The sequence below is a fragment of the Achromobacter sp. JCM 18799 genome, from assembly GCF_055395645.1.
On the sequence record NZ_AP043866.1, the window covers coordinates 3307171 to 3362083 of the forward strand.

Consider the following 54913-nt stretch of genomic DNA (forward strand, 5'->3'; position numbering starts at 1 on the left):
CCGCGGACAAGGCGCCCGCGATCGGCGCGGCGAACATCACGCCCAGCCAGCCCATCGCCAGATAAAGCGGCAGGGCCGGCGCCGCGCCCCGCGCCCACCACAGCTCGCGGCTGATGCCGACCGCCGCCAGCAGCCAGATCGCCACGCCCATGGCCGCGCCCCAGCCATGCTCCACCGGCCCGTAGGCCAGCGGCGTGTACGTGCCGGCGATCAGCAGGTAGATCGCGCAATGGTCGGCCTTGGCCCACCAGGCCTTGCGGCGGCCGCGCGAGCAATGGAACAGTACAGAAGAGGCATAGACGGCGATCATCGACGCGGCGAACACGGCGCAGGCAACCACCTGCCGCGTATCCACCTTGAGTTCGGCGGCGCGGGCGATCAGGGCGCCCGAAGCGGCCACCGCCAGCGCCAGGCCGGCCAGGTGCGTCGCGCCGTTGAATCGTTCGCCCTTGTACATGCACGCCCTCCGCCCGCCGGCCACGCGCCGGCGCCATCCATGATGGCGCCCTTGTGTGACAGGCCGAGGTCAGGACGCGCGGCCGTCAGGAAACGAAGTCCACCGCCGCCGGATAGCCTTCCAGCGCGCGCGCCGACAGGATCGCGCGCTGCACCGCGATCGCCATCGCCTCGGCCGCCATCACGCCCAGCAGCATCACGTTGCCCGGCTTGCCGGACGTGCCCGTGCCCAGCGCGAAGATGGTGTCGCCATCCAGCATGGTGTGGATGGGATTGATGGTGCGGGCCAGGCCGTCATGCGCCATGCCGGCGATCTTCTGCGCCTGCGCCTTGGTGAGCTTGGCGTCGGTGGCGACCAGCCCTATGGTGGTGGCGGTGCCTGGGCGCATGGACTTGGGCAAATCGCCCGCCAGGATCGCGGCGCGGGTATCCAGCAGCATCTTGCCGTCGGCGGTGCGCGCGCCTGCCAGGACGCGCCCGGTGGCCGGATCCACCACGTCGCCCACCGCATTGACCGCGACGATGGCGCCCACCGTCACGCCTGCCACGGTCAGCGAGGCGCTGCCGATGCCGCCCTTCATGGCGCGCTTGGGACCGTACAGCTTGCCCACCGTCGCGCCCGCCCCCGCGCCCACGTTGCCTTCCTGCGGCGCGGCGTCCGTGGCCGACTTGCAGGCCTGGTAGCCCGCGGCCGCGTCGGGCCGGATCGAGGCGTCGCCCACGCCCAGGTCGAACAGGATGGCCGAAGGCACGATGGGCACGTGCGCCACGCCCACGTCGAAGCCGATCTTCTTTTCTTCCAGATAGCGCATGACGCCCGAAGCCGCGTCCAGGCCGAAGGCGCTGCCGCCGGACAGCACCACGGCGTGCACTTTCTCGACCATGTTGACGGGATTGAGCAGGTCGGTCTCGCGCGTGCCCGGCGCCGCGCCGCGCACGTCGACCCCGGCGGTCGCGCCGGCCTCGGCGATGATGACGGTGCAGCCCGTGGGCCGGCGCGTGTCGGTGTAGTGCCCCACCCGCAAACCCGCCACCTGCGTGATGCTGCCGCTGCCCGGCATCAGCCGCGTGCCGTCCGCGGCCTGGGCGGGCATTGCGCTTGCTGCTGCCGCGCCTGCGGCCGCGATCATGAAAGCCCGCCTGTTCCATTGCTGTTCCACACCGATCTCCACTGAAGTCCTGCCTGGATGAACCCCGGCGGCAACGCGCCGGAGCATGGGTATCGCCATATGACTTGCCGCTATATTTTTACTATTCCTTATGCTTTGTGGAAAAATAGACGCGTTGTTAGAGTGCGGCTACGCCGGAGGGCATTGCAGGCACGGATGCTCTCCACCGAGATATCTGCCATCCGTGGAGCACCGCCATGAAACTCTTCCGTACGCTGTTCGTCGCCGGCCTCGTCCAGGTCGCCGCCTTGTCCGCGGCCCATGCCCAATCCGGACTGGACCAGATCAAATCCGCCGGCGTGTTCAAGATCGGCACCGAAGGCACCTACGCCCCCTTCACTTTCCATGACGCATCCGGCCAGCTTACCGGGTTTGACGTGGACATCGGCCGCGCCATCGCGGAACGCCTGGGCGTCAAGGCGCAATTCGTCGAAGGCAAGTGGGACGGCCTGATCGCCGGCCTGGACGCCAAGCGCTACGACGCGGTGATCAACCAGGTCGGCATCACCGACGCGCGCCGCGCCAAGTACGACTTCTCGGATCCCTACATCTCGTCGGCCGCCGTGCTGATCGTGCGCGACGACAACACCAGCATCAAATCCTTCGACGACCTGAAGGGCAAGAAATCCGCCAACACGCTGACCAGCAACTTCGGCAAGCTGGCGCAACAGCACGGCGCGGAAGTGATTGCTGTGCAGGGCTTCAATGAAGCCATCGACCTGCTGACCTCGGGTCGGGTCGAGGCCACGGTGAACGACAACCTGTCGTTCCTGGACTTCAAGAAGCAGAAGCCCAATGCCAAGGTAAAGATCGCCGCCACCGACAAGACCGCCGAGTTCAGCAATTCGGGCGTGCTGATCCGCAAGGGCAACCCCGAACTGCAGGCCGCCATCAACAAGGCGCTGGCCGACATCAAGGCGGACGGCACCTATAAGACCATCTCGGTCAAGTATTTCGGCACGGACCTGTCGGCGCAATAAGCGAGCGGAGCGCATATGACGCTACCCCCCTGGCTGCAATCCGTCCTGCCCGACTGGCTGCTGGCGCAACTCGGCAACTGGGCGGTGCCGGCCTGGGTGCAGCTGATGCTGGACTCGTTCTGGCCCCTGCTGCACGCGGGGCTGATGTTCACGGTTCCGCTGACGCTGATGTCGTTCGCGCTGGGCCTGGCGCTGGCCTTCGTGGTGGCGCTGATCCGGCTGTTCGGCCCGGCGCCGCTGGTGGCCGTGGTGCGCTTCTACGTCTGGCTGATCCGCGGCACGCCGCTGCTGGTGCAGCTGTTCGTGATCTTCTACGGCCTGCCCAGCGTCGGCATCGTGCTGGATCCGCTGCCGGCCGCGCTGATCGGCTTCACCCTCAACGTGGGCGCGTACAACTCGGAAGTGATCCGCGGCGCCATCGAGTCCATCACCAAGGGCCAATGGGAAGCGGCGTACTCGCTGAGCATGACGCGGGCGCAGGCGCTGCGCCGGACCATCCTGCCGCAGGCGGCGCGGGTGGCCGTGCCGCCCCTGTCCAATTCCTTCATCGCGCTGGTCAAGGACACCTCGCTGGCGGCGGTGCTGACTGTGCCCGAGATCTTCCAGGCGGCGCAGCGCATTGCCGCCGTCACCTATGAACCGCTGATCCTGTACACCGAGGCGGCGCTGATCTACCTGGTGTTCAGTTCCGTCCTGTCCGCCGCGCAGGTGCGCCTGGAACGGCGCTTCGGCCAGCACGCGGTCTTTACCGAGAAAAACCGATGATCCGCCTGGAAAAGATAGAAAAGGCGTTCGGCGGCAATCCCGTGCTCAAGCAGGTGGACGTGAGCATCGCCGAAGGCAGCGTCACCGCCCTGATCGGCCCGTCCGGCAGCGGCAAGAGCACCTTGCTGCGCTGCGTGAACCTGCTGGAAGTGCCGGACCGAGGCACGCTGGAGATCGGCCCGGAAACGGTGCATTTCGAACCCGGCCGCAAGCTCTCGCGCGACCAGGTCCAGCGCGTGCGCAAGCAGACCGGCATGGTGTTCCAGAACTTCCAGCTGTTCCCGCACCAGACCGTGATCGGCAATGTCATGGAAGGCCTGCTGACCGTGCAGAAGTGGCCGCTGGACCGCGCGCGCGCCCGCGCCGAGGAATTGTTGCGCAAGGTCGGCATGCTGGAAAAGCGCGACGCCTGGCCCGCCAACCTGTCGGGCGGACAGCAGCAGCGTGTGGCCATCGCCCGCGCGCTGGCGCCCGCGCCGCGCGTGCTGCTGTGCGACGAGCCGACCTCGGCGCTGGATCCGGGCCTGGCCGCCGAAGTGGTGGACGTGCTGCGCCAGCTCGCCGCCGAAGGCATGACCATGCTGATGGCCACCCACGACCTGCGCCTGGCGGCCAGCGTATCGCGCGAAGTGGTGTTCCTGCTGGATGGCACGGTGGTCGAATCCGGCGACTCGCGCACGCTGTTCAGCCAGCCGGCGGACCCGCGCACGGCGGCGTTCATATCGACGCTGACGCAGGATGCCGCGCTGTAGATCAGCCTACTTCGGCGGCAGGGACCCCGCCGGGTCGACCGCCTGGCCGTCGTAGCGCAGTTCGAAATACAGCCCGACCTGCTTGCTGTCGCTATTGCCCATTTCAGCGATCTTCTGCCCCTGGCTGACGCGCTGCCCTTCCTTGACCAGCAGCTTGCTGTTGTGGGCGTAGATGCTCAGGAAGCTGGCGTTGTGCTTGACGATGACCAGGTGGCCATAGCCGCGCAGGCCGCTGCCGGAATAGGCCACGGTGCCTTGCGCCGCGGCCACCACCGGCGTGCCAGAGGAATTGCTGATGACGATGCCGTTGGAACCCGAACCGTCATAGCCGCGCGTGACCTTGCCCTGGGCGGGCCAGACCAGCGAGATCGCCCCCGGCGGGGCGGTGCGGCGCTTGGCGGTCGAGGTAGACGACTTGGGCGAAGGGGCAGGCTTGCCGCGCGCCTTGCTGGGCGCGGTGGACGTGCTGGCCTGCCCAGCCGGCGGCGCCACCCGCAACAATTGCCCGACTTCGATGGCATTGGAATTCGACAGATTGTTCCAGCGCACCAGATTGCTCACGCTGGTGCCCTGCTTGCGCGCGATCTGGGTCAGCGTGTCGCCCGACTGCACACGGTAGTAGCCGGGCTGGACCTTGGTGGTGCCGCAGGCGGACAGCAGGGCCAGCAGCGCCACGGCCAGCACGCACATCCACAAGCGGAAGGACGGCCTGCCCCGGCGTACGGCAGCGGGCAACGTGGAAAGAGGCAGGGTCTGGGCGGACGAGGAAAGCACTGAAACCTGAGGCACTGAGTGGGATGTCGGGAGATATTTGAGTGCGTTCAAGGGTACCAAGATTTTGGCGGGCCATGGGCGCCGGCGTCAGATGCTTGCGCCGGTCGCGCGGGATAGAATGCCGCCATGACCCGCCTGATCCGCCTCCAGCACCTCGGCAGCGCCGCACGCGCGCGGGGCGTGCTGTGGCTAGCGCTTCTGGCCCTGGCCCTGCGCGCGCTGGTGCCGGCGGGCTACATGCCCGACGCCCGGGCGCTGCACGACGGCCGGCTTGAAGTCACGTTCTGCTCGGCCGCGGGCGACGTCTCCGCGCTGACGCTGGCGTTGTCGCCCGGCGACAAGAACAAGGCCGGCCACGATGCCGCCGATGCCGGCGCGCTCTACCCCTTCGGCCTGCTGGCGCACGTCGCGCCCGCTCCGGCCCCCGCGCTCACCCCCCTGCTGCTGGCCGCCGGCCGGCACGCACTGCCCGCGCCTGCCAGCGCCGCCCCGCCCGCGTCCACCGCCGCGGGACCGCCGCTGGGTTCCCGCGCTCCTCCACGCCTCGCCTGACTCCGCCTGCACGCGCGGCCCCGCCGCGCCCCTGGACGAACCGTCAACCGACGAGGTTTTCATGCATTCCCCCTTTCTGCGCGCGCCATCCGGCGCGGCGCGCTCCCATGCGCCCGATCCGCGGCGCCGCCTGCTGCTGTCCTCTGTCGCCCTGCTGGCCTTGGCAGGCTGCGGCCCCGATGCGCCCAAGCTGCACGGCATGGATCTGTCCGGCATGCCGTCCGGCGACTTCCAGCTGCAGGACACCGAGGGCCGCGAGCGCAAGCTGGCCGACTACGCCGGCCAGCCGATCATGCTGTTCTTCGGCTTCACGCAATGCCCGGACATCTGCCCCACGGCGCTGACCCGCGCCGTCGAGATCAAGAGCCTGCTGGGCGCGGACGCCAAGAAGCTGCGCGTCCTCTTCATCACCGTCGATCCCGAACGCGACACGCCGGAAATCCTGCGCGCCTATACCCAGGCCTTCGATCCCGACTTCGTCGGCCTGCGCGGCAATGCCGAGCAGACGCGCGCCGCCGCGCAATCGTTCAAGGTCTTCTACCAGAAGGTCGCGACCGGCTCGTCCTACACCATGGACCACACCGCGCTGACCTACGTCATCGACGCCAGCGGCAAGCTGCGCATCGCCCTGCGCCATCAGCAAAGCGCTCAGGAATGCGTGGACGACCTGCGCACCGTGCTCTGACCAGAATCTATATATAGAGGCAACCCTCATGAAAAACACCACGATCAAATCCCTGGCGGCCGCCTTCGCCTTCTGCGCCCTGGCCGGCGCCAGCCCTTCCGCGTTGGCCCAGGATGCCGCCCTGAAGGTGGACGACGCCTGGGTGCGCTCCACCGTGCCCAGCCAGCACGCCACCGGCGTCTTCATGCGCCTGACCTCCGCCTCCGGCGGCCGCCTGGTCGGCGTGGAATCGCAGGCCGCCAAGCACGTCGAAATCCATGAAATGGCGATGCAGGACAACGTCATGAAGATGCGCCAGGTGCCGGGCATCGCGCTGCCCGCGAACCAGACCGTGGAGCTCAAGCCCGGCGGTTATCACGTGATGCTGATCGATCTGGCCGGCCAGATCTCGCCCGGCGAGCACGTTGCCCTGACGCTCATCGTCGAGGATGCCGACAAACGCCAGCGGCGCGTGCCGGTGGACGCGGTGGCGCGTCCGCTGAACGCGGCAGCCACCCCGGCCGCCGGCCACGGCCACTGAGCCCGCAGCGTCCCCTGAAAGTGGCTTGACAGCTATGCTGCACGCCTGAAACAGCTTCATTGCAACAAGGCCGTCCTGCGTGCAACGCCGCGCCGCGCGCCGGGTCGAATTGGAAAAGGTCCGGCGCGCGCCATCGCGGCGCGCCCGGCCAGGCTTTCCCGCATCCAGGAATCGCCCGCAGGCAGCATCGCGGACGTCGGCGCGGCCGGCACGATGGCCGCAAGCTTTGATTGCCAGGAGCGTTTCATGAAGACCCTCAGCAAGACCTTATTGCTATGCGCCGGCTTGGCAGCCGCCGGGGCCGTGCAGGCCCAGACCACGCAGTACACCCACGACCTCTACGGCGACTGGCGCGTCACCTACGCCGCCCCCGCCGCCAAGACGGCGGACCAGGTCAGCGCCGAACTGGCCCAGGCCAAGGCCAACGGCCAGTACACCTTCGGCGACGAAGACTATCCTCCCCCGGTCATGTCGCACCAGTCTGAAACCCGCGCCCAGGTTGAGCAGGAATTGCAGCAGGCGCAGATCCAGGGCCAGATGGCGTCCGACGAGGAAGACTACCCGCCGCCCGCGATGGCCCATAGCGGCACCTCTGATATCCATTGAGACAGAGGCCGGAACGGTGGCAGGTCCGGGCGTCACGCAGGCATATCAGGGACACATTGATTGCCCGCTGACCGGCGGCGGCGCCTGATTCGCCATACAATGCCAGCACATCCACCGCCGGCCTGCCTGAAGGCGCGGCGGCAGCCGGCCCAGCCGCCGCGCGCCGGATGCCAGCGTTCCGCGCAGCCGGGCGCGTGCCCGCCGGCAGCCTGCCGGCACCTCTGTGTCTGGATATGCCCGGTAGTTCCGCCTTTTCATTCCTGCGTACCCTCTGCAGCCTGCGCTGGCTCGCCATCGCGGGCCAAGCCGCCACCATTCTGCTGGCCAGCAGCGTCCTGGGCCTGGCCCTGCCGCTGGAGCCGCTGTGGATCGGCGTCGGCGCGCTGATCGGCTTCAACGCCTACGCCAGCCTGCGCCTGCGCCACCGCCGCGACCTGTCCCACGCCACCGCCTTCGGCCATCTGTTCGTGGACATGGCGGTGCTGGCCTGGATGGTGGGCTGGAGCGGCGGCATCAGCAATCCCTTCGGCATGATGTTCCTGATCCTGACCGCGCTGGCGGCCCTGGCGCTGCCGCGCAACTGGGCGCTGGCCGCGGCCGTGGCGGGCATCTCGGGCTACGCGGCGGCCGCGATCTTCGGCCAGCCCCTGCGCGGCGACGTCGACACCCACACCCTGCTGCTCTGGGGCATGGGCGCCAACTTCCTGATTTCGGTGGTGGTGGTGCTGGTGTTTTCGACCCGCCTGGCCTCGGACCTGCGCGACCGCGAGCGTGAACTGGCGCGGCTGCGCGAACGCTTCACCCGCAACGAAGGCATCGTCGCCCTGGCCACCCACGCCGCGGCGATGGCGCATGAATTGAACACCCCGCTGGCAACCATGACCCTGCTGGCCGACGAGATCGCCGCCGAGGTCAAGGACGAAGACCTGCGCGCCGACGTCTCCACGCTCAGCCAGCTGCTGGCCCTGCGCCGGGAACGTATCCGCAATCTGGCGGTCCCAACCGCGGTGGACCTGGTCCGCGTGGTGGGGCAATGGCGCCTGATCCGGCCGACCATCGATCTGCAGCGCTCGGGCACCCTGCCCGGCAGCCTGCGGGTCGATCCGGCCATCGCCCACCTGCTGCAGGCCCTGCTGAACAACGCGGCGGACGCCGGCGAAGCCGCCGACGCGCCCCGCGTGGACCTGCATCTGGAGTACGGTTATGGCGCCTTGCGCGGCGAAGTCAGGGACTACGGACGGGGCTTCGATCCCGACCAGACGCTGCTGCCGGCGACCAGCCTGTTCAACAGCGGCAAGCCGGGAGGGCTGGGCGTGGGCCTGGCGCTGTCGCACGCCACGGTGGAACAGATGGGCGGCGAAATGACCATGACCGCCGCCGAAGACGGCGGCACGCGTATCCGCTTTTACCTCCCGCTGGGGAGTACCGGGACTTGAGTGCAATGAACCCAACCGATCTTGGCCTGCTGATCGACGACGACGAACTGTATGTGCGCACCCTGCAGCGCAGCCTGTCGCGCCGCGGCCTGGAAACCCGAACCGCCACCGGCATCGCCGAGGCGCTGCGCGTGGCCGAGGAAATCCGCCCCGCCTTCGCCCTGGTCGACCTGCGCCTGGGCGAAGACTCCGGCCTGACCCTGATCCGCCCGCTGCGCGCCCTGCGCGCCGACATGCGCATCCTGCTGGTCACCGGCTATGCCAGCGTGGCCACCGCCGTCGAGGCCATCAAGCGCGGCGCCGACGACTACCTGCCCAAGCCCGCCACCGCGCCGATGATCCTGCGCACCCTGGGCCTGGTGAAGCCGGAAAACGTTACGATCGAAACCACCATGACACCGTTGCACCGCCTAGAATGGGAGCACATCCACCAGGCCCTGCACGAAACCGGCGGCAACGTTTCGGCGGCGGCCCGCCTGTTGGGCATGCACCGGCGCTCCCTGCAGCGCAAACTGGCCAAGAAACCGGGGCCGGAACGCGAAGTGCTCATCGACTGATTTGTGCGGATGCGACAAATTGTCGCAGACCCCACATGTGCGGGTGCGACATATCGTCGCACCCGGGAACCTGGCAGCAAGCCCCTGCTCCCCTAGGAAAACCCTGAATCTGTTCCCCTTGGGGTGGAATCCTCCCAGGCAATGCGACCATTCGTCGCATGCTTGACCCATATCAAGCCGATAGGATGGACGTTGCTGCCTAGCAGCATTCCAGTCTGCTGCTATGCAGCATTTTCCACCTTCCATCCAAGGCTGTACGTGAAACACCCCCTCCTTGCGACCCTTACGCGCATTCTCAGCGTCGGCGCGGTCATGCTGCTTGGCGGCTGCAACATGGAAATCCTCTCCCCCAAGGGAGATATCGGCATTCAGGAAAGGACTTTGCTGTTCACGACGACCGGGCTCATGCTCATCGTCGTGATTCCGGTCATCGTCATGATCCTGGTTTTTGCCTGGAAATACCGCGCATCCAACACCAAAGCTGACTACCAGCCCAAGTGGGCCCACTCCACGGCGATCGAAATCGTGGTCTGGACCGTCCCTTGTATCATCGTGGCCATCCTGGCCGTGATCACCTGGCGCTCGACGCATGCGCTGGATCCCTACAAGCCGCTCGTGTCCGAACACAAGCCGGTGACCATCGAGGTGGTTTCGCTGGATTGGAAGTGGCTGTTCATCTACCCCGAGTACGACATCGCCACGGTCAACGAGATCGCCTTCCCGGTCGATGTTCCGGTCAATTTCCGGATCACCTCGGCCACGGTCATGAACTCGTTCTTCATCCCCCAGCTGGGCAGCCAGATCTACTCGATGGCTGGCATGGAGACCAAGCTGCACCTGAACGCGCGCGAAGCCGGCACCTACGCTGGCATCTCGGCCAACTACAGCGGCGCCGGCTTCTCCGGCATGCGCTTCAAGGCCATCGCGATGTCCCAGGACGGGTTCGACAACTGGGTCAAGGAAGCCAAGGCCGCCCCGACCGCACTGACCCCCGAGGTCTATGCAGAGCTGACCAAGCGCAGCGAGCACAACCCGGTCGTCAAGTACTCCTCGGCGCCCCCCGCCATGTTTGATTTCATTCTTGGCAGCACCATGACCAAGATGGCCGGCGTGGACTCCGCCACGTGCACCCCCACGTCGAACAATCTGATCGCAGGAATTAACTAACAATGCTCGGGAAACTCACCCTCGAGGCCATTCCGTACCATGAACCCATCGTCATGGTTACGCTGGCCGCCGTGTGCCTGGGAGGCCTAGCGGTCTTCGGCGCCATCACCTACTTCCAGAAGTGGAAGTACCTCTGGACGGAATGGCTGACCACCGTCGACCACAAGCGCATTGGCGTGATGTACATCATCGTCGCCCTGATCATGCTGCTGCGCGGCTTCGCCGACGCCATCATGATGCGTACCCAGCTGGCGGTCGCGTCCGCCGACTCGGCCGGCTTCCTGCCGCCGCACCACTACGACCAGATCTTCACCGCCCACGGCGTCATCATGATTTTCTTCATGGCGATGCCCTTCATCACCGGGCTGATGAACCTCGTGGTGCCGCTGCAGATCGGCGCCCGCGACGTGGCCTACCCGTTCCTGAACTCGCTGAGCTTCTGGCTGTTCGGCGCCGGCGTCGCGCTGATGATGATCTCGCTGTTCGTGGGCGAATTCGCCGCGACCGGCTGGCTCGCCTATCCGCCGCTCTCCGGACTGGACTACAGCCCGAGCGTGGGGGTGGACTACTACATCTGGGCGCTGCAGATATCCGGGCTGGGCACCACGCTTAGCGGCATCAACTTCATCGTGACCATCCTGCGCATGCGCGCGCCGGGCATGAGCCTGATGAAGATGCCGATCTTCACCTGGACCTCGCTGGTCACCAACGTCCTGATCGTCGCCGCCTTCCCCGTGCTGGCTGCAACGCTCGCGCTGCTGACGATGGACCGCTACCTGGGCACGCACTTCTTCACGAACGACATGGGCGGCAACGTCATGATGTACGTGAACCTGATCTGGATCTGGGGCCACCCCGAGGTCTACATCCTGGTGCTGCCGGCGTTCGGCGTGTATTCGGAAATCGTCGCCACCTTCGCCCGCAAGACCCTGTTCGGCTACAAGTCCATGGTCTACGCCACGGCCGCCATCGGCGTGCTGTCGTTCCTGGTCTGGCTGCACCACTTCTTCACCATGGGCGCGGGAGCCAACGTCAATGCCTTCTTCGGCATAGCGACAATGATCATCTCGATCCCGACGGGCGCGAAGATCTTCAACTGGCTGTTCACCATCTACCGCGGCCGTCTGCGCATCACGACGCCGGTGCTGTGGACGCTGGGCTTCATGATCGTGTTCGTCATCGGCGGCATGACCGGCGTGATGCTGGCCATCCCCGGCGTGTCGTTCGTGCTGCACAACAGCCTGTTCCTGATCGCCCACTTCCACAACACCATCATCGGTGGCGTGGTGTTCGGCTGCATCGCCGGCATGACCTACTGGTTCCCCAAGGCCTTCGGCTTCAAGCTGAATGAGCGCCTGGGCCGCTACTCGTTCTACTGCTGGTTCGTCGGCTTCTTCCTGGCCTTCATGCCCCTGTACATCCTGGGCTTCAAGGGCATGACCCGCCGCCTGAACCACTACGACAACCCCGAATGGCAGCCGTACCTGCTGGTCGCCCTGGCTGGCGCCGCGCTGATCATGCTGGGCATCTGGTTCCTGCTGCAGCAAGTGTTCGTCTCGATCCGCCAGCGCAAGCAGAACCAGGACATCACGGGCGACCCCTGGGATGGCCGTACGCTGGAATGGGCCATTTCTTCGCCCGCTCCTTTCTACAACTTCGCCCACGTGCCGCACGTTGACTCGCTGGACCAGTTCTGGGAAGACAAGCAGAACGGCAAGGCCTACAAGCGCCCGGCCAAGTACGAAGACATCCACATGCCGAAGAACACCGCCGCCGGCGTATTCATCGGCGCCTTTGGCCTGGTCATGTGCTTTGCGCTGATCTGGCACATCTGGTGGCTGTCCATCGTCGGTTTCGTCGGCATGATCGGTTCGTTCATCGTCCGCGCCTATGACCGCGACGTCGACTACTGGGTCCCGGCCGCGGAAGTCGAACGCATCGAAAACGCTCACTTTGACAAAATGCAGAAGGCCGCCTGAGCCATGATTCAAGCCGTAGCCACTCACCCCCACGCGGGTCACGACGATCACGCGCATCATGACGATGGATCCAAGACCGTATTCGGTTTCTGGGTCTATCTGATGAGCGACTTGCTGATCTTCTCGGTGCTGTTCGCCACGTTCGCGGTGTTGTTCAACGCCACCGCGGGCGGCCCGACGGGCAAGGAACTGTTCGATCTGAAGTTCGTGCTGGTCGAAACGCTGTTGCTGCTGTTCTCCAGCTTCACCTTCGGCATGGCCAACCTGAACGTGCACGCCAACAACAAGAGCCGCGCCATGGGCTGGTTGATGGTGACGTTCCTGTTCGGCGCGGGCTTCATCGCGATGGAAGTCTATGAATTCCATCACCTGATCTCGATCGGCGCCGGCCCGGGCCGCAGCGCGTACCTGTCGGCGTTCTTCACGCTGATCGGCACGCACGGCCTGCACGTCACCTTCGGCCTGATCTGGATCATCGTCCTGCTGGACATGATCCGCCGCCATGGCCTGGACTCGATCAACAAGCGTCGTCTGGCGTGCCTGAGCCTGTTCTGGCACTTCCTGGACATCGTCTGGATCTGCGTCTTCACCTTCGTCTATCTCATGGGAGCCATCTGATGTCGCACTCCGCTGCGGCCGCACACGGCCACGACGATCACGCCGCCGACCACGGCAGCCTGAAGTCCTACATCATCGGTTTCGTGCTTTCGCTGCTTCTCACCTTCGGCTCCTTCGGCCTGGTGATGAACGGCGGACTGTCCCACGCCATCACCATCGCCGGCGTGGTTGCGCTGTGCGTGCTCCAGTTGCTGGTGCAACTGGTGTACTTCCTGCACATGGGCGCATCGAAGTCGGCCCGCGACAACCTGGCCACGTTTGTCTTCACCGTCATGATCATCGCCATCATCGTCGGCGGTTCGGCATGGGTGCTGTACAACATGAACGTCAACATGGGCCACGCCATGTAATGACGGCTCGCCGTTGAAGCAAAAAAACAGGCGCCTGCGGGCGCCTGTTTTTTTGCGCGGTGATCCTGCGATCGCGTCGGCCTCAGCCGGCCGGCCGCAAACTCAGCGTGATATTGGCGCGGCGCGCCAGTTCGCTTGCGCTGACCCCCACGAAAGGCTGCACCCGAGCGCGCTGGTTCAGGTCGCAGGCGGGCGCGGCCTCGGCGCTATCCAGCACCTGCTTCACCGCGCGCGCGCCTGCCGGTCCCTGCGGGCTGCCGTCCTGGCTCGCTTGCCAGGCCAGCATGTCGGCCACCGCCGCGCCGCAGCGCCAGGGCGTGCGGTACAGGCCGGCGTCGTGTTCCAGCAGCATTTTTGCCTTGGCCTCCTGGCCCAGCCTCAGCATGATGACCAGCGGCAGCGCGTCGGGGTCGGCCACGCCCTGGATGCGGATGCCTTGATCGGTGCGATCCGACACATCGGCGCCCGCCTGCAGCCATTGCAGGTACAAGTCGTCCGGCAGCCACGGCAGGCTCAGCGGCGCGATCCGGTTGGCCAGCACGCCGGTCGCGTCGGAGGCCTGCGTCAGCGGCACGCCGGCCGCCAGCAAACGCGCCGCCGTGGCGCGCAGCCGGGCGCGCAGTTCGTCCCAATCCGGGCCGTTCTGTTTGATCGCCGCACGGACCTCGACCTGGTTCCACACGCTCAACAGGCTGGACAGCGATTCCGGCGTCAACGGCGCTTGCGGCTTGCCTGCGGCCTGGACCAACTGGTCCACCAGCGCCGGCTGCATATAGCGCGCCGCCAGGCTCAGCGCTTCGTTCAGGCCGTTGCGCTCCAGCGCCTTGCCCTCGCCGTAGCCGCCCACGGCCGGATCCGCGCCATGGACCAGCGCGAAGCTCACCCGCTCGGGAATCGGATAGGCCACCCCAGGCGCCAGCTCGCCGCCGGGGGATTCACGCAGGGCTTCCAGCAGCGGCGTTTCCCACATCGCTCGGTTGCCGTAGTACATGCGCACGTAGGCGGCGTTGATGTCCGCGCCCTTGTCCAACAGCTTTTCGGCGTACCAGAAGTTCTTCGTGCTCTGCATGGCGGCATGCAGCAGCGAGCGCCCGTTCTTCTCGCGGGCGTTCGGATTGGCCCCCTTGTCTAGAAGATAGAGCAGATTGTCCTTGTCGCCGCTGTAGTAGGAAATGCGCCGCATCAGCAGCGGCGTGCCGCCGCTGTCCACGGCATCCACGGGCGCGCCTGCGGCGATCAGCGTGTCGGCCAACGCATAGCGCTCGGCGTCCGGCCGCGAGTCCTGACCGTCCGGCAGCGCGCTGGCCAATAGCGGGTAGCCGTTGTTGGAGCCGTCGGCCCGGGCGCCTGCCGCAAGCAATATACGCACGATCTCCAGCTGCTTGCGCGCTACCGCGGCGGCCAGCGCCGGCGTGCCGTTTTCGTTGACGCCGTTGGGGTCTTGCCCGCGCGCCAATTCAGCCTGCACCGCGGCGACATCGCCGGCCTGGATCGCCTGGAAGATGGCCAGGCGCGGCCGGCAGGCCGCCGCGTCCAGGGCCGGCACGCCGAGCGCCGCGCCGATGCGGCCGGCGATGTTGCCGGGAATGGGTTCCTGCGCGGCCAGCCGGCGCGAGCAATACTGCCGGTAATCCTCGCGCGCCAAGGCCTCGAAATGGCCGCGCTTGTCGCCCGCCTTTCCTGCCTGCTGCCAGCGTGCATCGGCGCGGTTCAGGTACGCCGCCGTGCGCGCCGGATCGCGCCGCAGCACCTCGCCGAGAAAGAGGTCGGCTTCCTGCGCCTCGCCCGATTCGGCCAGCCAGAAGCCGTAGTCGTTGAAGGCCGTCAACACCTCGGGATCCTTGCCGGTGGGATCGACATCCCGATAATCGTTGCGCCAGAAGAAGCTGCGCAGCTCTCCCAGCGCGCGCCGGAACTCGGCGGTCTGCGCACGCGGAATGCCGCGGACATGCCGGTGTACGTCCAGCAGCCCGGCCTTCAGGTCCGGCCGCGGCCGATGCTCGAAGCTGATGGATTCGGGAAACGTCTTCAACAAGTCCGGGTAGTCGGCCAGCGGCGGCCGCAACGCCGCCAGGATCCGGGCTTTGCGCGCATCATCCCAGGGCTGGTCGCTGCTCACGATCGCGGCGGAATTATCCGCGGTCACCTCGTAGGCACTGCCCTCCTCGTCCACCAGAAAGCCGGTCACCCACAGATCGCCATCGTAGGAATAGCCCACCCAATAATGGCTTTCCCCGTCGCGAGGCATCCTGACCCTTACGCTCTCCTTGTCGGTCTTGATTCCGGTGGGCGAGTACATCACCAACGGTCCGGAACGAAAATCCGGCCTGAATTTCCCACCCGGCTCCCGCACATAGCGGTACAGGTACAGCCGGCTCTGCAACTCTCCGACCAGCACCGCGTCCTTGACGTTCTCGGTACCCCACACGCGCTTCTCGGGTTCCCGCAACGGATAGCGCGACAGGCGGGCGGACTCGATGACGGCGCCGATATCGGAAGCCATGGCCCACTGCGGCGCGGCGGCCAGGCCGGCCAGCGCCAACGCGACGGCGCCGAACAGGCGGGAGACTGCGGGACGGAACGGACGCGGCATGCGGAAGCTTCTGGGGACGGATGGAAAGAGGCCGATGATACGCGCCTTCCCGGCCGCGCCGCGCCGAGCGTGCGATACCGCAAAGACTGCGGACAGCTTTCGTTATATATTGAACAACATAACGACTTCATTAACAGTTTAATAATCCCGCGGACGACGCAACCCCGACCATGCACGCCGTTTCCATCGCCCCCGCACCAGCCCCGGCCGACAGCGCCGGTCCCACATTGCGGTTCGCCGGCGCGCTGCTGCGCCATGCGCCGCCCGGCCATCCCGACGCGGGATTCTTCGCCACGGTCATCGGCAAGAGCCTGGCCTGCGGCGACCTGGGACGCTGCGGCCTGTCGTCCCGGGAACTGGAAGGCCTGATCGCGCGCCTCTTCCCCGGCGCGCTGACGGGCCATGATCCCGCGCTGGCGGACTTGCGCGAGCAAGCCGCCATCTACCCGGCCCGCGGCATGGATGCCGCTCAAACCGAATTCACGCGTCTGTTGCGCGCGCTGCTGGACACCTGGGCCGCCCCCGGCGCGGGGACCACGCCCTGGGTCAGCAGCGTGCTGACCCAGGCCTGTCTGCGGCCCGACCATCTGTGGCGGGACCTGGGCCTGTCGGGCCGCGAGGACGTGACTTTCCTGCTGGCGCGCCACTATCCGGGACTGGTGGTGCGCAATGTGCGCAACCTGCGCTGGAAGCAGTTCCTGGCCTATTCCGCCTGTGAACAGGCGGGCCTGCCGCCGGCCGCGGCGCCAGGCTGTCCGGCCTGCGAGGACTATGGCTTCTGCTATCCGGACATGCCGGACTGAGGCCCGGCTTCAGAACCGGTACGTTGCCCCCAGGCCCGCTCCCAGACTGCGCCCGGTTGCCGGTTCGTAGTAGCGCCCATTGGTCTCGTTGACGATCACGGACCCGGCGTAGCGGCGGTCGAACAGATTGTCCACGCGACCATAGGCGTTCAGTTCCCAGGCCCCCGCCTTGAACACATAGCCCGCGCTCAAGGCCGCCACGAAATAGGCGGGCGCATCGCCGTCGTTGGCGTCGTTCACGTAGATCTTGCTGAGGAAACGCCCTTCCACCGTGGCCTGCCAACCTTCGGGCGGCGCCCAGGCCAGCGAGGCGAAGGCGGCCTGGCGCGCGATGCCGGGGATCTTGTTGCCGGCGCGGATGTCGCCGGGTCCGTCATCGGCATAACGCGCATTCAGCCAGGTATAGGCGAGCTGCGCGCGGCCGTGGCGGGCGAATTCGCCGGACCAGCCCAGTTCCACGCCGTCGCGCCGCGTGCGGCCGGCGTTCTGGTACGTGGTCCGTCCGCCCGAGCTGCCCGCGGAGACGATCTCATCTTCGGTGCCCGTATGGAACACGGCGGCCGTCAGCAGGCCGCCTGCCAGGTTCGCCTTCACGCCGGCTTCCAGGTTGGTGCTGAGCGCGGGGGCCAGCCCGAAATTCAAGCCGGGCTGGCCCCCGGGCCGATACGAGATCTCGTTGAGCGTCGGCGTCTCGAAGCCCCGGCCATATGACGCGTAGAAGCTCAGATCGGTGTCCGGCGCATAGCGGATGGCCGCCACCGGCAAGGCCTTGCGATAGCGCGCGTCGCCGCTGTCGTCGACGTTGCCCGGCGCGAGGTAGTGGTCGTTGGAATCGAAGCTGACGGTGCTGAAGCGCAAACCCGCGTCCAGCGTCCAGCGCGGCGACACCTGCCAGGAAGCCTGCAGATAAGGATCGGCGTTGTAGACGGTATTGGTCTCGTCGCGCCGCAGCGCCCCCTGCACGCCCAGTTGGCGGCTGGCGCCTGCGCCGGTGTAGTTCTGGTAGCCCTTGCGGTCTTCGCGCATGGAATCGTAGGAAAAGCCGCCGATCACGGTCAGCGGCCGGCCCGCCATCGTCAGCTCGGAGGTCCAGCGCAGGTCCGCCCCGCCGTATTGCCGCTTCAGGTCGATGACGCCGCCGGCCTGGGTGGGCGCCGTCTGCGCGGCAGGAGGAATGGCTTGGTACTGCGTGGTGTCGCGCTGGCCGTAATAGACCATCACCCGCAAGGTATTGCGGCTGTCGACCTGGCGCTCGTAGATCGCCCCGCCCTGGGTCTGCCTGACCGTCTTGCGGGTGTCGTACTGCTCGGCCAGCGGCGCCGCGCGCGGATCGTCCTGGAACTGTTGATAGGTCAGGCCCAGCGGATCCTGGGCCTTGAGATCCACGCTGTTGGCCACGAGAGTCAGGCGGCTGGCGTCGTCCAGCTGCAGGCCCAGCTTGGCGTTGCCCAGGTTCTTGCGGGCGGCGCTGTGGTCGCGGTAGCCGTCGGTGGTGAAACGGGTCAGGTCCAGCACGTAGTCCAGTCCGCCGCTGGCGCCGTTGGCGCGGGCGCCGTAGCGCCAGGTGCCGTAGCTGGCGCCCCAGCCGCTGGCCGTGAGCGACGGCGGCGCCACGCCATCCTCGGTCGACACCTGGATCACGCCGCCCGAGGAATTGCCGTACAGCGCCGAAAATGGCCCCCGCAGCACTTCGACGCTGCCGATGGAGCCTATGTCGATGTTCGAGGTCTGCCCTTGCCCGTCCGGCATGGTGGCCGGGATGCCGTCCACGTACAGGCGCACGCCGCGCACGCCGAAGGTGGAGCGCGCGCCAAAGCCGCGGCTGGAGATCTGCAGGTCCTGCGCGTAGTTCTGGCGGTTCTGGATCTGCAGGCCGGGTACGCCGGCCAGACCCTCGGACAGGTTGATGCCCGGCTGCTGCAGGCGCATGGCCGCACCCTCCACCACGTTGACCGAAGCGGGGGTATCCAGCACCGCGGTACCCAGGCGCGTGCCCGTCACCACCACCGCGGGCAGGAGCGGTTCGGCTTCCTGCGCCCAGGCGATTCCGGCCGGCAACGACGCCAGCAGGCCATGCACGGCCCAATGCCCCACGCCCGTACGCCACCACTGCCGCTGCGCCAAACACGCCTCCTGTAGGGGCCGCGGCGGGAATCGGTTCTAATACCCGCCATGGATAACTTGCAAGACATCGAACGCCGCCTGCTGGAGCTGGAGGTCAAGGCCAGCTTCTCGGACGATATGCTGGAACAGCTCAACCAGATCATCGTGCGCCAGCAACAGCAGATAGACCGGCTGATGCGCGAAGTGGCCGACCTGCGCCAGCAGGCGCCCGAGGGCGGCGCCCCCTTCCGCAGCCTGCGCGACGAAATACCGCCGCACTACTGACGCTGCGCCTACGGTACGGGCGGCGCGTCCGCGCTGCCTTCCCCCTATCAACGCCCCAAACCGCATGGAATCGCCGTATTCCAGACTTGCTCACGCCTGAAAATCCGTCCCCAATTCCATCAATGGAAAATATATCCTAATAAATTAGCTATCTTTCCACTGATGGGAATATCTTTTACCGATATACGGGTTTATCCCTAGTCCGATTCAGCGCACTATTGAGCCATCGGGAAACAGCAACGAACCAGACGGATAGGCCGCCGATTCGCTCCCAAAGCTCTTGAAATCGGAGATTTACCATGAAGACCCTCGCTACCGCTTTGATGATGTCCCTGGCCGCGCTAAGCGCCGGCGCCTACGCCGCCTCGCCCAACATCGAACCCAACAACGTCCCGTTCCAGGGCGTCTACGGCACGCCTTATGAAGGCCCGACCCGCGCCCAGGTGCAGGCCGAACTGGCCGCTGCCAAGGCTGCCGGCCAGATGGCTGAAGTGGAACCGAACAACGTGCCCTTCCAAGGCGTCTACGGCACGCCCCACACCGGCAAGACCCGCGCTGAAGTGCGCGCCGAACTGGCCGCCGCCCGCGCTGCCGGCCAGATGGCCGATGTGGAACCGAACAACGTGCCCTTCCAAGGCGTCTACCACGCCAACTGAGCGCACGCGGATTTACCCCTCCCCTTGTTGTACCTTGGCCGCCAGCTTCTGGCGGCCTTTTTTCGCCTGCGCAAGGCATTGTTCCATCCGTTCGCGTACTATCGCCCCAAGATCAGGCATAACACTACGACTCAACAGGGAGCCCATCTTGAAACACACTCGCGTTCTCGCCTCTTTGCTGGTGGCTTGCGGCATTGCCGCGCCGGCCTTTGCCGCACCTCCGGTGATGCTGAACAATGCCATCATCACGCAGATCCCCAAGGCCGATCAGCCCTCCTACCGTGACGCCGTGGTGCAGGCGCTGAACAACTCGGCCGACGGCCAGCGCACCCAGTGGAGCAGCACGCACCAGCCGCGCAAGGCGCCGCCCATCACGGTGCAGCTGACCCCCACGCAGACCAGCAAACTCAAGGACGACCGCGTCTGCCGCTTCCTGGTTGGCGATTTCGCCCGCGGCGCCACCACCGAAAAGTGGCAGTTCTGGTTCTGCAAGCAGCCGGACGGCACCTGGAAGGCCAGCAGCAACTAAGCGCGCCGGACTCCAGCGCCCGAGCGCATAAAAAACGCGCCGCTCCATCCAGGGATGGGGCGGCGCGTTTTTTTCGCCTGGTCCGCGTGCCGCAAGGGCGCGCAAGCAGGATCAGGCCGAGGCTTCGACGCGGTTGGCGTCCAGCACCGTCATCGCGGTCATGTTGATGATGCGGCGCACGGTGGAGCTGGAGGTCAGGATGTGCACCGGGGCGTTGGCGCCCAGCAGGAACGGACCCACTGCCACGTTGCCGCCTGCGGCCGTCTTCAACAGGTTGTAGGCGATGTTGCCCGAGTCCACGTTCGGGCACACCAGCAGATTGGCCTCGCCCTTGAGCGAAGACGAGGGCAGGATGCGCATGCGCAGCGCTTCGTCCAGCGCGCAATCGCCGTGCATTTCACCGTCGATCTCAAGTTCCGGCGCGGCCTGGCGCACCAGTTCCAGCGCGCGGCGCATCTTCGCGCCCGAGGCCGAACTGCCCGAACCGAAGTTCGAACGCGACAGCAGCGCGACTTTGGGCGCCAGGTTCATGCGCGCCATTTCCTGCGCCGCCATCACCGTGAACTCGGCGATCTGCTCGGCCGAGGGTTCATCGTTGACGTGCGTGTCCACCAGCACCACCGTGCGCTCGTTGAGCAGCAGGATGTTCATGGCGGCGTACACGTTGTGGCCAGGACGGCGGCCGATGACCTCGTCCACGAAGCGCAGGTGATCGTGGTACGCGCCCACCGTGCCGCAAACCATGCCGTCGGCGTCGCCCAGGTGCACCATCATCGCGCCGATCAGGGTCAGGCGGCGACGCATTTCCACGCGCGCCATTTCCTTGGTGATGCCGCGGCGGCACATCAGTTCCCAGTACGTGGTCCAGTACTGGTGGAAGCGTTCGTCGTATTCCGGGTTGGTGACTTCGACGTCCTCGCCCAGACGCAGGCGCAGGCCGAACTTCTCGATGCGCGACAGCAGGACGGCGGGACGGCCCACCAGGATGGGGCGGGCCAGGCCTTCATCGACGATCACCTGCACCGCGCGCAGCACGCGCTCGTCTTCGCCTTCCGTGAACACGATGCGAGACTTGCCGCCTTCGCGCACGATGCGCTTGGCCGCCGAGAACAGCGGCTTCATGAAGGCGCCCGAGTGGTACACGAACTGCTGCAGCTGCTCTTCGTAGGCTTCCAGATCGGCCAGCGGACGCGTCGCCACGCCGCCTTCCATTGCGGCCTTGGCCACCGCCGGGGCGATGCGCACGATCAGGCGCGGATCGAAGGGCTTGGGAATCAGGTATTCAGGACCGAACGAAATATCGTAGGTGCCATAGGCCGCGGCCACCACTTCGTTCTGCTCTTCCTCGGCCAGCTCGGCAATGGCGTACACCGCCGCCTTTTCCATTTCGCGGGTGATGGTGGTGGCGCCCACGTCCAGCGCGCCGCGGAAGATGTAGGGGAAGCACAGCACGTTGTTGACCTGGTTCGGGTAGTCCGAACGGCCGGTCGCCATGACCACGTCGTCGCGCACCGACTGCGCCACTTCCGGCAGGATCTCGGGCGTGGGGTTGGCCAGCGCCAGGATCAGCGGGCGCGGACCCATGGCCGCGACCATTTCCGGCTTGAGCACGCCGCCGGCCGACAGGCCCAGGAACACGTCGGCGTCCTGGATCACTTCGGCCAGCTTGCGGGCGTCGGTCTTCTGCGCGAAGCGCGCCTTGTCCGGGTCCATCAGCACGGTGCGGCCTTCGTAGACCACGCCTTCGATGTCGGTGACCCAGACGTTTTCCAGCGGCAGGCCCAGGTCCACCATCAGATCCAGGCAGGCCAGCGCGGCGGCGCCTGCGCCCGAAGTCACCACCTTGACCTGCTTGATGTCCTTGCCCACGACCTTCAGGCCGTTGATGAAGGCTGCCGAAACGGTGATGGCCGTGCCGTGCTGGTCGTCATGGAAAACGGGAATCTTCATGCGCTCGCGCAGCTTGCGCTCGACGGTGAAGCACTCCGGAGCCTTGATGTCTTCGAGGTTGATGCCGCCGAAGGTGGCTTCCAGGCCCGCGATGATCTCGACCAGCTTGTCCGGGTCGGTCTCGTTGATTTCGATGTCGTACACGTCCAGGCCGGCGAACTTCTTGAACAGCACCGCCTTGCCTTCCATCACCGGCTTGGAGGCCAGCGCGCCGATGTTGCCCAGGCCCAGCACCGCGGTGCCGTTGGTGATCACGCCCACCAGGTTGCCGCGGCCGGTGTACCGGTACACATTGGCCGGATCGGCCACGATTTCTTCACAGGCCGCCGCCACGCCGGGCGAGTACGCCAGGGCCAGGTCGCGCTGGTTGACCAGCGGCTTGGACGCCACGACGGAGATCTTCCCCGGGGTGGGGAACTCGTGATAGTCCAGTGCTGCCTGGCGATCCGATTGCGTATTCATGGGGCTGAGCCTCCTAGTCTTGATATAGGAAAAATTCTAGGCTCCAATACATAAGCAGATCATTCAACTTTAATATCGTCCCATAATCTTTACCTTATGCATCGCCTATGACAGCCTTTGATCCGGACCTGGTTATCCGGAAACTGACCTCGCGGCTGAAGATGCGCCACCTGGTGCTGCTGCTGCAGATCGAGCAGCACGGCTCGCTGACCCGGGTGGCCGAACACATGGCCACCAGCCAGCCGGCCGTGACCAATGCCCTGGCCGAACTGGAAAGCATGTTCGACGTGCCCCTGTTCGAACGCTCGGTGCGCGGCATGACGCCCACGCCCCTGGGCGCGGTGGTGCTGGCGCGGGCCCGCGCCCTGGTCCAGGACCTGGGCCATCTGGTCCAGGAAATGGAGGCCGTGGCGGCCGGCCATGCCGCCCATCTGCACATCGGCGTCATCCCCTTCGTGTCCGGCCAGATGCTGTCGTCCGCCATCAGCCGCACCCTGCCCCAGGGCCGCCGCATCACCGCCACCATCCACGAAGGCCAGGGGCCGGCGCTGCTGCGGCAGCTGCGCGACCACACGCTGGACCTGGTGGTGGGCTGGGCCACGCCTTCGGTGGACATGGACAACCTGGGCTTCGAGGTGCTGTACCACCAGCAGCCGCGCCTGATCGCCAGCCGCCGGCTGGCCGCCCGCCTGGGCCGCTCGCGGCTGGAATGGAACCGGCTGGCCGACCTGGACTGGATCCTGGGCACGCCGGACAGCCCGATCCGCGAACAGGTGTCCGAGATCTTCCTGCGCGCCGGGCTGGCGCCCCCGACGCCGTCGGTGCAAAGCGACTCGTCCAAGCTGATCGGCGAAATGATCGTGGCCAGCGACCGCGCCGTCGCCATCCTGCCCGCCGACATCGCCGACGAACTGGTGCGCATCGCGGGCGCGGCCATCGTGCCGTATTCCTTCGACTGGACCCTGCCGCCGATCGCGCTGTTCACGCGCGCCGACGGTCTGCGCCGCAACGTCGACGCGCTGTTCGCCGCCGCGCTGCGCGAGGCCTATACCAAAGGTGCGCGGCCGCCCGCCTGATCCGCGCCCAGCGGGAAAATTGCCAACAAATGCAAATACGCTCGCGCCGCGGCGGCGCGCCCTCCTATACTTCCCGCGCCAAGCAACAAGCAGGAGGGCACGCAGTTTGTTCACACTTCCGCCTATCAACCCGGGCCGCGGCGCAATCGCCCTCCTCACCCTCGCCGCGCTTGCCGGATTGTCCGGCTGCAATTCGCTGCTGAACGAAGGCACGGGCGCCGCGGCCGGTATCGCCGGCACCGCCATCGCCAACAAGGTCACTGACAACGCCACCGTCGCCACCGGCATCGGCCTGGGCGTGCAGGCCGGCGCCAAGGCCGCGCTGGCCTACGCCCAGCGCAAGACCCGCGGCGAAGAACAGGACGCCATCGCCATGGCCGCCGGCCCGCTGGCGGTCGGCAAAGTGGCCAACTGGCAGGTCAAGCACGAGCTGCCCATCGAAAGCGACGCGCAAGGCCAGGTCACGGTCAGCCGCCTGATCGGCGGCGTGGACCTGGAATGCAAGGAAGTGGTCTTCTCCATCGACACGCCGGCCGACAAAGCCGGCGCCGATCCGCAACGCGAGTTCTACGTCACCACCGTGTGCCGCGACGGCAAGCACTGGCGCTGGGCCAGCGCCGAACCCGCCACGGCCCGCTGGGGCTCGCTGCAGTGAGGCGCGCCGCAAGCCTGCTGGCGCTGGCCGCCTGCCTGGGCCTGGCCGGCTGCCAGAGTTCCTCCATCGGCGGCGCGGCGGGCGCCGTGGTCGGCACCGTCAGCGGCGCCGCCACCGCCAATCCGGTCGCGGGCTACGCCATCGGTGTCACGGTGCAGGCGGCGGTGGATGCCACTGTGAAATACGTGCTGCGCGAGTGGAAGAACGACCAGCAGAACGTCATGGCCAATGCGGCGGGCGCCCTGCCCATCGGCCAGGTGCGCCAGTGGGAAATCCGCCACGCGCTGCCGGTGGGCAGCGAGCGCGGCGGCATCCAGGTGGTGCGCGACATCGCCACGCCCTTGACCCACTGCCGCGAAGTGCTGTTCACGGTGGAGCAAAAGGACGCGCCCGCGCCCGCCTACTCCAGCATGATCTGCCAGCAGCCGGGCGGCCAGTGGAAGTGGGCCGCGGCCGAACCCGCGGTAGCGCGCTGGAACGGCCTGCAATAGCCTGAACGCGGGGCCGCCGGCCCCTTGATCGCGCCCGGGCGGGCGGGTGATACTGCCTGCAAGCCCCTTATCCCAGACTCCCCATGAACGCAGGCCAGTTCGTCATGCAGCGCAGCGCCCTCGCCGGCGTGCAGGCCGTGGCCGCGCACAGCCGGCATGCGTTCGCGCGCCACACGCACGAGCAGTTCGGCATCGGCGTCATGCGCCAGGGCGCCCAGGTCTCGCACAGCGGCCGCGGCCAGGTCGAGGCCGGCCCCGGGCACGTGATCACGGTGAACCCGGGCGAAGTGCATGACGGCGCCCCCATCGGCGATGGCGAACGCGCCTGGCAGATGCTGTATCTGGATCCCGAGGTGGTGGCGCAGGCCGCGGCCGAACTGGGCGCAAGCAGGCTCGGCTACGAATTCGAGCACCCCGCGCAGGACCGCCCCGCGCTGGCGCGCGACGTGCTGGCACTGTATGCCCAGGCCACCGCCGGCGCAGCGCCGCTGGCCTGCGATGCGCTGCTGCTGCGCATCCTGGCGCAGGCGCGCGACCGCGATGCCGAGCGCCTGGCCCGGCCTGCGCGCGCCACCCCCGACGCCATCCGCCATGCCCGCGCGCTGATCGACGACGACCCGGCGGCCTCGCTGTCGCTGGCCGACCTGGCCACGGCCAGCGGCCTGAGCCGCTACCAGGTGCTGCGGGCCTTTGCCCGCGACACCGGCCTCACGCCCCACGCCTACCAGGTGCAGCGGCGCCTGCTGCTTGCGCGCAGCCTGATCCGGCAAGGCTCGGCGCTGGCCGATGCCGCCGCCGCGGTCGGCTTTGCCGATCAGAGCCACATGACCCGGCTGTTCGTGCGCGCCTACGGCGTATCGCCGCGGCGCTACGCGCTGGCCGCGGCCTGATCCCTGCAATTTCGTTCAAGACCCGGCCGCGCCCGGCCGCTTAGCCTGTGCGCTGCTCTCTGAACAGGCGTGGATCGGATCATGAACAATCGAATGCGGGGCTATTGCTATCTGGCGGCCGCCATGGCGCTGGTGGGCAGCACGGTAGCCGCCAGCAAGATCATCGGCACGAGCTTGCCGCCCTTCACCGCGACGGCCTTGCGCTTCGCCATCGCCTTGCCCTGCTTCGCGCTGCTGATGGCGTTGACCGGCGCGCGCCTGCCGCGGCTGGAGCGGCGCGACTGGCTGCTGCTGGCCGTCCAGGCCATAGCCGGCAGCGTCGGCTACACCGCGCTGCTGATCGCCGGGCTGCAGCGCGCGTCGGCGGTGGACGGCGGCATCATCCTCGGCACCTTGCCGCTGGTCTCGGCCGCCATTGCCATCCTGCTGCTGGGCGAACGCCCGGGCAAGGCCACGCTGGCCGCCATCGTCGCCGCGGCCTTCGGCGTCTGGCTGATGATGCGCCATTCGGCCGGCCAAGGCGGCGCGCGCTCGCTGGCGGGCAACGCGCTGATCCTGGGCGCGGTGCTGTGCGAAGGACTATTCATCCTGTTGAACAAACGGCTGCGCCAGCCGGTGGCGCCGCTCGCGCTATCGACGCTCATGACGGGCTTCGGCCTGGCGTTCTCGGCCGTGGCGAGCGTGGCGGAAGCGCCCTGGAACCTGGACTTGCCCGCGCCGGCGGTGGCCGCGGTGGCCTACTACGCACTGGTGCCCACCGTGGGCGGCTTCCTGCTCTGGTATGCGGGCGCGGCCCGCGTCAACGGCGCCGAAGCCGCCTTGTTCACCGCGCTGGCGCCGGTGTCGGCGGTAGCGCTTGCCGCCGGACTGCTGGGCGAGTCCCTGGCTCCCGCGCAGTTGGCCGGCATGGCTTGCGTGCTGGGCGCGGTGCTGATGTTGGGCGGGTCCGGGCTGCGCTCGCGCGGCCGGCGGCTACGCGCCGAGCCCGCAGCCGCTGGCAAACAAGCCCACGGCGGGCCTAGCCGCGGCTGAAGGCCAGCGCAAACTCGTCGGAAAAAATATCGGCCAGCGAACGCCGCAACGCGGCCGCGCGCTCGGCGCCGTAAGCCGCCTCGAAGCGGCGCTGCGCATCCTTCCACAGCCGCTTGGATTCCGCCAGCTTGGCGCGTCCCGCATCCGTCAGCGCCACGCGGCGGCTGCGGCCGTCCAGCGGGTCGCGCGACATCTGCACGTAGCCGTCGCGCTCCAGCGGCTTGAGGTTGTGCGCCAGCGCCGACCGGTCCAGCACCATGATGCGCGCCAGGTCCGTCATCGACGGCGTGCCCGCGCGCGCGATGTGCACCAGGATGGAATGCTGCGACACCTTCAGGCCGCAGGGAGCCAGCACCGTGTCGTACAGCTGCGACACGCGCCGGGTCGCCTTGCGCAGCGCGGCGCCGTTGCAGACTAACGGATCGGGTGCAACGGAAGCGGCGGAAACGGAGGGCTGTTCGTCGGACATGACAGGCGCAGGAAGAGGAGGACGGCGAGGACTCAACGCTACCGCCGGCATGGACTCGAGTCTAGCTCAATCTTGACTTTTATTGGCATATGCACGTAAATATTCGAACGCCACCCAAGGGTTCCTTCCGATGTCCGCGCCCCCGCCGCCCCGTCCCGCCAACGCGCGCCTGCAGGCCATGCTGCACGCGCCCATCGGCCCCACGCTGGCGCGCCTGGCGTGGCCGAACATCCTGATGATGCTGGCGCAGTCCTCCACGGGATTGATCGAGACCTGGTTCCTGGCGCGCCTGGGCACGCCGGTACTGGCGGGCGTGGCCTTGGTGGTGCCGGTGTTGATGCTGATGCAGAACATGTCGCAAGGCGCGATGGGCGGAGGCATCTCGGCCGCGGTGGCAAGATCGCTGGGCGGCGGCCGGCAGCGCGAGGCGGACCAGCTGGTACTGCATGCCGTGGTGCTCAACGGCCTGCTGGGCCTGGCGTTCTGCGCACTGCTGCTGCTTGGCGGTCCGTGGCTGTACCGCGCACTGGGCGCCGAGGGAGAGGCGCTCGAGGCCGCCCTGGCCTACTCCGACGTCATCTTCGGCGGCATCGTCCTGATGTGGCTGATGAACGCGTTCGCCAGCGCCATCCGCGGCACCGGCAACATGCTGGTGCCCGGCGCCGTGATCTGCGGCGGCGCCCTGCTGCTGATCCCGCTGTCGCCGTGCCTGATCTTCGGCTGGGGGCCTTTTCCCGCGCTGGGCGTGGCCGGCGGCGGCTGGGCGCTGGTGATCTACTACGCCCTGGGCGCGCTGATCCTGGGCCTGTACTGCGCCAGCGGACGCAATGCCGCGCGGCTGGTGCCCAGCCGCCTGTATCCGGGCCTGATGCGCAACATCCTCAGCGTGGGCGCGCTGGCCACCATCAACCCGCTCCTGACCAACGCCCTGGTGGCGCTGACGGCGGCCCTGGTCGGCGCCTATGCCGGTACCGCGGCGGTCGCCGGCTACGGCATCGCGGTGCGCCTGGAATACCTGCTGATGCCCATCGCCTTCGGCTTGGGCGCGCCCATGGTGGCCATGGTCGGGTCCAACATCGGCGCGGGCCAGCCCGAACGCGCGCTGCGCATCGCCCTGACCGGCGGCGCGATGGCCTTTGTGCTGGCCGAGACCATCGGACTGGCGGCGGCGTTCTTCCCCGAGGCCTGGCTGCGCCTGTTCGGCGCGCAGGATCACATGCTGGAAGCCGGCGCCAGCTACCTGCGCACGGTCGGCCCGGTCTACGGCTTCTTCGCCCTGGGATTCTCGATGTACTTCGCCTCGCAGGGCGCCGGCCGCCTGAAATGGCCGCTGATTGCAGGCTTCCTGCGCCTGCTGCTCGGCATCGGCGCCGGCGCCATTGCCTTGCGCCTGACGGGATCGATGGGCCTGTTCTTCGCCATCGCGGCGCTGGCGATGTGCGTCTATGGCCTGGTCATCCTGGGCGCCGTCGCGTCGGGCTCCTGGTTCGACCGCCCGGCCCAGGGCTGGCGCCGGCTGTTCGCGCGCTCCTAGCGGTCCGGGCGCGCAGGCGCGTCGCGCAGCGCGTATTCCACCAGCGCTGCCGCGTAGGCCGGCAGCGTGTCGCGCACGCACAGCACCAGGTCGCGCGCGGCCCAATCGTCGGCCAGCGCCACGCGCCGCACGCCCGCGGCCCGGCCATAGCGCGCCGCCGCCACGCGCGGCACGATGGCAATGCCCACGCCCTGCCCCACCATCCGGCACACGGCATCGAAACTGCGCAACCGCACGCGGTACGACAAGGCCTTGCCGCCGCGGCGCGCGTGATGCGCGATGTGTTCCTGCAAGGCGCTGCCCTCGACCAGCCCGACGAACTCCTGGTCGGCCACGTCGGCCAGCAGCACCGACTGACGGCCGGCCAGCGCGTGCTCCGGCGGCACGATCAGCGTCAGGGGATCATGCCGGAAGGTCTGCGTGCGCAAGCCCTGCAGGTCAGCGGAATCCGCCAGCACGCCGATATCGCAGGTGCCTGCCCGCAACGCGTCGGCGATCTCGTGGCTCAAGCGTTCCTCCAGGTCCACCGAGACGCGGGGATGGTCCTTGAGAAACGCGCCCAGCACCGGCGGCAGGTATTCGCTCAAGGCCGTGGTGTTGCACAGCACGCGCACCAGCCCCTTCAATCCCAGGCCGTAATGGTCCAGCTCGCCGCGCATGCGGTCCATCTGCGCCAGCACCACGCGCGCATGGTGCGCCAGCGTGCGGCCCGCCGGCGTGGGCTCGACCCCGCGCGGCTCGCGCAGCAGCAGCGGCACGCCCAGCGTGTCCTCCATGCCGCGGATACGCTCGCTGGCCGATGCCAGCGTCATGTGGGAGCGCTTGGCTCCCGCGGTGATGGAGCCGGTTTCCTGTACGTTGAGGAATAGCCGCAGATCGGTGAGATCGAATCGCATGCGAAAAGCGTAGCACGGCAACCCTCAGGCTGTGCCATAGGCCAACTACGCAAGATCCCGATACCGGTTCCAGGGCGCCGCGGATGACAATCAAGTCTCGCCCCTTCCAATCCAGGGAAATTCCATGAAAACCATCACGCCGCAGCGCCCCCGGGTCCATTGGCCCACTCTTGTCCTGCTGGCCCTGAGCCTGCACGGCTCAGGCCTGGCCGTAGCCGGCAGCCTGGACCCGCACACCACGCCCGCGCAGAAATACGCGCTGGCGCTGGAAGCCCAGACCCAGGGCGACTACGCCGCCATGACACAGTGGCTGCGCGCGGCCGCCAGCGACGGTCACGCGCCAGCGCAGCGCATGCTGGGCATCGCGCTGCTGGGCGGCCCGGCGCTCTACGGAGAGTCCCTGCGCGCCGACCTGTGCGAGGGACGGCGGTGGCTGCTGCGCGCGGCCCGCCAGGACGGCAAGGGCGCGGACGATGTTGCCTACGCCCTGTTCGGCCGTCCGCGCGACGGCCTCACCGTCCCCTGCGAGCCCGCATGAACCTCTTGAACCTGTTTCCCGGCGGCACGCCGACGCTGCTTGCCGTCACCGTATCGGTATTCATCCTGGCCGGCGTGGTCAAGGGCGTCGTGGGGCTGGGACTGCCCACCATCTCCATGGCCATGCTGGCGCTGGTCATGGCCCCGGCCCAGGCCGCGGCATTGCTGATCGTGCCGTCCCTCATCACCAACCTCTGGCAGGCCCGGCCTTGGGCCACGCTGCCCCAGGTGCTGCGCCGCATCGGCGCCATGCAGGCCGGCGTCTGCGCCGGCACGATAGGCGGTGCGCTGTGGCTCGGTCCGCCTTCGGGGCATTGGGCCAGCGTATGCCTGGGGCTGGCGCTGGTGGCTTATGCCGCCTGGGGCCTGTTCGGCTCGCCGCCCAGGGCGCCGCGGCGCCATCAAGGGCTGGTGGGCGTGTCGGTCGGCGCCATTACCGGGGTCATCACCGCGGCGACCGGCGTGTTCGTCATCCCCGCGGTGCCTTATCTGCAAGCCCTGAACCTGGGCAAGGACGGCCTGATCCAGGCCATGGGCATCTCGTTCACGGTGTCCACGGTGGCGCTGGCGATCGGCCTGGGCGTCAACGGCGGCTACGCGCCCGAAGCCGCCGGCGCGTCCTTGCTGATGCTGCTGCCCGCGCTGGCCGGGATGGCGCTGGGCACATGGCTGCGCGGCAGGATGTCGGCGCAGGCATTCAAGCGCTGCTTCATGGTGAGCCTGGCACTTTTGGGCGCCTACCAGGCGGTGCAAGGCTGGACGGCCTGAGGCCGGCCGTCGGACGGAAAGTCAGGCGGCCATCCGCCTTTCGTCCACGAAGCCAATCGACACGGACATCTCGCGCCAGCGCGCCAACTCCTGCTGCACGGTCTGGATCTTGGCGCGCGCCTGGTCGAAGGCGTCGCGCCCCAGGAACAGGTGCAGGGGCGCATATTGCGCCTGGGCCGCGTTGATCAGCGTGCGCGCCATCTTGGCCGGATCTCCGTCCGCGTCGCGCGCCTGCGCATTGCGCGCCGCCCGCTCGGGCGCCTGCTCGCCGTCCGCGATGCGCAGCGCGCCTGGATAGACCAGCGACACCCGGATGCCGAACGGCGCGGCCTCGGCGGCCAGGGCTTCGGTCAGGCCGCTGACGGCGAACTTGGCGGCGCTATAGGCGCCCCAATCGGCCCGGCCGCCATCAAAGCCCAGGATCGACGAGATATTGAACACGTGGCCGCTGCGCTGCGCGCGCATACGCGGCAGGGCCGCGCGGATCACGTTCAGCGTGGCGAACACATTGATGTCGAAGGTGTCGCGCAAGTCCTCGTCCGGCAGGCTGTCCAGCGCGCCGCGCAGGCCATGGCCCGCGTTGTTCACCACCACGTCCAGCCCGCCGAAGGCTGTCACCGCGGCATCCACCGCGCGTTGCACCTTACGCTCATCGGCCAGGTCCACCGTCAGGGGCAGGAACCGCCCCTCCAGCTTGGCGCCCACCGCGTCCAGCAGCGCATCGCCGTCCTGCGAGGTCGCCGCGACCTTGTGGCCCAAGTCCAGCAACATCTTCACCAGGACCAGGCCCAGCCCCGCGGATGCGTCCGTCACCAACCAGATTTTTTCGGTATTCATGCGATTCCCTTCCCTTGCGTGTGCTGCCGGCAACGCGCCCGGCAGCGTGGCGGAGCCAGCGCATCCGCAATGGACGCGCCGCCCCGACCCTGGAAGAGATGGTAAGAATCGCCAGCCTGCGCGTACAGGCTCGTTCTTGCGTGAAACCTGCCTATTCCTGCAATGCTGTGTTCCGCTCGCGCTCAGCCCAACGCGCTGCGGTAGTGCTCGCTATCGAATGCCGGCGCGCTTGCCGCTTGCGGCGCGGCTGACGGTTCCTGCGCCGCGCCGGGCGTCTCGACGCCGAAGAGAGAGAGTTCCGCGTTGACCAATGCCAGTATGAAATTTGCCATGATGACTCCTAGGATTTTGCGTCCGGACCGGCGCGGGCCGCGCAGGTCTTATAGAGGACATGGGTGCCATGGTGCGGGCCTGGCCGCGCGCCGTCCATTTGCTTTACTCAATGGCGCCGATTGACGGGATGCAAGCCGGGAGACGTCCGGGCCTGGAATGACGGATAATTCGGGGTGTTTGCCGCAGCGCTGCGGGAAACAGCACTTTTCTTGGGCCTAGCGCCCGCCCGCATTCGGAGTCAGTCATGCATCGCGGTATCGAGGCGATCGAAAAATTCATGGAATCTGTCGGCCTGGCCTGGCGCCCCGGCTCGACCGCGCGCGCCGAACTCAAAGTCAGCTACCGCATCGGCAATACCCGTCCGCTGGGCATAGACCGCACGCTGGTCGAATTCCACTGCGATGCCAAGCGCGCCAAGGTCTGGGTGCCGGAATTCTCGCGCACCAGTTTTCATCAATGGTTCGAAGTGCCCTACCAGGAGTTCGAATTCACCCCTGGCGGCTCGATGCTGAAGATCAAGGCCCCGGCGCGCGGCAACGCCCCGCCGTACAGCGTGGGCATCAAGCCCCTGGCCTGAGGCCTGCCGCTGCCGCCCGCGGCGGCAGCGTCCATTACAGCTGCTTGTACATGATGGTGGTGCCGTCCAGCTTGGCGGCATCATGCGGATCGCGGCTGAAACCCGGTATCACTCCCACCGTCTGGTAGCCCTGCGACGCATACAGCGGCTCGGCGCTATCGCCCGTGCGCGTGTCCAGCGTGATCAGGCTGCGGCCCTGACGCACCGCCATGGCTTCCGCCTCGGCCAGCAGGGCGCGGGCGATGCCGCGGCGGCGAAAATCCGGATGCACCAGCAGCTTGCGCACCTCGGCGCGGTGGGGCTGATTGGGCGGCGTGTCCCAATCCAGCTGCACCGACCCCGCGACGCGTCCGTCCTGGCGCGCCACCCACAGCGCGGACTTGCCGCCGGCGATCGCCGGCAACACCTTGGCGCGCCAGAAGGCCTGCGCCTCGTCCGACGAATACGGCAGTACGAAGCTCACGCTGGCGCCGCCCTGCACGCAGGCGCGCAGCAGCTCGGCCAGCTCGGGCACGAGAACGTCGGCGGCATCCGCCGACAGCAGGGTCAATTCAGGATTCGGATGGGACATGATGGACTCAGACGATGAAGAGCAGATAACGGGCGCCGCAATGCGACGGGGTTGAGAATTCGCTGGCGCCAAACAGCTGGTAGCGCAGGCAGTCGCCCTGCGACAAGCCATGCGCCTGCCCGTCGACGGTGATGGCCAGTTCGCCTTCCAGCATCAGCAGATGGTGTTCAAGCCCCGGCCGGGGCGACCGCTCGTAGGCGATGCGCGTGCCGGGCTCCAGTTCGCACGCCAGCACCTCGCCCGCCAATTGCTGCGCGGGCGGTGACACCGAGCGGCGGCGGAATCCCGCACTGGCGTCCACCCACACGGCCTGCGCCTGCTGCGGCACCAGCGGCACGAAATCGTCCTCGACCATGAGCATCAGGCGCGACATGGTCATGCCATAGGCCGCGCACAGCTTGCCCAGCGCGCTGGCGGTCGGGCTGACCTCGGCGTTCTCCAGGCGGGACAGGGTGGCGCGGCTGAGACCGGCGCGGGCGGCCAGCTCGTCCAGCGACCAGTTGCGCTCCTGGCGCAACGCCTTGAGCCGGCCGGCGATGCGCCGGTCCAGATCGGCGTCGGGTTCGTTTGAATTTTCCATATTAGAGAATTTCTCTCAAATACGGAAATACGTCAAGCGCCGCGGACGAACCGCCGCCGCAACCAACCCGCGCCGCGATTTCGGCACAATACGGGTCATGCACCTGGCCAAACCCCTGATGATGACCGCCCTTTGCCTGAGCCTCCTGAGCGGCTGCGGCTTGCCGCCGCTGGACAACCGCAGCGTATCCCACGCCCTGACGCCCGAGGCGTCGCAGGACACCGCCCTGGGCCGGGCCATCGCGCCGCTGGCCGCCGAACATCCCGGCAAATCGGGCATCCACCCCCTGCCCGACGCCTACGACGCCTTCGCCGCCCGCATGCTGCTGGCGCGCGCCGCCGAACGCAGCCTGGACGTGCAGTACTACATCTGGCACAAGGACATGACCGGCACCATGCTGCTGGAAGCCCTGCACGTCGCGGCCGACCGCGGCGTGCGCGTGCGGCTGCTGCTGGACGACAACGGCACCTCCGGGCTGGACGAGGAACTGGCCGCCCTGGACGCGCATCCCAACATCGAGGTGCGGCTGTACAACCCCTTCGTGCTGCGCTGGCCCAAGTCCCTGGGCTACGTGACGGACTTCAGCCGCCTGAACCGCCGCATGCACAACAAGTCCTTCACCGCGGACAACCAGGCCACCATCATCGGCGGGCGCAACATCGGCGATGAGTACTTCGGCGCGGCCAGCGGCGTGCTCTTCACCGACCTGGACGTGCTGGCCATCGGCGCCGCGGTCAATGACGTGTCGACGGATTTCGACCGCTACTGGGCCAGCGACTCTGCCTACCCGGTAGACCGGCTGCTGAAGAAGACCAGCCCCGGCGAACTCGACGAACTGGAACAGGCCGCCACCCGGGTCGAGCGCTCTCCCGAAGCCGCCGCCTATGCCGACGCCATGCGCAAGCTGCCCTTCATCCAGCAACTGCTGCAAGGCCAGCTGACACTGGAGTGGGCCGACACGCGCATGGTCAGCGACGATCCGCGCAAGACGCTGGGCACCGCGCCACCCGAGGCGATGCTGCCGCATCAGCTGCATGAAATCATCGGCACCCCCACCACCGATCTCGAACTGGTGTCGCCCTATTTCGTGCCTACCGCCGTCGGCACCGAGTCCTTCGGACAAATGGCGCGCAGCGGCATCAAGGTCAAGGTCCTCACCAATGCGCTCGAAGCCACGGACGTCGCCGTGGTGCATTCCGGCTACGCCAAGCGCCGCAAGGACCTGCTGGCCAGCGGCGTGGAACTCTACGAAATGAAGCGCATGGGCGCCGAAGTCGAACGCAACAAGAGCATGGGCCCCTTCGGCAGCTCGGGCTCCAGCCTGCATGCCAAGACCTTCGCCGTCGACGGCCAGCGCATCTTCGTCGGCTCCTTCAACTTCGACCCGCGCTCGGCCAAGCTCAACACCGAACTGGGCTTCGTCATAGACAGCCCCACGCTGGCGCGCCGCATCGCCGACGCGTTCGACAATGACCTGCCCAAGTCCGCCTACCGCGTCTGCCTGGACGACAAGGGCCAGCTCTATTGGCTGGAGCAGCGCAACGGCGACACCATACGGCACGACACCGAACCCGGCACCACGGTGTGGCAGCGCCTGTCGGTCTGGTTCGTGTCGCTGCTGCCGCTGGAACCGCTGCTGTAGGCTGACATGGCTGCCAACCTGGACCTGTTTGGCGAGAACGGCGACGATGGCGCCGCGCACGGCGGGCGCGTCGTGCTCGGCCCGCAATCCGTGGTGCTGCGCGGTTTTGCCCTGCCCGTGATGGACGCCCTGCTCGCCGGGGTCGATGCCGTGACCGCCCAGGCGCCCTTCCGGCACATGGAAACGCCCGGCGGCTACACCATGTCGGTGGCGCTGACCAATTGCGGACAGCTGGGCTGGACCAGCGACGCGCGCGGCTATCGCTATGCGCGCATCGATCCGCTTTCCGGCCAGCCCTGGCCCGCCATGCCGCTGGCCTTTCTGCAGCTGGCGCAAGCCGCCGCGGCCGAGGCCGGCTTTCCCGGCTTCGAGCCCGACGCCTGCCTGGTCAACCGCTATGAGCCCGGCTCGCGCCTGTCGCTGCACCAGGACAGGAACGAACGCGACTACGGCGCGCCCATCGTCTCCGTGTCGCTGGGCATGCCCGCCATGTTCCTCTTCGGCGGCGACCAGCGCGCCGACAAGGCCAGCCGCACGCCGCTGTTCCATGGCGACGTGGCCGTATGGGGCGGCGTCGACCGGCTGCGCTACCACGGCATCATGCCCATCAAGGACCTGCCGCATCCGCGGCTGGGCAGCCAGCGCATCAACTTCACCATCCGCCGCGCCGGCTGAGCCCCCGCCGCGACATGAGGGTTCCCCGCGTCTGGCCGGCCGCGAGCGGCGGCTCTACTATTGCGCACCCCTCATGCTCCGCCTACCGGATTCCCATGCGCACACGCACCGCCCTGGCTTTGCTCTGCACCCTCGTATCGGCGCCTTGCTGGTCGGGCGAACCGCCCGCCCTGATCGAAAATTCACTGGGCATGACCTTTGTCCGCGTGCCGGCCGGTAGCTTCCAGATGGGCAGCGACGAAGCGCCCGAGGCGCTGGCGCGCGACTATCCGCTGTATCCGCCGGACCGCTACGCCCAGCTGTCCGATGAAGCGCCGGTGCATACGGTGCGCATCACCCGCCCGTTCTACCTGGAACGCACGGAAGTCACCGTGGGCCAGTTCCGCCGCTTCATCGAAGCTTCCGGGTACGTGCCGGAGTCGGAGGCCGACGGCACCGGCGGCTATGGCTACAACCCGCAGTACGCCCCCGACAAGTCCGAGCGCGGCGACGCCTTCGAAGGCCGCGACCGCCGCTACTCCTGGCGCAATCCGGGCTTTGCCCAAGGCGACGACCATCCCGTCGTCAACATCAGCTGGAACGACGCCACGGCGCTGGCCCGCTGGCTGACCCAGACCGAGGGCAAGGTCTACCGCCTGCCCACCGAGGCCGAATGGGAATACGCCTGCCGCGCCGGCACGCGCACCCGCTACCAGAACGGCGACGATCCCGCCGCCATGCCCGACGTCGGCAACGGCTTCGACGCCGACGCCGCGCCGCTCTGGCCCAAATGGCAGGCGCACGCTTCCGCCCGCGCCGACGGCCACGCTTTCACCGCCCCGGTCGCCAGCTACGCGCCCAATGCCTTCGGCCTGTACGACATGCACGGCAACGCCTGGGAATGGGTCTCGGACTGGTACGGCGAGGACTACTACGCGCATTCGCCGGTGGACGACCCGCAAGGCCCCGCCAGCGGCAACGTGCGCGTGCGCCGCGGCGGCTCCTGGCATACCTGGGCGCTGTACACGCGCGCCTCCTACCGCAACTGGAACACGCAGGAAACGCGCTATCCTCTGGTGGGACTGAGGCTGCTGCGGGAGGCGGATTGAAGCAAGACTGGATACTGCGCGCAGCGCCCTCGGGCCAGCTGGAGCGCATCGAGGCCTACTTCGGCGGTCCCGGCTACGGCATGCACCGCCACGACACCTACGCCATCGGCCGCACGCTGTCGGGCGTACAGAGCTTCCACTACCGCCGCGGGCTGCGGCACAGCCTGCCCGGCGGCACCATCGTGCTGCATCCCGACGAAGTCCACGACGGACAGGCCGGCACCGAGGCCGGTTTCCATTACCGCATGATCTACGTCGAGCCTGCGCTTATCCAGCAGATCCTGGGCGGACGGCCGCTGCCGTTCATCCCCGGCGGCATCTCGGCCGATCCGCGGCTGTACGCCGCCAGCGCCAGCCTGCTGCAGGACACGCATGAGTCCATCGACCCGCTGCAGGAAGACGACGCGCTGTACGAGCTGAGCCATGCCCTGTGCGCCGCGGCCGGCGGCAAGCCCGCGCGCCGCAGCGTCGACTACGCCGCCGCCGAGCGCGCGCGCCAGTACATCCACGCCTCGCTCGAACAGTCCATCACCCTGGAACAGCTGTCAGCGGCCGCAGGCACGGACCGCTGGAGCCTGTCGCGCGAGTTCCGCGCGCTGTTCGGCACCAGTCCCTACCGCTACGTAATGCTGCGCCGCCTGGACCAGGCCCGGCGCCTGATCGCCGCGGGCATGCCGCTGGCGCAAGCGGCCGCCGCGGCGGGCTTCACCGACCAGAGCCACCTGACGCGCCGCCACGCCCAGACCTACGGCATGGCGCCCGACCGCTGGCGCCGCATGCTGCGCCGCTGAGCCACTGGCCTGCGCGCAAGGCTGCACGATCGTACAAGACGGCGCCCGCCCGGCCTTCTATCCTTGGGTCTGCTCAACCCCGCCCGCAGGCCGTCCCATGCCCGATATCCTTCCCATCAATTTCGCCGAAAAACTGGCGCTGTTTTCCGAACACTGGATGCCCAAGGTCGTCGCCGAGATGAACGACTACCAGTTCAAGCTGGTGAAAATACAGGGCGAATTCGTGTGGCACAGCCACGCCGACACCGACGAGACCTTCATCGTCATCGAGGGCCGCTTGCGCATCGAACTGCGCGACGGCCACATCGACCTCGGCCCAGGCGAAATGGCCGTGGTCCCCAAGGGCGTGGAGCACAAGCCCTGTGCGCTCGAAGAAGTCCAAATGCTGCTGATCGAACCGCGCGGCGTGCGCAACACCGGCGACCAGGGCGGCGAGCGCAGCGCCCCCAACGACGTCTGGATCTGAGCCCGCCGCCATCTGCTAAGGTGTAAGCCCACCAGGAGCAAGCCATGTCCAAAATCATGCTCGTCACGGGCGGTGGCCGCGGCATCGGCGCCGCCGTCGCCAAGCTGGCCGCCCGCCGCGGCTACGCGGTAGGCGTCAACTACCATGCCAACGCCGACACCGCGCACGCGGTGGTCGCCGAAATCGTGCAGGGCGGCGGCCGCGCCGTTGCCCTGCAGGCCGATGTCTCGCAAGAGGACCAGGTGCTGCGCATGTACGGCGAACTGGATCGGCAACTGGGCCGCATCGACGCGCTGGTCAACAACGCCGGCATCCTCGAACAGCAGATGCGCGTGGACCAGATGAGCGCCGAGCGCCTGCTGCGCGTGCTGTCCACCAATGTGATCGGCGCCTTCCTGTGCGCCCGCGAGGCGGTGCGCCGCATGTCGACGCGCCATGGCGGCCAGGGCGGCGCCATCGTCAACGTCTCGTCCGCGGCCGCCCGGCTGGGCTCGCCCAACGAATACGTGGACTACGCCGCCTCCAAGGGCGCCATGGACACGATGACCATCGGCCTGTCCAAGGAAGTCGCGCCGGAAGGCATCCGCGTCAACGGCGTGCGTCCCGGCACCATCTACACCGACATGCACGCCAGCGGCGGCGAACCCGGCCGCGTGGACCGCCTGAAGGGCGTGATTCCGCTGCGCCGCGGCGGCACCGTCGAAGAAGTGGCGGGCGCCGTGATGTGGCTGTTCTCGGACGAGGCCGGCTACACCAGCGGTTCGTTCATCGACGTGTCCGGCGGCAACTGAAACGCCTGCGCCGGGTCTACTTGGCGTCGGTAGAGATGAGGCCGCGTTCCTTGCGGGCGGCGATGCGCGCCTCGACCCGCCGCAGCACCGCCAGCACGAAAAGGGCCATCAGCGTGCTGACCACGGCGGTGGCCTCGCGCCCCATGCCCGCCGCGGCGCCGATGGCCGCCGTCATCCAGATGCCGGCCGCGGTGGTCAACCCGCGGATCTCGCGCTCGCCGCTCAGTTTAATGATGGCGCCCGCGCCCAGGAAACCAATGCCGGCGATCACGCCCTGCAGCACGCGGCTCAGGTCGCCGACCTCCATGCCGCCCTGCAGCGGCACCAGCACGAAGATCGCCGCTCCCAGCGCCACCAGCATGTGGGTGCGCAAGCCCGCATCCTTGCCGCTGCGCTCGCGCTCGTAGCCCAGCAGGCCGCCCAGCAGCATCGCCATGCTCAGGCGCAGCACGATGCGGGTCGCCTCGCCCACATCGGGGATGTCGGCGAACTCGCTGCGCGCGGTGGACCAGATTTCCAGCCAGATTTCCGTCATCGCCGCCCCCCCTTTTTTGATGGGAAATGGTCCGGCCAGCATAGCAGGCGCCGAGCCCCGCTGGCACTAGCGGGTGCGACTGGGGTACAAACTTCGAGGCGTCGCGCACGACTGCGCACGAAACCAACCGGAGGGTTATATGGATTTGCAGCTGGACGGTAAACGCGTGCTCATCACGGGCGCATCCAAGGGCATAGGCTTCGCCTGCGCGCTCGCCTTCGCCCGCGAGGGCGCCGATCCGATACTGGTGTCGCGCGACGGGGCGGCGCTGCGCGCGGCGGCCGAGGCCATACGCGAACAAACCAGCAAGCAGCCCCTGACCATTGCGCTAGACCTCGCCCAACCCGGCGCGGTGCAACACCTGAGCCAGGAAGCGGGCGATATCGACATCCTGGTGAACAATGCCGGCGCGGTGCCCGGCGGGGCGCTGGACCAGGTGCAGGACGAACGCTGGCGCGCGGGGTGGGAACTGAAGGTCTACGGCTACATCGATCTGGCCCGGCACTACTACCCGCGCATGCGCGAAGCCGGCGCCGGCGTCATCGCCAACATCATCGGCATGGGCGGGGCGGCGCCGCGCGCCGACTACATCTGCGGCGCGGCGGCCAATGCCTCGCTGATCGGCTTCACCCGCGCCCTGGGCGGGGATGCGCCGCGCCATGGCGTGCGCGTCTTCGGCGTGAATCCCTCGCGTACCCGCACCGACCGCGTGCTGACGCTGGCCAAACAGCGCGCCCAGGCGCGCTGGGGCGACGAAAGCCGCTGGCAGGAAACGTTGTCGGACCTGCCTTTCGGACGCCTGATGGAACCCGGCGAAGTCGCCGACATGATCGTGTTCGGCGCTTCGCCGCGCGCGGGCTACCTGAGCGGCACGGTGATAGACCTGGACGGCGGCGAGCAATACGCGGGTTAAAGACCGTTCGGCGCGCCAGCCCCCTAGGCGGCCTGGCGCCACCCCGCCAACAACCCTGGCAGGGCGCCCATGTCGGTAAACACGTGGGCCACGCCCACGCCGCGCAAGGCCTCTGCGCCGCTATGGCCGTTGGCGTCCGGGCTATAGCCGAACACCGTGGCGCCGGCGGCCACCCCGGCCGTGGCGCCGGTCACCGTGTCTTCCACGATGGCGCAACGCCGAGGGTCCACGCCCAGCGCCTGCGCGGCCGCCAGGTACACGTCCGGATAAGGCTTGCTGCGCGGCATTTCATGGCCGCTGAAGACGCGCTCGCGAAAGCACTCCGCAATGCCAACCTTGGCGAGCTGCAGCTCCACCTTGCGCCGGTCCGCGCCCGAAGCCACGGCAATGCGGCCGTCCAAGGCCACATGCAGCGCCCGCACCGCGTCCGGCGCGCCGGGGATCTCGACCAGATCCCGATCCAGCGCGGCGTTGCGGCGCTGGCGGAATTGATCGAACCAGTCCGGCGTGATCGTGGCGCCCGTGCGCGACTCGATCAGCGGCAGCTCATCCCTGACGGCCTTGCCCGTGAAGATCTGCATGGTTTCCGCATGCGTGATGCCCCAGCCCAGTTCATTGAGCATTTCGGTCAGCACGCGGCTGGTGATGGGTTCGGAATCGACCAGGACGCCGTCGCAGTCGAACAGCACGGCATCGAAGGGGAAATCAGTCATTGCAGCAAGGTCGGGAATGTTCTGGAAGCCGGTAAGCATACTGCAAGCCTCCCGCACAACGCAGGAGGCTTGCGCGGCATCAGGCCCCGAAGGCCGACCGCAAAGCCTGCCCGGCCAGGTCGAATAGCCGCCGGGCCGCGGGGGTCAGGCCCAGCATGTGGATGCAGGCATGCACCATGCCTTCCAGCCTGTGGGCGCTGACCGGAACGCCGGCTTCGCGCAGGCGCCGCACATAAGCCTCGGCCTCGTCGCGCACGGGGTCGTATTCGCAGGCCAGCAGCGTCGCGGGCGGCAGGCCTGCCAGCGATTCCGCCCGCGCCGGCGAGGCGTAGGGCGAGGCGCCGTCGCTCTCGTTGAGCAGATAGGTGAACCAGCAATACCGCATGACCTCCTCGGTCAGGAAGAAGTTCTGCCCATAGGTCCTGTACGACTCGGTCGAGAACGAATAGTCGAGCACCGGGTACAGCAGCAACTGATGGGCGATGGCCGGACCGCCCCGGTCCCGCGCCATCAGCGCCACCGTGGCCGCGAGGTTGCCGCCCGCGCTGTCGCCCCCCACCGCGATGCGGGCGGCATCGATGCGCAGGCTTTCGGCGTTGTCGCACACCCATTGCACGCCGCGGTAGAAATCCTCGACCGGCACGGGGAACTTGTGCTCCGGCGCCAGGCGGTAATCCACCGAAAACACCTTGCATTGCGTGGCGTTGGCCAGCGCCCGGCAAGGATTGTCATAGAGTTCCAGCGAACACTGGAACCAGCCGCCGCCATGCGCGTACACCAGGGCAGGCAGACCGGTTTCGTGTTCCCTGCCGGCCGGCGTATAGGACCTGATCCGCAACGGCTGGCCTTGCCCGCAAACGGCCTGGTGCAACTCCGTTGCCCCTACTTCTTCGTCCGGGCCCTGCAGCTTGCGCAGACTGATTTCAGTCTCTGCCCGGATCTCTTCGAGCACCATGGGCCCCGACACCGCGGACAGACGGCTCAGATAGGCATTGATGCGAGGGTCGAGCGCCACCTTCAGCCCTCCCGCGACAGGAACGGGAGCAGGTGCTCCAGGAAGGCTTCGGGGCATTCCTCGGTGACGAAATGCCCGCAGTCGGCAATGATCGCCCCCTGCAGATTCCGGGCATTCTCGCGCATGGTGACGAGCGGCGCGTCGCGGGTCGCATGCTCGGCGCCGATGGCCAGCGTGGGCATTTCCAGCATGCGCTTGGCGCGCAGCGCGTTCTGCCTGATGGTCTCCGGAATGGCGCGGTAGTATGCGAATCCGCCGCGCAGTCCGCCGGGCGCCGCATAGGCGTCGATGTAGACCTCGGCCGCGACCCGGTCGCGGCGATGCGACCACTTGTCGAAGATGAAGGTCAGGTAGGCCTTTTCCCTGCCCGCGATCAGCGTCTCGGGCAGATCGTGCAACTGATTGAACATGAAGTGCCACAGGAAGATGTTCTCCTGCGGCGGCGCGAAGATCGTGGGCGCGGGCGCCAGGCCGGGTATGACGGCTTCCGTCAGTGCCAGCCGGCTCACCGCCGCCGGAAAATCGCTGGCCAGCGCGTAGGCCACCCACATGCCGATATCGTGGCCCACCACCTGGTAGCGCGCGTGGCCCAGCTGCGCCATCAACTGGTGCAGCGTGGCGGCGATGGCACCGGTGTCATAGCCCGATGCCGGACGGTCGGAATCGCCGGTGCCGGGCGGATCCACCGCGATCGCCTGGTAGCCGGCCTGCGCCAGCGCCGCCATGACGTGGCGCCACGTGTACCAGGTCTGGGGCCAGCCCGGAATCAGCAGCACGGGCGTGCCGGAGCCCGCCGTGGCGCAATGGATGCGGTGTTCGCCGACATGGACGTACTGGTGTGAAAAGGCGTCGAAGGAAAAGTTCTGGTGTGTCATGGATGATTTCCGATGCGGCGCGGGCCGTTCATGCGATGCCCAGCAGGGCGTTGATCTGTTGCTTGTCGATGGCCCCGCCAGCGAAGTCGTCAAAGACCTTGGAGGTAACCGGAATGATGTGGCGGTTGATGAACTCCACGCCCTCGCGCGCGCCGGTCTCCTGGTCCTTCAGGCAGCATTCCCATTCCAGCGTGGCCCAGCCCTGGTAGTCGTAATGCGCCAGCTTCGAGAAGATCGCCTTGAAGTCCACCTGCCCGTCTCCCAGCGAGCGGAAGCGCCCGGCCCGGTTGATCCAGGACTGGTATCCGCCATAGATGCCCTGCCGGCCGGTCGGATTGAACTCCGCGTCCTTCACATGGAACATGCGGATGTGGTCCTTGTAGATGTCCAGGTATTCCAGGTAATTCAGCTGTTGCAGCACGAAGTGGCTGGGGTCGAACAGAATGGCGCAACGCGCATGGCCGCCCACGCGCTCGCGGAACATCTCGAAGGAAATGCCATCGTGCAGGTCTTCGCTGGGATGGATCTCGAAGCACAGGTTCACGCCCTGCTCTTCGCACTCGTCCAGCACCGGCAGCCAGCGCTTGGCGAGTTCATCGAACGCCGCTTCGATCAGGCCTTCCGGACGCTGCGGAAACGGGAACAGATAGGGCCAGGCCAGTGAACCCGAGAACGTGCCCATATCGGTCAGGCCCAGCCTGCGGGATGCGCGCGCCGTATCCAGCAGGCCTTGCCGCGCCCACGCCGTCCTGGCTTGCGGATTGCCCCGCGCCTTAAGCGGCGCAAAGCTGTCGACCATGGCGTCGTAGGCCGGATGCACCGCCAGCGACTGGCCGTAGATATGGCTGGTCAGTTCGCTGATCACCAGGCCATGGGCGGCCAGCGTTCCCTTGATCTCGTCGCAATAGTCCTGGCTGACGGCCGCCGTCGCGCTGTCGAAAAAGCGCTGGTCCCAGGCGGGAATCTGCAAGGCCTTGAAGCCTACGCCCGCCGCCCATTCCGCGATGGCGGGCAGGCTGTTGAAGGGCGCGACGGCGTCGCTGAACTGGGCCAGGTGCAGGCTGGGTCCTTTGATCGTTTGCATGATTCTTAAATCTAATTGTTTGTCGAACGACAAAGAATAGACGATGCGAAGAATCGGCGCAAGCGCAGGCTACGCACGCCAGGCAGCGCACATGCGGCGTTACACTGCGCCTCAGTTCATTTCAACGAGACCGTCATGGCAGGCAGACCCAGAGAATTCGACCGCGACCTGGCGCTTCAGCAGGCAATGCTTGCGTTCTGGAAGCAGGGTTACGAAGGCACTTCGATGGCGGACCTGGTGGCCGCGACGGGACTGGCTTCCGCACGGCTCTATGCCGCTTTCGGCTCCAAGCAGGATCTGTTCCGCGAAGCGGTAGCGCGTTACGAAGCCGGCGACGGCGCCTTCGCCGAAAAGGCGTTGGAAGGCACGGAAAGCGTGCGCGAGGCCATCGCCAAGCTGCTGGCTGACGCAGTGGCCACCTATACCCGGCGCGGCCGTCCGCAAGGCTGCATGGTGGTGTCGGCCGCCACCAATTACGCCGCCGAAAACGAAGCGGTCATGGCGTGGCTCACCACCCATCGCAAGGCGCGCACGCAGTCCATCATCGACCGGCTCGAAGCCGCGCTGAAGGCGGGCGAACTCAAGCCCGGCACCGATGTGCAGGCCTTGGGCGACTACTACGCCGTCGTGCTGCACGGCCTGTCGGTGCAAGCCAGGGACGGCGTGGGCAAGGCCCGCCTGCTGGCCATGATTCCGCCGGCCCTGAGCGCGCTGGACTCCGTCATGCGCTAAGCCCGTGGCCGCGGTATCAGGGCTACGTCGGGACGAATTACAGGCTATCCGCCCCCAATTTTCTTAAATTGCATTTTTACAATGCAATATGCAAAATTACGGCCATGCACATCCATGCCGTCACGCCTCGCCACGCCGTCTTCACCCTCAATGGCGTCCGCCATACCTGCCTGGACCTGCCCGGCATGTACGGCGCCCAATATTTCCGCCTGCCCGTGGTCTTGCGGCTGCTGCTGGAAAACGCGCTGCGCAATATGCAGGACGCGGAGCGCGATGCGGCCGCCGCGGCCCTGTTCCGCTGGCTGGAGCACGGCACCAGCGAAGCCGAGATCGCCTTCCAGCCCGGGCGCGTGCTGATGCACGACACCACCAGCACCCCGGCCCTGGTCGACATCGCCGCAATGCGCGACGCGCTGGCCGAGGCCGGCGTGGATCCTTCCGCGCTGAATCCCGTATTGCCCGTGGACGTGTCGGTGGACCATTCGCTGGCGGTGCAGTCCTATGCGCGCGCCGATGCCGCGGCCTTGAACCTGGACCTGGAGCTGCGCCGCAACGCCGAGCGCTACCGCTTCCTGCGCTGGGCCTCCAAGGCCCTGTCCAATGTGCGCATCCATCCGCCGGGCACCGGCATCATGCACACCATCAATCTGGAGCAACTCGCGACAGTGGTCTGCGAGCAGGAAAACGCCGACGGCATCGCCCTGCATCCGGACATGATGATAGGCACCGACAGCCACACGCCCATGGTCAACGGCATCGGCGTGCTGGGCTGGGGCGTGGGCGGCCTGGAGGCGCAGACAGTGATGTTCGGCATGCCCACGCTGCTGCGCATTCCCGACGTGATCGGCGTGCGCCTGACCGGCGCGCTGGGCGCGGGAGTCAGCGCGACCGACCTGGCCTTGACCGTGACGCAGCGCCTGCGCGAGATCCAGGTGTCCGGAGAGTTCGTGGAATTCTTCGGACCGGGCGTGGCCACGCTGCCGGCGGGCAGCCGCTGCGTGGTGGCCAACATGGCGCCCGAGTACGGCGCCACCACGGGCTACTTCCCCATCGACGGGCAGACGCTGGCCTATCTGCGCCAGACGGGCCGGCCCGAAACGCTGATCGCGCAGGTACAGGCCTATGCCGAGCGCACCGGCATCGCCTACGACCCCGCTGCCGAGCCGCGTTACACCCGCGTGGTCGACATCGCGCTGGACCGCGTGCAGGTGCATGTGGCCGGTCCGCGGCGGCCGCAGGACCTGCATCCCTACGGACACGCCAAGGCCATCCTGGCCGGGTTGGCGGGTGCCCCTGCGGTCCCTGCGCACGGCCTGCCCCGCTACGCCGTGGCGATCGCCGCCATCACCAGTTGCACCAATACCTCGGATCCACGGCTGCTTACCGCGGCCGGCCTGCTGGCCCGCAAGGCGCGCCGGGCCGGCCTGCGCGTGCCCGCCTGGGTGAAGACCTCGTTGGCTCCCGGCTCGCCCGCGGCGGCGGCGTATCTCGCGCGCGCCGGGCTATTGGAAGATCTGTCCGCCGTGGGCTTCGACATCGTGGGCTACGGCTGCACCACCTGCATCGGCAATTCCGGCCCCCTGCCCGAGTCCGTGCGCGCGGCCATGGCGGCGGGCGCGGTCCATCCCGTGGCGGTGCTGTCCGGCAACCGCAATTTCGCCGGCCGCATCCATCCAGACCTGGATCTGGGCTTTCTCATGTCGCCGGCGCTGGTCATCGCCTACGCGCTGGCGGGCGACGCCGAACGCGATCTGAGCTGCGAACCCGTGCAGGCCGCGCCCGACGGCCGCGCCGTCCATCTGCGCGAGCTCTGGCCTGACGACGCGGAGATAGACGCCGCGCTTGCCGCCGGCCAGCAGCCCGCCGATTACCGCCAGGCCTTCCGGATGGCCAGCGCCAACCCGGCATGGCATGCGCTGCAAGCGCCGGACTCGGCGCGCTTTCCCTGGGATCCCGCCTCCACCGCGCTGCGCCGCCCGCCTTTCGCCAGCACCGAAGCGGCCGGCCAGCTGGGCCGCTACACCGCGCATCCCCTGCTGGTGCTGGGCGACGACGTGACCACCGATCACCTGTCGCCCGCCAGCGCCATTCCGCCGGACAGCCTGATCGCCGACTTCCTGGTCGAACGCGGCGACGACCGCAACGACCTGAACGTCTTCGCATCGCGCCGCGGCAACTGGCAGGTGATGCTGCGCGCCGCCTTCTACAGCAAGAGCCTCGTCAATCTGCTCATACCCGAAGCGCCGGTAGGCCACACGCTGCATGCGCCCAGCGGCCGGGTGGAGCCGATCTGGGAGGCCGCCGGCCGCTACGCCCGGGCCGGCCAGCCCGTGGTCCTGGTGGCGGGCGAGCGCTATGGCACCGGCTCCTCGCGTGACTGGGCCGCCAAGGGGCAACGCCTGCTGGGCATCCGCTGCGTGCTGGCGGTCAGCTTCGAACGCATCCATCGCTCCAACCTGATCGGCATGGGCATCCTGCCCTTGCGCCTGCCCGCCGGCCTCACGCCGGCAACGCTGCGGATCCGGCCTGGCGACAGGATCGAGATCGATGCCCCGGCCGCGGCGCTGACGCCGCGCATGCCCGTGGCGGTCCGCATCCTGCGCGCCGGCGGCGCCGAAGAGACGCTGCAGGCCACGGCGGCGGTCGAGACCCGGCTGGAAGTCAGGCTGCTGCGCATGGGCGGCGTCATTCCCGCTATTCTCTCGGACACCATCCATTCCGCCGTCCGCAACGCATGAGCGCCCAATCCAATACCGCCGCGAAAATCCTGGCGCTGATCCAGGCAGACCGCCTGCCCGCGGGCGCGCACCTGACGGCGCAGAAGATCGCCGACCGGCTGCGCCTGTCGCGCTCGCCGGTCAACGACGCGCTGGGCATCCTGGAGCAACGCGGCGTCGTCTCGCGCAAACCCAACCGCGGCTATTTCCTGGAACGGGATCACACCGCGCTGGCACACATGCAAGGGGACCTGGCGCCGCCCTCCGTTGACGACATCGTCACGCACAGCTACTTCAAGCTGGCCGACGAACTGCTGCGCGGCGAACTGCCCATGCAATGCAGCGAAGCGCTGCTGCGCGCGCGCTATGGCCTGACGGCGGCGCAGACCCAAGCCCTGTTGGGCCGCATCGCGCAGGAAGGCTGGGCAGAGCGGCGGCCCGGCTATGGCTGGGAATTCTCATCCATGATGACCACGCCCGACAGCCTGCTGCAGTCCTACCGCCTGCGGCTGGCGCTGGAGCCGGCCGCGCTGCTGGAGCCGGGCTTTCACATCGACAAGCAAGTGCTGGCGCGTTGCCGCGCCGCCGAAAAGCACCTGCTGGACGGCGGCATCGCCACCGACACCGCCGACCAGCTGCACGAACGCGGCGTGCGTTTCCATGAATCGCTGGTGGAGGCCTCGGGCAATCCCTTCTTCATCGACGCCATCAAGCGCGTGAACCGCGTGCGCCGGCTGCTCTCGTACCGCTCCATGCAGGACCGCAGCCGCTACCGCCAGCATTGCGACCAGCACCTGGCCATCCTGGAACTGCTGGAACACGAACGCAACGAAGAGGCCGCAGCCGAACTGGCGGAGCACCTGCGCAGCACGCTGGACAACCTGGCCCGCATCAGCGGGCTGCTGGCCTCCTAGCGCCGGTCAGAAGTCCATAGACGCGGACAGCATCAGCGTGCGCGGCACCCCTTGGGAAATCGTGCCATACGAGGCCACCCCCGACCAGTAGGCCCGGTTGAACACGTTGACCACATTGGCGCGCAGCGTGAGGTCTTTACCATAGACCTTGGTGGCATAGCGCGCGCCCAGGTCGAACGTGGTCCACGACGGCACCGACTGGGTGTTGCCCTGATTGATGTATTCGCTGCCGGTGTGCATCACGCTGCCGGTCAGGGTCAGGCCCGCGACCCAAGGCGTATCCCATTCCGCGCCCAGGTTCACCGACACCTTGGGCACGCCCACGGGCCGGTTGCCGACCACCGCCTTGCTCCCGGCGCGCGTCAGCTCCGCGTCCAGGAAGGTCACACCGCCCAGCAGGCGCAAGCCGCGCCACGGTTCACCGGCCAGGTTCAATTCCAGGCCGCGGTTGCGCTGCTCGCTGTCCGCGCCGTACACGCCGTTGGTCAGCTGGCCGCTGGGCTTGGTGATCTCGAAGGCGCTCAGGGTCAGCATGGCGCTGTCCAGGTCCGCCTTCACGCCCACTTCCTTCTGCCTGGCCTTATAGGGCTTGAACACCTGGCCGGCGTTGGACGCGGTGGCAGGCGCCACGTCGCCCTTGCTCAGGCCTTCGATGTAATTGGCGTACAGCGACACATGGCTCCATGGCTTGATGACAATGCCCGCCAGCGGCGTGGTCGCGCTTTCGTCGTAGCTGACGGTGCGCACGCCGGTCGTGGCGTTGAAATTGCGGGACTGGATGCGCTGCTGGCGCACGCCCAGGGTCAGCTGCGCGCGCTCGTCCAGGATGCTCAGCGTATCGGCCAACGCCAGGCCGGAAAGATCGGACGAGGAAATCTTGGGCACGTTGGCCGGCGCCGGGATGTACTGCTCCGGCCGCGTGATCGGATGGTAGATGTTCGACGTGAGCGGCGTGCCCATTACGCTGGCCTGCGAGTTCCGGTCGCTGTACAGGCTGCCCATGAAGCTGATGGCATGGCGCACCGGGCCTGTATCCAGCTTGGCGCGCAGGCCTGCGTTGTAGGTGCTGCGGTTGACCTCGAACCTGAAATTGTTCGGCGTGACCACCGTGTCGCCGGCCTCGTTGACGATGGTAGGCGTCTGGTCCGACAGACGCGACACGTTCGTGTCCGAGCCGCCCGCGTCGGCAAACACCGTCAGGCGGTCGCTGATGTCGTACTCGACCCGCAGCAGCGCCGATTGCCCGTCTGACTTCCACCAGCCCCAGGGCTGCGTGGCGTTGCGCCGCCCGTCCGCCGCATGCGGCACATCGATGCCCGCCGCCACCAGGAAAGGCCGCGTGGGCGCGTCGATCTTTTCATTCTGCGTCAGCAGGTCCAGCGAGGCGCGCAGCCGCTCGCCCTGGTAGTCCAGCGACAGCGCGCCGATGTCGGTGCGCGAATACAGATTGTCCAGCGGCGTATCGCCCTGCCGGTGCATGCCGTTGATGCGCACGCCCCATTCGCCGTCATTGCCGAAGCGGCGGCTCAGGTCCGCGCGCGCGCCGAATTGCGAGTCGCCCACGTAATCGGCGGACACGCGGCTCAGGTCCTGCGGCAGCGCCCGCTTGGGCACCATGTTGATCACGCCGCCCACGCCGCTATTGGGCGACATGCCGTACAGCAGCGCGGCCGGTCCTTTCAGCACTTCGACCCGCTCGATGTAGTCGGTGTAGACGTGATAGTTGGGTGCCACGCCATAGACCCCGTCAAAGGCGATCTCACCCAGGTTGCCTTCGCCGATAGGAAAGCCCCGGATGTAGAAAGAGTCGGTCACGCCGCCGATCTGCCCGGTAAAACGCACCGATGGCTCGACGTTCAGCGCATCCGCCAGCGTCACCGACTGACGGTTCGCCAGCAGGTCCGATGTGTAGTTCGTGACATTGAATGGCACGTCCATCACGTCGCGGTTGCCCAGCAATCCCAGCCGTCCACCCCGGGCCACCTGGCCGCCGTCGTACTCCGCCGGCAACGCGTAGGGCGCCGCTGCGCTAGCCGCTACGGTCACTGCCGGCAATACGGTCGCCGACGCATCCGATCCCGACGGCAGCTTGCGCAGGGAATAGGCTCCTCCGCCCTGCTCCGACAGGACGTAGCCCGATCCGGACAGCAAACGGACAAAGCCTTCCTGCACCGTGTAGGCGCCATCCAACCCGTTCGTGCGCAACCCCGACACCATGGCCGGATCGAACGACAGCGGCACGCCGGCAGCGGCGGCAAACTGAGCCAGCGCGTCGCCTAACGGACCGGCGGCGATCGCGTAGGGCTTGCGCGCAACGGCGCTCACCGTATCGGCCGCCACCACCTGTTGCGACGCCCCCGTGGCGGCCAACAGCGCCAAGCCCATGCCGGCTGCCCGTAGCATCGCCGCCAGCGGCGTCAGCACGGCTTTGCCGCGCACGGGGCGCGGCGAACGGGAGATTCGGGAAACCATGAAACCATCCTTCGTAAGGGTCTGGGCGGCGCGCGATTCGCGGCGATTCACCCGATACACCGGACGAAGCGAAGAAAAGGTTCAGCCAGTTCGCGATTAATTTGTAACGCCGGCGCGCGGTACCACCGTCGTCCAGTACGGCGTGACCTTGCTCACCCTCACGGGCAGGGTCTTTTCCAGCAAGCGCAAGCTGGCATCGATATCGTTCAACGGAAACGCCCCGGACACGCGCAGCCCCGCCACTGCTGGATCGCAGCGCAGCATGCCGCGGCGATACCGGGCCAGTTCATCCACCAGGTCGGCCAGCCGCCAGTTGCGCGCGGCAAGCATGCCCTGCTCCCACGACGCCGCCGACGTCTCCACCGGGATCTGGGGTTGCACCTCGCGCCCGTTGAAGACGGTCTGCCGTCCGGCTGGCAGCACCGTGGCGCTGCCAGCCGCCGCCACGGGCCAGATCTCCACCGCGCCCTCGAAGACCGCCACGCGCACGGCGTCGCCGTCGTCACGCACCAGGAAGCGAGTGCCCAGCGCGCGGATCGCGCCTTGGGCGGTCTGGACGATGAAGGGACGGCGCAACTGCGGCGTATCGCTACCCGTGGTCAGCAGGATTTCTCCCGCCCGCAACCAGATCGTGCGCTGCTGTGCGGTGTAGTCGATGTCCACCGCGCTGGCGGTATTGAGCACCAGTTGCGTGCCATCGGCCAATTCCAGGCGGCGCTGCTCGCCGGTCGCGGTGCGCGCATCCGCGCTCCACTCGCGCCAGGGCAGCTCGCGCCAGCCCAGCCATGCCACGGGTCCCGCGATCAACAGGCCGGCCAGCGCGCGCGCGGCCTGGCGCCGACCCGGGCGATCCAGCCGGCGCAAGGTATCGCCAGCGATGCGCGGAGGCACCTGGCCGAATCCGCGCAGCATTTCTTCGGCGCGTTGCCATGCGGCGGCGTGCGCCGGGCTGCGGGCGCGCCAGCGGTCGAACGCCTCGCGCTCGGACGGCGACAAGGTCTCGGATTGGAAGCGCACCAGCCAGCCGGCCGCTTCCCTCAGAATCGCGGGGTCGATCACGCGTCGGCCTGGCTTGCGATCAGGCATGCGGTCAGCGCCGCCTGCATATGGCGCTTGACCGTGGACAGCGACACGTCCAGGCGTTGCGCGATCGCGTCATAGCCCATGCCGTCGAACTGCGACAGCAGGAAGATCTCGCGCGTTTTGGCGGACAGCGTCCGCAACGCCGTATCGATGGCATGCAAGGTTTCCAGGATCAGCGCGCGCGCCTCCGGCGACGGCGCCTGCTGCTCGGGCAATTGCGCCACCGTGGCCAGATAGGCCTCTTCCAGCGTTCTCCGGCGCCAATGGTCCACCACCAGGCCCTTCGCGATGTGCGTCAGCAACGCGCGCGGCTCCGCGCCCGCCTCCGTCCTGCGCCGCCCGGCCATCAGGCGTACGAAGGTGTCATGGGCCAGGTCCGCCGCGTCGAAGGAATTGCCCAGCTTCCTGCGCAACCAGACCGACAGCCAGCCGTGGTGGTCACGATAGAGTTGCGCGACGTTGTCGGCGGGAGGGGAGTCGGGCGGAGGCAAGGCGCACCTGGCGATAGAATCTAAATAGGAACCATTTATATTCTATCGTATCCTTGCCCCGCTCTGGACGCGTCCCTGGCTACCGCAGCGGCGCGCCGCCAATCAGAACTTGGCGGTCAGGTTGACGAACACGCTTCTGGGCTCGCCGTAGTAGACCTGGTTGCCCACGCCGCCCAGGTAGTACTTCTTGTCGAACAGGTTGTTCAGGTTCATCTGCGCCGACAGGCGCGAATTGAACTCATAACGCGCCATCAGGTTGTAGATCGCGTAGGCCTTCTGCTTGACCGTGACCGTGGCGTCGCCGGCGCTGACTTCGGAGTAGCTCGACAGCTGCCAATTGACGCCGCCGCCCACCGTCAGGCGGTTCCATGAACCCGGCAGCCGATAGGTGGTGAACAGCTTGGCCACCGCGCGCGGACGCTCGGGATTGACCGACACGCCCTGCGCATCGCGGCTGGTGTAGTACGTGCCTCCGGCATAGGCGTTCCAGCCCTCCGACAACAGCCCGCTCACTTCCAGCTCGATGCCCTTGGTGGTGACGCCGTCGGCGGTCTTGTAGGCCTGGTCGGGCGTGCCGGGCACCAGTTTGTCTCCGTCCAGCACCGCGACCTTGCTTTGCCTGACCTTGAACAGCGCGACGGAAGTATTCAACCTGCCGTCCAGGTACTCGCCCTTCAGGCCCACTTCATAGTTCTGGCCCTGCACCGGATCCAGATAATTGCCGCTGCTGTCCCGATTGTCCTGGGGCTGGAAGATGTCGGTATAGCTGACGTAGGCGGAGTAGGTGTCGTTCAGGTCGACCACCACGCCGGCGTACGGAATGAACTGGGAATCCTTCTGGTCGCGCGTGGGCGATTTCGATTCCCAGCTCGCGTAACGGCCGCCCGTGATGACGGTCAGATTGTCGGCCAGCGACCACCGCGCCGCGGCATAGACGCCGCGTTGGTGCGTCACCGTGTCCCGCAAGCTGGCCTCGGTCCAGGTCGGCTGCGCGTACGAGCCGTCCCACTGGTAGAAGTTGCCGGTATCCGCCAGCGTGGCGCGGTCGAAGCCGTAGCGGTAGAAGTCCTCGCCGTAGCGGCTGCGCATGGCGCCCACCACCAGCTCGTGCTTGCGGCCGAGCAGGTTGAACGGCCCCGTGGCCTGCAAGTCCAGCGAGGTCTGCTGCGCGTAGGAATTCCAGTATCCCGGCAGCGCCGCCAAGCCGGTTCCGGTTGCACGGTCCAGGTCGCCGTACAGGTACAAAAGCTTGGCGTCGTACTTGCTCTTGCGTTGCGACCAATCGGCCTTGACCGCCCAATCGTTGGCGAAGCGATGTTCCAGCGTGGCGAATACGGTCTGGTTGGTCGTATGCCAGTAGGTCCAGTCCGCCGCGGTGGTCTTGGAACGCCGCCAGTCGGTCGGCGTGCCGTCGCTGAACACCACCGGCAGGCTGCCCCAGGTGGATCCGCGCGGACGCTTGTCCTGGTAGTCCGCGCCCAGGCTCAACCGGGTCGATGGCGTCAGGTCCGCATCGATGACGCCATAGAACACCTGCTTGTTGGCATGGTACAGATCGATGTAGGAATCGCGCCCCTGGTACATCGCCACCATGCGCGCACGCACGGTGCCTTCCTGGTTCAATGGCGTGGACATGTCCACCGCGCCGCGATATTGATTCCACGACCCCGCGCCGGCGCTCACCGTTCCGGTGAATTCTCGGCTATTGGCATGCTTGCGCACCAGGTTGATCGAAGCGCCCGGATTGCCCGCGCCCGTCATCAGGCCGGTCGCGCCGCGCACGACTTCGATGCGGTCGTAGATGAATGAATCGTTGTCGGATTCGCCATACATCGACAGGCCGATGGTGGTGGGAACGCCGTCGTACTGCAGGCTGTCGATGTAGAAGCCGCGCGACCAGAAGTCCGTGCGATCGGTGTCCTC

The 54913-nt window shown here is 67.5% G+C and carries 57 protein-coding genes (2 of these 57 running past the window's edge); 36 read left to right on the forward strand and 21 right to left on the reverse strand.

Annotated elements, in window-relative coordinates; translation table 11 throughout:
- A protein-coding gene (gene trhA / locus ACZ5YA_RS15595) for a PAQR family membrane homeostasis protein TrhA (protein ID WP_464092739.1) crosses the window boundary here: on the reverse strand, positions 1–457 show its 5' portion. The gene continues 173 nt to the left of window position 1, outside the view; the window shows 457 of its 630 coding nt (coding positions 1–457); its start codon is at positions 455–457; its stop codon lies beyond the left edge, outside the window.
- Positions 458–542: 85 nt separating this feature from the next.
- On the reverse strand, positions 543–1586 hold the full coding sequence (locus tag ACZ5YA_RS15600) for a P1 family peptidase (protein WP_059377950.1): 1044 nt from the start codon (positions 1584–1586) through the stop codon (positions 543–545).
- 236 nt (positions 1587–1822) lie between these two features.
- On the opposite strand from ACZ5YA_RS15600, the gene ACZ5YA_RS15605 reads away from it, so the two are divergent.
- The 3 genes from ACZ5YA_RS15605 to ACZ5YA_RS15615 all read left to right on the forward strand — a co-directional run bounded on the left by ACZ5YA_RS15605 (position 1823) and on the right by ACZ5YA_RS15615 (position 4122).
- Complete coding sequence (locus tag ACZ5YA_RS15605; protein ID WP_013395870.1) at positions 1823–2605, forward strand: amino acid ABC transporter substrate-binding protein; 783 nt, start codon at positions 1823–1825, stop codon at positions 2603–2605.
- Between the two features lie 84 nt (positions 2606–2689).
- Entirely contained in the window at positions 2690–3370 is a 681-nt protein-coding gene (locus ACZ5YA_RS15610) for an ABC transporter permease subunit (protein ID WP_054452260.1), read from the forward strand.
- Complete coding sequence (locus tag ACZ5YA_RS15615) at positions 3367–4122, forward strand: amino acid ABC transporter ATP-binding protein (protein ID WP_251880980.1); 756 nt, start codon at positions 3367–3369, stop codon at positions 4120–4122. Before ACZ5YA_RS15610 ends, ACZ5YA_RS15615 begins: the two co-directional genes overlap by 4 nt.
- Positions 4123–4128: 6 nt before the next feature.
- Here the strand turns inward: ACZ5YA_RS15615 and ACZ5YA_RS15620 are convergent, their stop codons facing one another.
- A complete protein-coding gene (locus tag ACZ5YA_RS15620; protein ID WP_059377697.1) occupies positions 4129–4812 on the reverse strand; it encodes a M23 family metallopeptidase in 684 nt (227 codons plus the stop codon).
- A 264-nt stretch (positions 4813–5076) separates the two neighbouring features.
- On the opposite strand from ACZ5YA_RS15620, the gene ACZ5YA_RS15625 reads away from it, so the two are divergent.
- The 10 genes from ACZ5YA_RS15625 to cyoD all read left to right on the forward strand — a co-directional run bounded on the left by ACZ5YA_RS15625 (position 5077) and on the right by cyoD (position 13366).
- The gene (locus ACZ5YA_RS15625; protein ID WP_464092740.1) at positions 5077–5448 is read left to right on the forward strand and encodes a DUF2946 family protein; all 372 of its coding nucleotides are present in this window, start codon (positions 5077–5079) and stop codon (positions 5446–5448) included.
- 61 nt (positions 5449–5509) lie between these two features.
- Positions 5510–6133: an SCO family protein gene (locus ACZ5YA_RS15630; protein ID WP_280014664.1), complete on the forward strand. Its 624-nt coding sequence runs from the start codon at positions 5510–5512 to the stop codon at positions 6131–6133.
- A gap of 28 nt (positions 6134–6161) precedes the next feature.
- Positions 6162–6653: a copper chaperone PCu(A)C gene (locus ACZ5YA_RS15635; protein WP_464092741.1), complete on the forward strand. Its 492-nt coding sequence runs from the start codon at positions 6162–6164 to the stop codon at positions 6651–6653.
- Between the two features lie 246 nt (positions 6654–6899).
- Complete coding sequence (locus tag ACZ5YA_RS15640; RefSeq protein WP_059377687.1) at positions 6900–7259, forward strand: DUF4148 domain-containing protein; 360 nt, start codon at positions 6900–6902, stop codon at positions 7257–7259.
- Between the two features lie 233 nt (positions 7260–7492).
- Positions 7493–8695 carry an ATP-binding protein gene (locus tag ACZ5YA_RS15645; protein ID WP_464092742.1) on the forward strand — a complete coding sequence of 401 codons (1203 nt, stop codon included), beginning with the start codon at positions 7493–7495 and terminating at the stop codon, positions 8693–8695.
- A 5-nt stretch (positions 8696–8700) separates the two neighbouring features.
- The gene (locus ACZ5YA_RS15650) at positions 8701–9252 is read left to right on the forward strand and encodes a response regulator transcription factor (protein WP_042794894.1); all 552 of its coding nucleotides are present in this window, start codon (positions 8701–8703) and stop codon (positions 9250–9252) included.
- A gap of 258 nt (positions 9253–9510) precedes the next feature.
- Entirely contained in the window at positions 9511–10419 is a 909-nt protein-coding gene (gene cyoA, locus ACZ5YA_RS15655; RefSeq protein WP_054451657.1) for a ubiquinol oxidase subunit II, read from the forward strand.
- A gap of 2 nt (positions 10420–10421) precedes the next feature.
- The gene (gene cyoB, locus ACZ5YA_RS15660) at positions 10422–12398 is read left to right on the forward strand and encodes a cytochrome o ubiquinol oxidase subunit I (RefSeq protein ID WP_054451658.1); all 1977 of its coding nucleotides are present in this window, start codon (positions 10422–10424) and stop codon (positions 12396–12398) included.
- 3 nt (positions 12399–12401) lie between these two features.
- Positions 12402–13016 (forward strand): cytochrome o ubiquinol oxidase subunit III, encoded by a 615-nt coding sequence (gene cyoC / locus ACZ5YA_RS15665; protein ID WP_042794897.1) that lies wholly within the window; start codon positions 12402–12404, stop codon positions 13014–13016.
- Entirely contained in the window at positions 13016–13366 is a 351-nt protein-coding gene (cyoD, locus tag ACZ5YA_RS15670) for a cytochrome o ubiquinol oxidase subunit IV (RefSeq protein ID WP_054451659.1), read from the forward strand. The genes cyoC and cyoD overlap by 1 nt, the downstream gene beginning before the upstream one ends.
- A gap of 82 nt (positions 13367–13448) precedes the next feature.
- Here cyoD and ACZ5YA_RS15675 read toward each other — a convergent pair whose 3' ends face one another.
- Entirely contained in the window at positions 13449–15959 is a 2511-nt protein-coding gene (locus tag ACZ5YA_RS15675) for an ankyrin repeat domain-containing protein (protein ID WP_464092743.1), read from the reverse strand.
- Positions 15960–16129: 170 nt separating this feature from the next.
- Here ACZ5YA_RS15675 and ACZ5YA_RS15680 point away from each other — a divergent pair, with 170 nt between their 5' ends.
- The gene (locus tag ACZ5YA_RS15680) at positions 16130–16762 is read left to right on the forward strand and encodes a nitrogen fixation protein NifQ (protein WP_251879485.1); all 633 of its coding nucleotides are present in this window, start codon (positions 16130–16132) and stop codon (positions 16760–16762) included.
- A 9-nt stretch (positions 16763–16771) separates the two neighbouring features.
- On the opposite strand, the gene ACZ5YA_RS15685 is transcribed toward ACZ5YA_RS15680, so the two are convergent.
- Positions 16772–18856 carry a TonB-dependent receptor domain-containing protein gene (locus ACZ5YA_RS15685; RefSeq protein ID WP_464092852.1) on the reverse strand — a complete coding sequence of 695 codons (2085 nt, stop codon included), beginning with the start codon at positions 18854–18856 and terminating at the stop codon, positions 16772–16774.
- Between the two features lie 78 nt (positions 18857–18934).
- Between ACZ5YA_RS15685 and ACZ5YA_RS15690 the strand changes: the two genes are divergently transcribed.
- The 3 genes from ACZ5YA_RS15690 (at position 18935) to ACZ5YA_RS15700 (ending at position 20335) form a co-directional block, all read left to right on the forward strand.
- Complete coding sequence (locus ACZ5YA_RS15690) at positions 18935–19150, forward strand: SlyX family protein (protein ID WP_059377677.1); 216 nt, start codon at positions 18935–18937, stop codon at positions 19148–19150.
- Between the two features lie 299 nt (positions 19151–19449).
- Positions 19450–19806, forward strand: coding sequence for a DUF4148 domain-containing protein (locus tag ACZ5YA_RS15695; protein ID WP_042794901.1), 357 nt, complete (start codon positions 19450–19452; stop codon positions 19804–19806).
- A 148-nt stretch (positions 19807–19954) separates the two neighbouring features.
- A complete protein-coding gene (locus ACZ5YA_RS15700; RefSeq protein WP_118934919.1) occupies positions 19955–20335 on the forward strand; it encodes a hypothetical protein in 381 nt (126 codons plus the stop codon).
- Between the two features lie 111 nt (positions 20336–20446).
- Here ACZ5YA_RS15700 and ACZ5YA_RS15705 read toward each other — a convergent pair whose 3' ends face one another.
- Positions 20447–22747, reverse strand: coding sequence for an NADP-dependent malic enzyme (locus ACZ5YA_RS15705; protein ID WP_419340947.1), 2301 nt, complete (start codon positions 22745–22747; stop codon positions 20447–20449).
- A gap of 107 nt (positions 22748–22854) precedes the next feature.
- On the opposite strand from ACZ5YA_RS15705, the gene ACZ5YA_RS15710 reads away from it, so the two are divergent.
- The 5 genes from ACZ5YA_RS15710 (at position 22855) to ACZ5YA_RS15730 (ending at position 26891) form a co-directional block, all read left to right on the forward strand.
- Positions 22855–23823, forward strand: a complete 969-nt coding sequence (locus tag ACZ5YA_RS15710; RefSeq protein ID WP_464092744.1) for a LysR substrate-binding domain-containing protein — start codon at positions 22855–22857, stop codon at positions 23821–23823.
- A 106-nt stretch (positions 23824–23929) separates the two neighbouring features.
- Positions 23930–24478, forward strand: coding sequence for a hypothetical protein (locus tag ACZ5YA_RS15715; RefSeq protein WP_118932981.1), 549 nt, complete (start codon positions 23930–23932; stop codon positions 24476–24478).
- A complete protein-coding gene (locus ACZ5YA_RS15720; protein ID WP_118932980.1) occupies positions 24475–24969 on the forward strand; it encodes a hypothetical protein in 495 nt (164 codons plus the stop codon). The genes ACZ5YA_RS15715 and ACZ5YA_RS15720 overlap by 4 nt, the downstream gene beginning before the upstream one ends.
- 83 nt (positions 24970–25052) lie before the next feature.
- Positions 25053–25859: an AraC family transcriptional regulator gene (locus tag ACZ5YA_RS15725; RefSeq protein WP_059378845.1), complete on the forward strand. Its 807-nt coding sequence runs from the start codon at positions 25053–25055 to the stop codon at positions 25857–25859.
- 81 nt (positions 25860–25940) lie between these two features.
- Positions 25941–26891 (forward strand): DMT family transporter, encoded by a 951-nt coding sequence (locus ACZ5YA_RS15730; protein ID WP_464092745.1) that lies wholly within the window; start codon positions 25941–25943, stop codon positions 26889–26891.
- Here ACZ5YA_RS15730 and ACZ5YA_RS15735 read toward each other — a convergent pair.
- The gene (locus tag ACZ5YA_RS15735; protein ID WP_059378842.1) at positions 26878–27360 is read right to left on the reverse strand and encodes a MarR family winged helix-turn-helix transcriptional regulator; all 483 of its coding nucleotides are present in this window, start codon (positions 27358–27360) and stop codon (positions 26878–26880) included. The two genes, ACZ5YA_RS15730 and ACZ5YA_RS15735, sit on opposite strands and share 14 nt — an antisense overlap.
- A gap of 130 nt (positions 27361–27490) precedes the next feature.
- On the opposite strand from ACZ5YA_RS15735, the gene ACZ5YA_RS15740 reads away from it, so the two are divergent.
- Positions 27491–28894 carry an MATE family efflux transporter gene (locus ACZ5YA_RS15740; protein ID WP_118932977.1) on the forward strand — a complete coding sequence of 468 codons (1404 nt, stop codon included), beginning with the start codon at positions 27491–27493 and terminating at the stop codon, positions 28892–28894.
- On the opposite strand, the gene ACZ5YA_RS15745 is transcribed toward ACZ5YA_RS15740, so the two are convergent.
- Positions 28891–29790: a LysR substrate-binding domain-containing protein gene (locus tag ACZ5YA_RS15745; RefSeq protein WP_059378838.1), complete on the reverse strand. Its 900-nt coding sequence runs from the start codon at positions 29788–29790 to the stop codon at positions 28891–28893. The genes ACZ5YA_RS15740 and ACZ5YA_RS15745 overlap by 4 nt on opposite strands.
- Before the next feature lie 124 nt (positions 29791–29914).
- Here ACZ5YA_RS15745 and ACZ5YA_RS15750 point away from each other — a divergent pair, with 124 nt between their 5' ends.
- Both ACZ5YA_RS15750 and ACZ5YA_RS15755 read left to right on the forward strand, forming a co-directional pair.
- A complete protein-coding gene (locus ACZ5YA_RS15750) occupies positions 29915–30328 on the forward strand; it encodes a sel1 repeat family protein (protein WP_464092746.1) in 414 nt (137 codons plus the stop codon).
- Positions 30325–31095, forward strand: a complete 771-nt coding sequence (locus ACZ5YA_RS15755) for a sulfite exporter TauE/SafE family protein (protein ID WP_059378834.1) — start codon at positions 30325–30327, stop codon at positions 31093–31095. Before ACZ5YA_RS15750 ends, ACZ5YA_RS15755 begins: the two co-directional genes overlap by 4 nt.
- Positions 31096–31116: 21 nt before the next feature.
- On the opposite strand, the gene ACZ5YA_RS15760 is transcribed toward ACZ5YA_RS15755, so the two are convergent.
- Positions 31117–31932, reverse strand: coding sequence for an SDR family NAD(P)-dependent oxidoreductase (locus ACZ5YA_RS15760; RefSeq protein ID WP_251879472.1), 816 nt, complete (start codon positions 31930–31932; stop codon positions 31117–31119).
- Positions 31933–32114: 182 nt separating this feature from the next.
- Complete coding sequence (locus tag ACZ5YA_RS15765) at positions 32115–32264, reverse strand: hypothetical protein (protein ID WP_165867857.1); 150 nt, start codon at positions 32262–32264, stop codon at positions 32115–32117.
- Positions 32265–32509: 245 nt separating this feature from the next.
- Between ACZ5YA_RS15765 and ACZ5YA_RS15770 the strand changes: the two genes are divergently transcribed.
- Positions 32510–32842 carry a hypothetical protein gene (locus tag ACZ5YA_RS15770; RefSeq protein WP_059378829.1) on the forward strand — a complete coding sequence of 111 codons (333 nt, stop codon included), beginning with the start codon at positions 32510–32512 and terminating at the stop codon, positions 32840–32842.
- 34 nt (positions 32843–32876) lie between these two features.
- Here the strand turns inward: ACZ5YA_RS15770 and ACZ5YA_RS15775 are convergent, their stop codons facing one another.
- Entirely contained in the window at positions 32877–33413 is a 537-nt protein-coding gene (locus tag ACZ5YA_RS15775; protein ID WP_059378828.1) for a GNAT family N-acetyltransferase, read from the reverse strand.
- Between the two features lie 7 nt (positions 33414–33420).
- Positions 33421–33993, reverse strand: a complete 573-nt coding sequence (locus tag ACZ5YA_RS15780; protein ID WP_464092747.1) for a helix-turn-helix domain-containing protein — start codon at positions 33991–33993, stop codon at positions 33421–33423.
- 97 nt (positions 33994–34090) lie between these two features.
- On the opposite strand from ACZ5YA_RS15780, the gene ACZ5YA_RS15785 reads away from it, so the two are divergent.
- The 6 genes from ACZ5YA_RS15785 to ACZ5YA_RS15810 all read left to right on the forward strand — a co-directional run bounded on the left by ACZ5YA_RS15785 (position 34091) and on the right by ACZ5YA_RS15810 (position 39446).
- Positions 34091–35635 carry a phospholipase D family protein gene (locus tag ACZ5YA_RS15785; RefSeq protein ID WP_118932973.1) on the forward strand — a complete coding sequence of 515 codons (1545 nt, stop codon included), beginning with the start codon at positions 34091–34093 and terminating at the stop codon, positions 35633–35635.
- A 6-nt stretch (positions 35636–35641) separates the two neighbouring features.
- On the forward strand, positions 35642–36310 hold the full coding sequence (gene alkB, locus ACZ5YA_RS15790) for a DNA oxidative demethylase AlkB (protein WP_251879464.1): 669 nt from the start codon (positions 35642–35644) through the stop codon (positions 36308–36310).
- 95 nt (positions 36311–36405) lie between these two features.
- Positions 36406–37398, forward strand: a complete 993-nt coding sequence (locus ACZ5YA_RS15795) for a formylglycine-generating enzyme family protein (protein WP_464092748.1) — start codon at positions 36406–36408, stop codon at positions 37396–37398.
- Positions 37395–38189: an AraC family transcriptional regulator gene (locus ACZ5YA_RS15800; protein ID WP_464092749.1), complete on the forward strand. Its 795-nt coding sequence runs from the start codon at positions 37395–37397 to the stop codon at positions 38187–38189. The genes ACZ5YA_RS15795 and ACZ5YA_RS15800 overlap by 4 nt, the downstream gene beginning before the upstream one ends.
- Positions 38190–38286: 97 nt before the next feature.
- On the forward strand, positions 38287–38655 hold the full coding sequence (locus ACZ5YA_RS15805; protein WP_251879459.1) for a cupin domain-containing protein: 369 nt from the start codon (positions 38287–38289) through the stop codon (positions 38653–38655).
- Positions 38656–38699: 44 nt separating this feature from the next.
- Positions 38700–39446: an SDR family oxidoreductase gene (locus ACZ5YA_RS15810; protein WP_059378814.1), complete on the forward strand. Its 747-nt coding sequence runs from the start codon at positions 38700–38702 to the stop codon at positions 39444–39446.
- A gap of 16 nt (positions 39447–39462) precedes the next feature.
- On the opposite strand, the gene ACZ5YA_RS15815 is transcribed toward ACZ5YA_RS15810, so the two are convergent.
- On the reverse strand, positions 39463–39981 hold the full coding sequence (locus ACZ5YA_RS15815) for an MgtC/SapB family protein (RefSeq protein WP_118932967.1): 519 nt from the start codon (positions 39979–39981) through the stop codon (positions 39463–39465).
- Positions 39982–40120: 139 nt separating this feature from the next.
- Here ACZ5YA_RS15815 and ACZ5YA_RS15820 point away from each other — a divergent pair, with 139 nt between their 5' ends.
- A complete protein-coding gene (locus ACZ5YA_RS15820) occupies positions 40121–40894 on the forward strand; it encodes an SDR family oxidoreductase (RefSeq protein ID WP_464092750.1) in 774 nt (257 codons plus the stop codon).
- 23 nt (positions 40895–40917) lie between these two features.
- On the opposite strand, the gene ACZ5YA_RS15825 is transcribed toward ACZ5YA_RS15820, so the two are convergent.
- The 4 genes from ACZ5YA_RS15825 to ACZ5YA_RS15840 form a co-directional block, all read right to left on the reverse strand.
- Complete coding sequence (locus ACZ5YA_RS15825; protein ID WP_059378863.1) at positions 40918–41607, reverse strand: HAD family hydrolase; 690 nt, start codon at positions 41605–41607, stop codon at positions 40918–40920.
- 79 nt (positions 41608–41686) lie between these two features.
- Complete coding sequence (locus ACZ5YA_RS15830) at positions 41687–42622, reverse strand: alpha/beta hydrolase (RefSeq protein WP_059378807.1); 936 nt, start codon at positions 42620–42622, stop codon at positions 41687–41689.
- 2 nt (positions 42623–42624) lie between these two features.
- The gene (locus ACZ5YA_RS15835) at positions 42625–43497 is read right to left on the reverse strand and encodes an alpha/beta fold hydrolase (protein WP_464092751.1); all 873 of its coding nucleotides are present in this window, start codon (positions 43495–43497) and stop codon (positions 42625–42627) included.
- Positions 43498–43525: 28 nt separating this feature from the next.
- Positions 43526–44581 carry a sugar phosphate isomerase/epimerase family protein gene (locus ACZ5YA_RS15840; RefSeq protein WP_464092752.1) on the reverse strand — a complete coding sequence of 352 codons (1056 nt, stop codon included), beginning with the start codon at positions 44579–44581 and terminating at the stop codon, positions 43526–43528.
- A gap of 135 nt (positions 44582–44716) precedes the next feature.
- On the opposite strand from ACZ5YA_RS15840, the gene ACZ5YA_RS15845 reads away from it, so the two are divergent.
- The 3 genes from ACZ5YA_RS15845 to ACZ5YA_RS15855 all read left to right on the forward strand — a co-directional run bounded on the left by ACZ5YA_RS15845 (position 44717) and on the right by ACZ5YA_RS15855 (position 48944).
- A complete protein-coding gene (locus tag ACZ5YA_RS15845; RefSeq protein WP_118932964.1) occupies positions 44717–45313 on the forward strand; it encodes a TetR/AcrR family transcriptional regulator in 597 nt (198 codons plus the stop codon).
- A 104-nt stretch (positions 45314–45417) separates the two neighbouring features.
- Positions 45418–48051: an aconitate hydratase AcnA gene (gene acnA, locus ACZ5YA_RS15850; RefSeq protein WP_464092753.1), complete on the forward strand. Its 2634-nt coding sequence runs from the start codon at positions 45418–45420 to the stop codon at positions 48049–48051.
- On the forward strand, positions 48048–48944 hold the full coding sequence (locus tag ACZ5YA_RS15855) for a GntR family transcriptional regulator (RefSeq protein ID WP_251879447.1): 897 nt from the start codon (positions 48048–48050) through the stop codon (positions 48942–48944). Before acnA ends, ACZ5YA_RS15855 begins: the two co-directional genes overlap by 4 nt.
- Before the next feature lie 6 nt (positions 48945–48950).
- Here the strand turns inward: ACZ5YA_RS15855 and ACZ5YA_RS15860 are convergent, their stop codons facing one another.
- The 4 genes from ACZ5YA_RS15860 to fhuE form a co-directional block, all read right to left on the reverse strand.
- The gene (locus ACZ5YA_RS15860; protein WP_464092754.1) at positions 48951–51416 is read right to left on the reverse strand and encodes a TonB-dependent siderophore receptor; all 2466 of its coding nucleotides are present in this window, start codon (positions 51414–51416) and stop codon (positions 48951–48953) included.
- A gap of 96 nt (positions 51417–51512) precedes the next feature.
- On the reverse strand, positions 51513–52502 hold the full coding sequence (locus ACZ5YA_RS15865; RefSeq protein ID WP_464092755.1) for a FecR domain-containing protein: 990 nt from the start codon (positions 52500–52502) through the stop codon (positions 51513–51515).
- Positions 52472–52990, reverse strand: coding sequence for a sigma-70 family RNA polymerase sigma factor (locus ACZ5YA_RS15870; protein WP_280014644.1), 519 nt, complete (start codon positions 52988–52990; stop codon positions 52472–52474). Before ACZ5YA_RS15870 ends, ACZ5YA_RS15865 begins: the two co-directional genes overlap by 31 nt.
- 102 nt (positions 52991–53092) lie before the next feature.
- Positions 53093–54913 carry the 3' portion of a ferric-rhodotorulic acid/ferric-coprogen receptor FhuE gene (gene fhuE, locus ACZ5YA_RS15875; RefSeq protein ID WP_464092756.1) on the reverse strand. 531 nt of this gene lie beyond the right edge of the window, so the window shows 1821 of its 2352 coding nt (coding positions 532–2352); its start codon lies beyond the right edge, outside the window; the stop codon is at positions 53093–53095.

Bases quoted from the DNA above. Each gene is read 5' to 3' on its own strand.
- ACZ5YA_RS15600 (WP_059377950.1), bottom strand. From the start codon at position 1,586: ATGATCGCGGCCGCAGGCGCGGCAGCAGCAAGCGCAATGCCCGCCCAG.
- ACZ5YA_RS15605 (WP_013395870.1), top strand. From the start codon at position 1,823: ATGAAACTCTTCCGTACGCTGTTCGTCGCCGGCCTCGTCCAGGTCGCC.
- ACZ5YA_RS15615 (WP_251880980.1), top strand. From the start codon at position 3,367: ATGATCCGCCTGGAAAAGATAGAAAAGGCGTTCGGCGGCAATCCCGTG.
- ACZ5YA_RS15620 (WP_059377697.1), bottom strand. From the start codon at position 4,812: ATGTGCGTGCTGGCCGTGGCGCTGCTGGCCCTGCTGTCCGCCTGCGGC.
- ACZ5YA_RS15630 (WP_280014664.1), top strand. From the start codon at position 5,510: ATGCATTCCCCCTTTCTGCGCGCGCCATCCGGCGCGGCGCGCTCCCAT.
- ACZ5YA_RS15635 (WP_464092741.1), top strand. From the start codon at position 6,162: ATGAAAAACACCACGATCAAATCCCTGGCGGCCGCCTTCGCCTTCTGC.
- ACZ5YA_RS15640 (WP_059377687.1), top strand. From the start codon at position 6,900: ATGAAGACCCTCAGCAAGACCTTATTGCTATGCGCCGGCTTGGCAGCC.
- ACZ5YA_RS15645 (WP_464092742.1), top strand. From the start codon at position 7,493: ATGCCCGGTAGTTCCGCCTTTTCATTCCTGCGTACCCTCTGCAGCCTG.
- ACZ5YA_RS15650 (WP_042794894.1), top strand. From the start codon at position 8,701: ATGAACCCAACCGATCTTGGCCTGCTGATCGACGACGACGAACTGTAT.
- cyoB (WP_054451658.1), top strand. From the start codon at position 10,422: ATGCTCGGGAAACTCACCCTCGAGGCCATTCCGTACCATGAACCCATC.
- cyoC (WP_042794897.1), top strand. From the start codon at position 12,402: ATGATTCAAGCCGTAGCCACTCACCCCCACGCGGGTCACGACGATCAC.
- cyoD (WP_054451659.1), top strand. From the start codon at position 13,016: ATGTCGCACTCCGCTGCGGCCGCACACGGCCACGACGATCACGCCGCC.
- ACZ5YA_RS15675 (WP_464092743.1), bottom strand. From the start codon at position 15,959: ATGCCGCGTCCGTTCCGTCCCGCAGTCTCCCGCCTGTTCGGCGCCGTC.
- ACZ5YA_RS15680 (WP_251879485.1), top strand. From the start codon at position 16,130: ATGCACGCCGTTTCCATCGCCCCCGCACCAGCCCCGGCCGACAGCGCC.
- ACZ5YA_RS15690 (WP_059377677.1), top strand. From the start codon at position 18,935: ATGGATAACTTGCAAGACATCGAACGCCGCCTGCTGGAGCTGGAGGTC.
- ACZ5YA_RS15695 (WP_042794901.1), top strand. From the start codon at position 19,450: ATGAAGACCCTCGCTACCGCTTTGATGATGTCCCTGGCCGCGCTAAGC.
- ACZ5YA_RS15705 (WP_419340947.1), bottom strand. From the start codon at position 22,747: ATGAATACGCAATCGGATCGCCAGGCAGCACTGGACTATCACGAGTTC.
- ACZ5YA_RS15710 (WP_464092744.1), top strand. From the start codon at position 22,855: ATGACAGCCTTTGATCCGGACCTGGTTATCCGGAAACTGACCTCGCGG.
- ACZ5YA_RS15725 (WP_059378845.1), top strand. From the start codon at position 25,053: ATGAACGCAGGCCAGTTCGTCATGCAGCGCAGCGCCCTCGCCGGCGTG.
- ACZ5YA_RS15730 (WP_464092745.1), top strand. From the start codon at position 25,941: ATGAACAATCGAATGCGGGGCTATTGCTATCTGGCGGCCGCCATGGCG.
- ACZ5YA_RS15735 (WP_059378842.1), bottom strand. From the start codon at position 27,360: ATGTCCGACGAACAGCCCTCCGTTTCCGCCGCTTCCGTTGCACCCGAT.
- ACZ5YA_RS15740 (WP_118932977.1), top strand. From the start codon at position 27,491: ATGTCCGCGCCCCCGCCGCCCCGTCCCGCCAACGCGCGCCTGCAGGCC.
- ACZ5YA_RS15745 (WP_059378838.1), bottom strand. From the start codon at position 29,790: ATGCGATTCGATCTCACCGATCTGCGGCTATTCCTCAACGTACAGGAA.
- ACZ5YA_RS15750 (WP_464092746.1), top strand. From the start codon at position 29,915: ATGAAAACCATCACGCCGCAGCGCCCCCGGGTCCATTGGCCCACTCTT.
- ACZ5YA_RS15755 (WP_059378834.1), top strand. From the start codon at position 30,325: ATGAACCTCTTGAACCTGTTTCCCGGCGGCACGCCGACGCTGCTTGCC.
- ACZ5YA_RS15760 (WP_251879472.1), bottom strand. From the start codon at position 31,932: ATGAATACCGAAAAAATCTGGTTGGTGACGGACGCATCCGCGGGGCTG.
- ACZ5YA_RS15765 (WP_165867857.1), bottom strand. From the start codon at position 32,264: ATGGCAAATTTCATACTGGCATTGGTCAACGCGGAACTCTCTCTCTTC.
- ACZ5YA_RS15770 (WP_059378829.1), top strand. From the start codon at position 32,510: ATGCATCGCGGTATCGAGGCGATCGAAAAATTCATGGAATCTGTCGGC.
- ACZ5YA_RS15775 (WP_059378828.1), bottom strand. From the start codon at position 33,413: ATGTCCCATCCGAATCCTGAATTGACCCTGCTGTCGGCGGATGCCGCC.
- ACZ5YA_RS15780 (WP_464092747.1), bottom strand. From the start codon at position 33,993: ATGGAAAATTCAAACGAACCCGACGCCGATCTGGACCGGCGCATCGCC.
- ACZ5YA_RS15785 (WP_118932973.1), top strand. From the start codon at position 34,091: ATGCACCTGGCCAAACCCCTGATGATGACCGCCCTTTGCCTGAGCCTC.
- alkB (WP_251879464.1), top strand. From the start codon at position 35,642: ATGGCTGCCAACCTGGACCTGTTTGGCGAGAACGGCGACGATGGCGCC.
- ACZ5YA_RS15795 (WP_464092748.1), top strand. From the start codon at position 36,406: ATGCGCACACGCACCGCCCTGGCTTTGCTCTGCACCCTCGTATCGGCG.
- ACZ5YA_RS15805 (WP_251879459.1), top strand. From the start codon at position 38,287: ATGCCCGATATCCTTCCCATCAATTTCGCCGAAAAACTGGCGCTGTTT.
- ACZ5YA_RS15810 (WP_059378814.1), top strand. From the start codon at position 38,700: ATGTCCAAAATCATGCTCGTCACGGGCGGTGGCCGCGGCATCGGCGCC.
- ACZ5YA_RS15815 (WP_118932967.1), bottom strand. From the start codon at position 39,981: ATGACGGAAATCTGGCTGGAAATCTGGTCCACCGCGCGCAGCGAGTTC.
- ACZ5YA_RS15820 (WP_464092750.1), top strand. From the start codon at position 40,121: ATGGATTTGCAGCTGGACGGTAAACGCGTGCTCATCACGGGCGCATCC.
- ACZ5YA_RS15825 (WP_059378863.1), bottom strand. From the start codon at position 41,607: ATGACTGATTTCCCCTTCGATGCCGTGCTGTTCGACTGCGACGGCGTC.
- ACZ5YA_RS15835 (WP_464092751.1), bottom strand. From the start codon at position 43,497: ATGACACACCAGAACTTTTCCTTCGACGCCTTTTCACACCAGTACGTC.
- ACZ5YA_RS15840 (WP_464092752.1), bottom strand. From the start codon at position 44,581: ATGCAAACGATCAAAGGACCCAGCCTGCACCTGGCCCAGTTCAGCGAC.
- ACZ5YA_RS15845 (WP_118932964.1), top strand. From the start codon at position 44,717: ATGGCAGGCAGACCCAGAGAATTCGACCGCGACCTGGCGCTTCAGCAG.
- acnA (WP_464092753.1), top strand. From the start codon at position 45,418: ATGCACATCCATGCCGTCACGCCTCGCCACGCCGTCTTCACCCTCAAT.
- ACZ5YA_RS15855 (WP_251879447.1), top strand. From the start codon at position 48,048: ATGAGCGCCCAATCCAATACCGCCGCGAAAATCCTGGCGCTGATCCAG.
- ACZ5YA_RS15860 (WP_464092754.1), bottom strand. From the start codon at position 51,416: ATGGTTTCCCGAATCTCCCGTTCGCCGCGCCCCGTGCGCGGCAAAGCC.
- ACZ5YA_RS15865 (WP_464092755.1), bottom strand. From the start codon at position 52,502: ATGCCTGATCGCAAGCCAGGCCGACGCGTGATCGACCCCGCGATTCTG.